At 38.5% G+C, this 57,671-nt stretch carries 43 protein-coding genes, 2 tRNA genes and 3 rRNA genes (1 of these 48 running past the window's edge); 17 read left to right on the forward strand and 31 right to left on the reverse strand.

The window, feature by feature from the left end; all coding sequences use genetic code 11:
• Positions 1-110: 110 nt before the first annotated feature.
• From DUT68_RS02565 to DUT68_RS02590, 6 genes are all read left to right on the forward strand, one after another.
• Positions 111-1,630: ribosomal RNA gene (locus DUT68_RS02565) — 16S ribosomal RNA — on the forward strand.
• Positions 1,631-1,822: 192 nt separating this feature from the next.
• Positions 1,823-1,897: transfer RNA gene (locus DUT68_RS02570), tRNA-Ile, on the forward strand.
• Between the two features lie 15 nt (positions 1,898-1,912).
• Positions 1,913-1,989, forward strand: a tRNA-Ala gene (locus DUT68_RS02575).
• Positions 1,990-2,194: 205 nt separating this feature from the next.
• Positions 2,195-5,069: ribosomal RNA gene (locus DUT68_RS02580) — 23S ribosomal RNA — on the forward strand.
• Between the two features lie 80 nt (positions 5,070-5,149).
• Positions 5,150-5,261, forward strand: a 5S ribosomal RNA gene (rrf, locus tag DUT68_RS02585).
• The 16S, 23S and 5S rRNA genes sit together here with 2 tRNA genes alongside, the layout of an rRNA operon.
• A 618-nt stretch (positions 5,262-5,879) precedes the next feature.
• The gene (locus DUT68_RS02590; protein WP_113635494.1) at positions 5,880-6,860 is read left to right on the forward strand and encodes an acyl-ACP desaturase; all 981 of its coding nucleotides are present in this window, start codon (positions 5,880-5,882) and stop codon (positions 6,858-6,860) included.
• Between the two features lie 36 nt (positions 6,861-6,896).
• On the opposite strand, the gene DUT68_RS02595 is transcribed toward DUT68_RS02590, so the two are convergent.
• From DUT68_RS02595 to DUT68_RS02655, 13 genes are all read right to left on the reverse strand, one after another.
• On the reverse strand, positions 6,897-10,274 hold the full coding sequence (locus DUT68_RS02595; protein ID WP_113635496.1) for a methylmalonyl-CoA mutase family protein: 3,378 nt from the start codon (positions 10,272-10,274) through the stop codon (positions 6,897-6,899).
• A gap of 203 nt (positions 10,275-10,477) precedes the next feature.
• Positions 10,478-12,139: an alkaline phosphatase PafA gene (gene pafA, locus DUT68_RS02600; protein WP_113635498.1), complete on the reverse strand. Its 1,662-nt coding sequence runs from the start codon at positions 12,137-12,139 to the stop codon at positions 10,478-10,480.
• Between the two features lie 69 nt (positions 12,140-12,208).
• Positions 12,209-13,495, reverse strand: a complete 1,287-nt coding sequence (locus DUT68_RS02605; RefSeq protein ID WP_113635500.1) for a bifunctional folylpolyglutamate synthase/dihydrofolate synthase — start codon at positions 13,493-13,495, stop codon at positions 12,209-12,211.
• A gap of 77 nt (positions 13,496-13,572) precedes the next feature.
• A complete protein-coding gene (locus DUT68_RS02610) occupies positions 13,573-14,388 on the reverse strand; it encodes an energy transducer TonB (protein ID WP_113635502.1) in 816 nt (271 codons plus the stop codon).
• Between the two features lie 3 nt (positions 14,389-14,391).
• Positions 14,392-14,793 carry an ExbD/TolR family protein gene (locus DUT68_RS02615; protein ID WP_113635504.1) on the reverse strand — a complete coding sequence of 134 codons (402 nt, stop codon included), beginning with the start codon at positions 14,791-14,793 and terminating at the stop codon, positions 14,392-14,394.
• Entirely contained in the window at positions 14,793-15,503 is a 711-nt protein-coding gene (locus DUT68_RS02620; RefSeq protein WP_113635506.1) for a MotA/TolQ/ExbB proton channel family protein, read from the reverse strand. Before DUT68_RS02620 ends, DUT68_RS02615 begins: the two co-directional genes overlap by 1 nt.
• 6 nt (positions 15,504-15,509) lie before the next feature.
• Positions 15,510-17,135, reverse strand: a complete 1,626-nt coding sequence (locus DUT68_RS02625) for an HU-CCDC81 and SPOR domain-containing protein (RefSeq protein ID WP_113635508.1) — start codon at positions 17,133-17,135, stop codon at positions 15,510-15,512.
• A gap of 31 nt (positions 17,136-17,166) precedes the next feature.
• Positions 17,167-18,864 carry a porin family protein gene (locus tag DUT68_RS02630; protein ID WP_113635510.1) on the reverse strand — a complete coding sequence of 566 codons (1,698 nt, stop codon included), beginning with the start codon at positions 18,862-18,864 and terminating at the stop codon, positions 17,167-17,169.
• Positions 18,865-18,873: 9 nt separating this feature from the next.
• Positions 18,874-21,885 (reverse strand): tetratricopeptide repeat protein, encoded by a 3,012-nt coding sequence (locus tag DUT68_RS02635; protein WP_113635513.1) that lies wholly within the window; start codon positions 21,883-21,885, stop codon positions 18,874-18,876.
• A gap of 225 nt (positions 21,886-22,110) precedes the next feature.
• Entirely contained in the window at positions 22,111-22,422 is a 312-nt protein-coding gene (locus tag DUT68_RS02640) for a hypothetical protein (protein WP_113635515.1), read from the reverse strand.
• 1 nt (position 22,423) lies between these two features.
• The gene (locus DUT68_RS02645; RefSeq protein ID WP_113635517.1) at positions 22,424-23,359 is read right to left on the reverse strand and encodes an aspartate carbamoyltransferase catalytic subunit; all 936 of its coding nucleotides are present in this window, start codon (positions 23,357-23,359) and stop codon (positions 22,424-22,426) included.
• A gap of 69 nt (positions 23,360-23,428) precedes the next feature.
• Complete coding sequence (pyrR, locus tag DUT68_RS02650; RefSeq protein ID WP_113635519.1) at positions 23,429-23,989, reverse strand: bifunctional pyr operon transcriptional regulator/uracil phosphoribosyltransferase PyrR; 561 nt, start codon at positions 23,987-23,989, stop codon at positions 23,429-23,431.
• Between the two features lie 458 nt (positions 23,990-24,447).
• Complete coding sequence (locus DUT68_RS02655) at positions 24,448-25,272, reverse strand: aminotransferase class IV (RefSeq protein ID WP_113635521.1); 825 nt, start codon at positions 25,270-25,272, stop codon at positions 24,448-24,450.
• 127 nt (positions 25,273-25,399) lie between these two features.
• Here DUT68_RS02655 and DUT68_RS02660 point away from each other — a divergent pair, with 127 nt between their 5' ends.
• Positions 25,400-25,801, forward strand: a complete 402-nt coding sequence (locus tag DUT68_RS02660) for a thiol-disulfide oxidoreductase DCC family protein (RefSeq protein ID WP_113635523.1) — start codon at positions 25,400-25,402, stop codon at positions 25,799-25,801.
• A 26-nt stretch (positions 25,802-25,827) separates the two neighbouring features.
• Here DUT68_RS02660 and DUT68_RS02665 read toward each other — a convergent pair whose 3' ends face one another.
• The 3 genes from DUT68_RS02665 to DUT68_RS02675 form a co-directional block, all read right to left on the reverse strand.
• Positions 25,828-26,037 carry a hypothetical protein gene (locus DUT68_RS02665; protein ID WP_113635525.1) on the reverse strand — a complete coding sequence of 70 codons (210 nt, stop codon included), beginning with the start codon at positions 26,035-26,037 and terminating at the stop codon, positions 25,828-25,830.
• A 117-nt stretch (positions 26,038-26,154) separates the two neighbouring features.
• Positions 26,155-26,529: a DUF779 domain-containing protein gene (locus tag DUT68_RS02670; protein ID WP_113635527.1), complete on the reverse strand. Its 375-nt coding sequence runs from the start codon at positions 26,527-26,529 to the stop codon at positions 26,155-26,157.
• A gap of 109 nt (positions 26,530-26,638) precedes the next feature.
• Positions 26,639-28,144 carry an aldehyde dehydrogenase family protein gene (locus tag DUT68_RS02675; protein WP_113635529.1) on the reverse strand — a complete coding sequence of 502 codons (1,506 nt, stop codon included), beginning with the start codon at positions 28,142-28,144 and terminating at the stop codon, positions 26,639-26,641.
• A gap of 169 nt (positions 28,145-28,313) precedes the next feature.
• Between DUT68_RS02675 and DUT68_RS02680 the strand changes: the two genes are divergently transcribed.
• The gene (locus tag DUT68_RS02680) at positions 28,314-29,231 is read left to right on the forward strand and encodes an AraC family transcriptional regulator (RefSeq protein WP_113635531.1); all 918 of its coding nucleotides are present in this window, start codon (positions 28,314-28,316) and stop codon (positions 29,229-29,231) included.
• 76 nt (positions 29,232-29,307) lie between these two features.
• On the opposite strand, the gene DUT68_RS02685 is transcribed toward DUT68_RS02680, so the two are convergent.
• The 4 genes from DUT68_RS02685 to cmk form a co-directional block, all read right to left on the reverse strand.
• Complete coding sequence (locus DUT68_RS02685) at positions 29,308-30,978, reverse strand: beta-N-acetylhexosaminidase (protein ID WP_113635533.1); 1,671 nt, start codon at positions 30,976-30,978, stop codon at positions 29,308-29,310.
• A gap of 566 nt (positions 30,979-31,544) precedes the next feature.
• A complete protein-coding gene (gene rpsA, locus DUT68_RS02690; RefSeq protein ID WP_113635535.1) occupies positions 31,545-33,470 on the reverse strand; it encodes a 30S ribosomal protein S1 in 1,926 nt (641 codons plus the stop codon).
• A gap of 541 nt (positions 33,471-34,011) precedes the next feature.
• Complete coding sequence (locus tag DUT68_RS02695) at positions 34,012-34,830, reverse strand: 3-keto-disaccharide hydrolase (protein ID WP_113635536.1); 819 nt, start codon at positions 34,828-34,830, stop codon at positions 34,012-34,014.
• Positions 34,831-34,874: 44 nt separating this feature from the next.
• Positions 34,875-35,561 carry a (d)CMP kinase gene (cmk, locus tag DUT68_RS02700; protein WP_113635538.1) on the reverse strand — a complete coding sequence of 229 codons (687 nt, stop codon included), beginning with the start codon at positions 35,559-35,561 and terminating at the stop codon, positions 34,875-34,877.
• A gap of 58 nt (positions 35,562-35,619) precedes the next feature.
• Here cmk and arfB point away from each other — a divergent pair, with 58 nt between their 5' ends.
• Complete coding sequence (gene arfB, locus DUT68_RS02705) at positions 35,620-36,030, forward strand: alternative ribosome rescue aminoacyl-tRNA hydrolase ArfB (RefSeq protein ID WP_113635540.1); 411 nt, start codon at positions 35,620-35,622, stop codon at positions 36,028-36,030.
• Positions 36,031-36,334: 304 nt separating this feature from the next.
• Complete coding sequence (locus tag DUT68_RS02710; RefSeq protein ID WP_113635541.1) at positions 36,335-37,372, forward strand: MAC/perforin domain-containing protein; 1,038 nt, start codon at positions 36,335-36,337, stop codon at positions 37,370-37,372.
• A gap of 121 nt (positions 37,373-37,493) precedes the next feature.
• On the opposite strand, the gene DUT68_RS02715 is transcribed toward DUT68_RS02710, so the two are convergent.
• From DUT68_RS02715 to lon, 3 genes are all read right to left on the reverse strand, one after another.
• Positions 37,494-38,018 carry a L,D-transpeptidase family protein gene (locus DUT68_RS02715; RefSeq protein ID WP_113635542.1) on the reverse strand — a complete coding sequence of 175 codons (525 nt, stop codon included), beginning with the start codon at positions 38,016-38,018 and terminating at the stop codon, positions 37,494-37,496.
• Between the two features lie 148 nt (positions 38,019-38,166).
• The gene (locus DUT68_RS02720) at positions 38,167-39,120 is read right to left on the reverse strand and encodes a lipid A deacylase LpxR family protein (protein WP_113635543.1); all 954 of its coding nucleotides are present in this window, start codon (positions 39,118-39,120) and stop codon (positions 38,167-38,169) included.
• A 1-nt stretch (position 39,121) separates the two neighbouring features.
• Positions 39,122-41,590: an endopeptidase La gene (gene lon, locus DUT68_RS02725; protein ID WP_113635545.1), complete on the reverse strand. Its 2,469-nt coding sequence runs from the start codon at positions 41,588-41,590 to the stop codon at positions 39,122-39,124.
• Between the two features lie 283 nt (positions 41,591-41,873).
• Between lon and DUT68_RS02730 the strand changes: the two genes are divergently transcribed.
• Complete coding sequence (locus tag DUT68_RS02730) at positions 41,874-42,497, forward strand: tetratricopeptide repeat protein (protein WP_113635547.1); 624 nt, start codon at positions 41,874-41,876, stop codon at positions 42,495-42,497.
• 8 nt (positions 42,498-42,505) lie between these two features.
• Here the strand turns inward: DUT68_RS02730 and DUT68_RS02735 are convergent, their stop codons facing one another.
• Both DUT68_RS02735 and gpmI read right to left on the reverse strand, forming a co-directional pair.
• Positions 42,506-43,036, reverse strand: coding sequence for a hypothetical protein (locus DUT68_RS02735; RefSeq protein ID WP_113635549.1), 531 nt, complete (start codon positions 43,034-43,036; stop codon positions 42,506-42,508).
• Between the two features lie 85 nt (positions 43,037-43,121).
• The gene (gene gpmI / locus DUT68_RS02740) at positions 43,122-44,642 is read right to left on the reverse strand and encodes a 2,3-bisphosphoglycerate-independent phosphoglycerate mutase (RefSeq protein WP_113635551.1); all 1,521 of its coding nucleotides are present in this window, start codon (positions 44,640-44,642) and stop codon (positions 43,122-43,124) included.
• A gap of 138 nt (positions 44,643-44,780) precedes the next feature.
• Here gpmI and DUT68_RS02745 point away from each other — a divergent pair, with 138 nt between their 5' ends.
• The 4 genes from DUT68_RS02745 to DUT68_RS02760 all read left to right on the forward strand — a co-directional run bounded on the left by DUT68_RS02745 (position 44,781) and on the right by DUT68_RS02760 (position 47,645).
• Positions 44,781-45,179 (forward strand): DUF4783 domain-containing protein, encoded by a 399-nt coding sequence (locus DUT68_RS02745; RefSeq protein ID WP_113635553.1) that lies wholly within the window; start codon positions 44,781-44,783, stop codon positions 45,177-45,179.
• A 48-nt stretch (positions 45,180-45,227) separates the two neighbouring features.
• A complete protein-coding gene (gene nadC, locus DUT68_RS02750) occupies positions 45,228-46,070 on the forward strand; it encodes a carboxylating nicotinate-nucleotide diphosphorylase (RefSeq protein WP_113636272.1) in 843 nt (280 codons plus the stop codon).
• Between the two features lie 55 nt (positions 46,071-46,125).
• Positions 46,126-46,773, forward strand: a complete 648-nt coding sequence (plsY, locus tag DUT68_RS02755) for a glycerol-3-phosphate 1-O-acyltransferase PlsY (protein ID WP_113635555.1) — start codon at positions 46,126-46,128, stop codon at positions 46,771-46,773.
• A 65-nt stretch (positions 46,774-46,838) separates the two neighbouring features.
• A complete protein-coding gene (locus DUT68_RS02760) occupies positions 46,839-47,645 on the forward strand; it encodes a M48 family metallopeptidase (RefSeq protein ID WP_113635557.1) in 807 nt (268 codons plus the stop codon).
• Between the two features lie 111 nt (positions 47,646-47,756).
• On the opposite strand, the gene DUT68_RS02765 is transcribed toward DUT68_RS02760, so the two are convergent.
• The 6 genes from DUT68_RS02765 to DUT68_RS02790 all read right to left on the reverse strand — a co-directional run bounded on the left by DUT68_RS02765 (position 47,757) and on the right by DUT68_RS02790 (position 56,825).
• Entirely contained in the window at positions 47,757-49,019 is a 1,263-nt protein-coding gene (locus tag DUT68_RS02765) for an anthranilate synthase component I family protein (protein ID WP_113635559.1), read from the reverse strand.
• Positions 49,020-49,144: 125 nt separating this feature from the next.
• Entirely contained in the window at positions 49,145-49,888 is a 744-nt protein-coding gene (locus tag DUT68_RS02770) for a LytR/AlgR family response regulator transcription factor (RefSeq protein WP_198659521.1), read from the reverse strand.
• The gene (locus tag DUT68_RS02775) at positions 49,885-51,567 is read right to left on the reverse strand and encodes a sensor histidine kinase (protein ID WP_157960758.1); all 1,683 of its coding nucleotides are present in this window, start codon (positions 51,565-51,567) and stop codon (positions 49,885-49,887) included. The genes DUT68_RS02770 and DUT68_RS02775 overlap by 4 nt, the downstream gene beginning before the upstream one ends.
• Positions 51,568-51,891: 324 nt before the next feature.
• The gene (locus DUT68_RS02780) at positions 51,892-53,169 is read right to left on the reverse strand and encodes an adenylosuccinate synthase (RefSeq protein WP_113635565.1); all 1,278 of its coding nucleotides are present in this window, start codon (positions 53,167-53,169) and stop codon (positions 51,892-51,894) included.
• Positions 53,170-53,209: 40 nt separating this feature from the next.
• Positions 53,210-53,686, reverse strand: a complete 477-nt coding sequence (locus tag DUT68_RS02785) for a Fur family transcriptional regulator (protein ID WP_113635567.1) — start codon at positions 53,684-53,686, stop codon at positions 53,210-53,212.
• 928 nt (positions 53,687-54,614) lie between these two features.
• Positions 54,615-56,825 carry a RelA/SpoT family protein gene (locus DUT68_RS02790; protein ID WP_113635569.1) on the reverse strand — a complete coding sequence of 737 codons (2,211 nt, stop codon included), beginning with the start codon at positions 56,823-56,825 and terminating at the stop codon, positions 54,615-54,617.
• Positions 56,826-56,935: 110 nt separating this feature from the next.
• On the opposite strand from DUT68_RS02790, the gene DUT68_RS02795 reads away from it, so the two are divergent.
• Positions 56,936-57,553 carry a DUF4294 domain-containing protein gene (locus DUT68_RS02795; RefSeq protein WP_113635571.1) on the forward strand — a complete coding sequence of 206 codons (618 nt, stop codon included), beginning with the start codon at positions 56,936-56,938 and terminating at the stop codon, positions 57,551-57,553.
• Between the two features lie 7 nt (positions 57,554-57,560).
• A protein-coding gene (locus DUT68_RS02800) for a glutathione peroxidase (protein WP_113635573.1) crosses the window boundary here: on the forward strand, positions 57,561-57,671 show its 5' end (the start). The gene runs 396 nt beyond the window's last position; the window shows 111 of its 507 coding nt (coding positions 1-111); the start codon lies at positions 57,561-57,563; its stop codon lies off the right edge, out of view.

Raw genomic sequence — 57,671 nt, forward strand, 5'->3', positions numbered from 1 at the left:
GTACATACAGCCAGCTGTTTTCTTTGGGTCGGTTCTTACAGACAACATAATAGAAGAACAGACAAATCAATTTTAGTTAATAGATGTGTCAGCGTTCGAATTCACATTTTACAATGGAGAGTTTGATCCTGGCTCAGGATGAACGCTAGCGGCAGGCCTAATACATGCAAGTCGAGGGGTATGGGAAGCTTGCTTCCCAGAGACCGGCGCACGGGTGCGTAACGCGTATGCAACCTACCCTTTTCTGGGGGATAGCCCGGAGAAATCCGGATTAATACCGCATAAGACCACACGATGGCATCATCGAGGGGTCAAACATTTATGGGAGAAGGATGGGCATGCGTGCCATTAGCTAGTTGGCGGGGTAACGGCCCACCAAGGCGACGATGGCTAGGGGATCTGAGAGGATGGCCCCCCACACTGGTACTGAGACACGGACCAGACTCCTACGGGAGGCAGCAGTAAGGAATATTGGTCAATGGGCGCAAGCCTGAACCAGCCATGCCGCGTGCAGGAAGACGGCCCTCCGGGTTGTAAACTGCTTTTGTACGGGAATAAACCTCTCTACGTGTAGGGAGCTGAATGTACCGTAAGAATAAGGATCGGCTAACTCCGTGCCAGCAGCCGCGGTAATACGGAGGATCCAAGCGTTATCCGGATTTATTGGGTTTAAAGGGTGCGTAGGCGGCCTGTTAAGTCAGGGGTGAAAGACGGTGGCTCAACCATCGCAGTGCCCTTGATACTGATGGGCTTGAATAGACTAGAGGTAGGCGGAATGTGACAAGTAGCGGTGAAATGCATAGATATGTCACAGAACACCGATTGCGAAGGCAGCTTACTATGGTCTGATTGACGCTGAGGCACGAAAGCGTGGGGATCGAACAGGATTAGATACCCTGGTAGTCCACGCCCTAAACGATGAACACTCGCTGTTGGCGATAAACGGTCAGCGGCTAAGCGAAAGCGTTAAGTGTTCCACCTGGGGAGTACGCCCGCAAGGGTGAAACTCAAAGGAATTGACGGGGGCCCGCACAAGCGGAGGAGCATGTGGTTTAATTCGATGATACGCGAGGAACCTTACCCGGGCTTGAAAGTTAGTGAAGTATCCAGAGATGGATGCGCCCTTCGGGGCACGAAACTAGGTGCTGCATGGCTGTCGTCAGCTCGTGCCGTGAGGTGTTGGGTTAAGTCCCGCAACGAGCGCAACCCCTATGAATAGTTGCCAGCATGTAACGGTGGGGACTCTATTCAGACTGCCTGTGCAAACAGAGAGGAAGGAGGGGACGACGTCAAGTCATCATGGCCCTTACGTCCGGGGCTACACACGTGCTACAATGGACGGTACAGAGGGCAGCTATCCGGCAACGGAATGCCAATCTCAAAAAGCCGTTCACAGTTCGGATCGGGGTCTGCAACTCGACCCCGTGAAGTTGGATTCGCTAGTAATCGCGTATCAGCAATGACGCGGTGAATACGTTCCCGGGCCTTGTACACACCGCCCGTCAAGCCATGGAAGCTGGGGGTACCTAAAGTCCGTAACCGCAAGGAGCGGCCTAGGGTAAAACCGGTAACTGGGGCTAAGTCGTAACAAGGTAGCCGTACCGGAAGGTGCGGCTGGAATACCTCCTTTCTGGAGTGGTCCCGGCCACCCGCTGCGCATAAAATGATAATGTATATCTCGAAAAGGAAAAAGAAACACCAAGAAGATGAAGCCATTCTAGCGGAAGCTGTCGGCGAGATTGGATGATAATTACGATTTACGAATTACGATTGATGCGAGAGAGAAAATCGTAGATCTGAAATCTACAATCGTAAATCAAATAGTCCCGTAGCTCAGCCTGGTTAGAGCACTACACTGATAATGTAGGGGTCTCCAGTTCAAATCTGGACGGGACTACGGACAAGTTTTTTTGGGGGATTAGCTCAGCTGGCTAGAGCGCCTGCCTTGCACGCAGGAGGTCAACGGTTCGACTCCGTTATTCTCCACCATCTTGGGTTTTGCGTAATACGTTATACGTGGTACGTCTGGCATCATTGCCTACGTGGGACGTACGACTTACGGCGTACAACTTGAAGGAAAAGTTCTTTGACATATTGGAAGAAGTTAAAAAAGAAGAGCAAACAACAATAGGTACTCCATAGCGATATGGATATCAGAAAAGCACACCGTGCGGCGCAAAAGGCGCACGAGTGGAAGAAAGTAAGAAAGAGTACACGGGGGATGCCTTGGCTCTCGGAGGCGATGAAGGACGTGATAAGCTGCGATAAGCGCCGGGGATCTGCAAATGAGACTCGATCCGGCGATTTCCGAATGGGGAAACCCGCCATGTTGAAGACATGGCACAATAAGAGCGAACCTGCCGAACTGAAACATCTAAGTAAGCAGAGGAAGAGAAAATAACAATGATTTCCTGAGTAGTGGCGAGCGAAAGGGAAAGAGCCCAAACCGGCCATGTTACGGCATGGCCGGGGTTGTAGGACTGTGACGTGGTTATAATGCAGCGAAGTGGAACAGGATGGGAAGCCTGGCAAGATAGGGTGATAGCCCCGTACACGCAAGCACCATTAGCCTAACAGCATCCTGAGTACCGCGAGGTCGGAGACGCCTTGTGGGAATCTGCCGGCACCATCCGGTAAGGCTAAATACTCCCGAGAGACCGATAGTGGACCAGTACCGTGAGGGAAAGGTGAAAAGAACCCCGAACAGGGGAGTGAAATAGAACCTGAAACCGTGTACTTACAAGCGGTCGGAGCCCCGTATGGGGTGACGGCGTGCCTTTTGCATAATGAGCCTACGAGTTACTCTTCACTGGCAAGGTTAAGTGCTTCAGGCACGGATCCGAAGCGAAAGCGAGTCTGAACAGGGCGCACAGTCAGTGGAGGTAGACGCGAAACCTTGTGATCTACCCTTGGGCAGGTTGAAGTTGCGGTAACACGTAATGGAGGACCGAACCGATAAACGTTGAAAAGTTTCCGGATGACCTGAGGGTAGGGGTGAAAGGCTAATCAAACTGGGAAATAGCTCGTACTCCCCGAAATGTTTTTAGGAACAGCGTCGGCATCGAGTTATACAGAGGTAGAGCTACTGATTGGGTGCGGGGGAGTCAAATCCTACCAAATCCAGACAAACTCCGAATGCTGTATAATATGGCCGGCAGTGAGGCTATGGGTGCTAAGGTCCATGGCCGAGAGGGAAAGAACCCAGACCATCAGCTAAGGTCCCCAAGTTGCAGTTAAGTTGAACTAACGAGGTGCGGTTGCATAGACAGCTAGGATGTTGGCTTGGAAGCAGCCATTCATTTAAAGAGTGCGTAACAGCTCACTAGTCGAGCGACCGTGCATGGATAATAAACGGGCATCAAACTGCACACCGAAGCTATGGGATTGAAATATATCGGTAGGGGAGCATTCCATGTGGGGCGAAGCTGTGGCGCGAGCCGTGGTGGACCGCATGGAAAAGCAAATGTAGGCATAAGTAACGATAAGGCGGGAGAGAAACCCGCCCACCGAAAGGATAAGGTTTCCTGATCAACGCTAATCGGATCAGGGTTAGTCGAGGCCTAAGGCGAACCCGAAGGGGGTAGTCGATGGACAACGGGTTAATATTCCCGTACCTTTTATAATTGCGATGTGGGGACGGAGTAGTGGAACTGCCGCGGCCTGACGGAATAGGCCGTTGAAGACGGTAGGTATACGCACGGTAGGCAAATCCGCCGTGTGTGCCGAGAGTCGATAGTACCGCGAGCCTTCGGGCAAGTGGATAGCGCAGGTAATCAGACTTCCAAGAAAAACCGCTAAGCTCCAGGTTATAAAAGCTCGTACCGCAAACCGACACAGGTATCCGGGATGAGAATTCTAAGGTGCTCGAGTGAATCATGGCTAAGGAACTCGGCAAAATGGCCCTGTAACTTCGGGAGAAGGGGCGCTGGCAGCAATGTCAGCCGCAGTGAAAAGGCCCAGGCGACTGTTTAACAAAAACACATGGCTTTGCAAAATCGAAAGATGAGGTATAAGGCCTGACACCTGCCCGGTGCTGGAAGGTTAAGAGGGGATGTCATCAGCAATGAGAAGCATTGAATCGAAGCCCCAGTAAACGGCGGCCGTAACTATAACGGTCCTAAGGTAGCGAAATTCCTTGTCGGGTAAGTTCCGACCTGCACGAATGGTGTAACGATCTGGGCGCTGTCTCAGCCATGAGCTCGGTGAAATTGTGGTCCCGGTGAAGACGCCGGGTACCCGCAACGGGACGGAAAGACCCCATGCACCTTCACTACAGTTTAACATTGACATTGGGTACAGGATGTGTAGGATAGGTGGGAGGCTTTGAAGCGGCGTCGCCAGGCGTCGTGGAGCCAACGTTGAAATACCACCCTTTCTGTATTCGGTGTCTAACCCCGGCAATCCGGGGGACATTGTTTGATGGGTAGTTTGACTGGGGTGGTCGCCTCCAAAAAGGTAACGGAGGCTTTCAAAGGTAAGCTCAGTACGCTTGGTAACCGTACGGGGAGTGCAATAGCATAAGCTTGCTTGACTGTGAGGCATACAGGCCGATCAGGGTCGAAAGACGGATATAGTGATCCGGTGGTTCTGCATGGAAGGGCCATCGCTCAAAGGATAAAAGGTACGCTGGGGATAACAGGCTGATCTCCCCCAAGAGCTCATATCGACGGGGAGGTTTGGCACCTCGATGTCGGCTCGTCACATCCTGGGGCTGGAGAAGGTCCCAAGGGTTCGGCTGTTCGCCGATTAAAGTGGCACGCGAGCTGGGTTCAGAACGTCGCGAGACAGTTCGGTCCCTATCTGTTGTGGGCGTAGGAATCTTGAGTGGGGCTGACCTTAGTACGAGAGGACCGGGTTGGACCAGCCTCTAGTGAATCTGTTGTTCCGCCAGGGGCATTGCAGAGTAGCTACGCTGGGAATAGATAAGCGCTGAAAGCATCTAAGTGCGAAACTAGCCACGAGATGAGGATTCCATACAGGGCCGTAGCAGACTACTACGTCGATAGGATACAGATGTAAAGGTGGCGACACCACAGTCGAGTATTACTAATAGCCCGAAGCTTTCAAGGCTGCACACACGTTGTTTGTTCTTCCCATTGACTTCTTTCAATAATATGTCATTTGTATCAGCTGATGATCATAAAGATATTCAGGTGCCTATATCGATGGTGTCCACCTCTTCCCATTCCGAACAGAGAAGTTAAGCCCATCCGAGCCGATGGTACTGCGGTAACACGTGGGAGAGTAGGTCGGTGCCTATCCTTACAGCCCCCCTTCAGAAATGATCGGGGGCTTTTTTGTGCCCAAAAAGATCCATTAACTATTTGCTAAAATGCTGTATTGTTAATCTGATCTCAAGCAACTCCATAGCTTTAAAAGCTAAAGGAACTTGTAATATGTTCTTGATGGTATCTGAAGTTATATTCATTCAGATGGTTGCTTATTGATCTTCTCTCCCTCTCTCTGTATTAGCAAGGATATAATTAATGACAAATCGCTACGGATTCTAGCTCGTTCAAACATAGTCTTAATTGATAATGCAATGAATGCCTCTGTTAATTTCCTGCCTTGATTCCTGACCTATATTGGTAATTTCTATATTACAATATTTCAATTTTTAGGTAGAAGTAGGTTTGTACAAATGTTGCTTAATGTCAATTCTGTTTTGCGACATTTAAAAAGAAAGTTTGTATTATTTTTCAATTTTTTAATTATAAACCTATTACTTGGCAAAATTGAATACTTTAATTGCTTTTTGAATAAATGAAAACGAAGTGATTTTTATCATATTTGTTAATTATCAGTGTGGTAATCATTTAATAAATTCCTCTATACCATATAATTTGGCTATCTTTGCACTTTAAAATCAGTACACATAGATGAGTTTTTTTGTTGAAAGAAGAAGGGAAGTAATGCAGCATATTGAAAAGTATATGCTTGAGAAGATGCCAGAATATCTTAAACCTATAGATGAAATTTGGCAACCATCTGATTTTTTACCCGATTCGAGCAGAGAAGATTTTTTTCAAAAAATTAAAGATCTACAACAAAGTGCAGGTGAATTGTCATACGACTTAGTAGCTGTTTTAATAGGTGACACCATTACAGAGGAGGCTTTGCCAACTTATGAATCGTGGTTGGCTATGGTTGACGGGGTAAGTAAAGATGAAGAAGGTGGTTGGATGAAGTGGAACAGACACTGGACTGCGGAGGAGAACAGACACGGAGATTTACTTAATAAGTATTTGTATTTATCGGGGCGTGTTGATATGCGTCAAATGGAGATCTCAACACAGTATTTAATTGCGGACGGTTTTGATATTGGTACGGGACACGATCCATACAGAAACTTTATTTATACCTCATTTCAGGAGTTAGCTACCAATATTTCGCACAGACGTGTGGCTTCTTTAGCTAAGAAAGATGGTGATGTCTTGTTATCTAAGATGTGTGGCGTAATTGCTTCAGATGAGGCGAGACATGCAAAGGCTTATAAAGATTTTATTGCTCAAATATTTAAAGTTGACGCTAACGAAGCGATGTTAGCTTTTGAGGATATGATGCGTAAAAAAATTGTAATGCCAGCACATTTCTTGAGAGAAGTAGGATTACCTATTGGACAGGTGTTTGGACATTTTACTGATGCAGCGCAACGTTTAGGCGTTTACACTGCTGTAGATTACGTAGATATTCTAAAACAGCTTATTGTTGATTGGAACGTAGAAAGCATCAAGGAACTTAATGAAGCTGGTGAGAAAGCAAGGGATTACATCATGAATTTGCCGAACAGGTTGCTTCGAGTAGCAGAGAGAATGAAAAATCCATCTTTAGATTATAAGTTTAAATGGATATTAGCATAAATAAAAAAAGCGGCTCTTAAGCCGCTTTTTTTACGCCTACATATTTCTGCGATATTGTCCGCCTACTTGATAAAGTGCATTGCTAATTTGTCCTAGAGAACAAACTTTACAAACTTCCATGAGTTTTTCAAAGATATTCTCACCGTTGACAGCAGCTCTTTGTAAATCCTTTAAAAGGTTTGAAGCGCTACTTTCGTTTCTCTTATGAAAAGCATCTAATGCTGAAATTTGAAATTGCTTTTCTTCTTCTGTGGCTCTAATTACTTCGCCAGGAATAATGGTAGGCGAGCCATTTTTGTTAAGAAACGTATTCACACCTACTATCGGGAATTCGCCGGTATGTTTCAAAGTCTCATAATACAAACTTTCTTCCTGAATTTTACCACGTTGGTACATCGTTTCCATAGCTCCTAGTACGCCACCACGGTCGTTAATTCGTTTGAATTCAGCAAGAACAGCTTGCTCCACCAAATCAGTTAGTTCTTCAATGATAAAAGCGCCTTGCAGTGGATTTTCATTTTTAGCAAGTCCAAGCTCTCTATTAATGATCAATTGAATTGCCATCGCTCTGCGTACAGATTCCTCCGTTGGTGTAGTTATAGCCTCGTCATAAGCATTAGTATGCAATGAATTACAGTTATCGTAAATGGCATAAAGCGCTTGCAACGTAGTGCGAATATCATTGAAATCAATTTCCTGAGCATGTAAAGACCTACCTGATGTTTGAATATGATACTTCAATTTTTGCGAGCGATCATTTCCTTTGTATTTATTTTTAATTGCTTTTGCCCAAATTCTTCGAGCTACTCGGCCGATAACAGCATATTCGGGATCAATTCCGTTACTAAAGAAAAAGGATAAATTAGGCGCAAAATCATCGATATGCATGCCTCTGCTCAAATAATATTCTACAAATGTAAAACCATTACTTAAGGTAAACGCCAACTGAGAAATTGGGTTAGCACCCGCTTCGGCAATATGATAACCAGAAATAGAAACCGAATAAAAATTTCGAACTTTTTCTGTAATGAAATACTGTTGAATATCGCCCATCATCCTTAGCGCAAATTCAGTGGAGAAGATACAAGTGTTTTGTGCTTGATCTTCTTTTAAAATATCAGCCTGTACAGTACCTCTTACTGAGCTAATTGCTTTTGCTTTAATTTGTTGATAGACATCGGCAGGCAACACCTGATCGCCAGTTACGCCAAGTAGCATCAAGCCTAAACCATTGTTGCCTTCTGGCAAATTGCCATTATAGCTAGGTCTGGTTAGTCCTTTTTTAGCGAAAATATCAGCAATTTTCGCTTCAACTTCAGCTTGTAGTCCATTTTCCAAGATATATTTTTCGCACTGCTGATCAACGGCGGCATTCATGAAGAAACCCAATAACATTGGCGCAGGTCCATTTATAGTCATAGAAACAGACGTACTTGGTGCGCATAAGTCAAATCCTGAATATAATTTCTTAGCATCATCAAGCGTTGCTATGCTCACTCCAGAATTACCTATTTTTCCGTAGATGTCAGGTCGGGTATGCGGATCTTCTCCATATAAGGTTACCGAATCAAACGCAGTAGACAATCGGTGAGCTTGCTGGCCTAACGAAACGTAGTGAAAACGCTTGTTGGTTCTTTCCGGTCCACCTTCCCCGGCAAACATTCTTGTTGGATCTTCTCCATCCCGTTTCAGCGGGAACACACCAGCAGCATAAGGAAACTCGCCCGGTAAATTTTCCGTTAGTAACCATTTTAAAATATCTCCCCAATCTTCGTATCTGGGAAGTGCAACTTTAGGGATTCTCAGTTTGGAAAGAGACTCATAGAATAATGGTTGTTTAATTTCCTTATCTCTAACTTTGTAAATGAAATTATCTTGCTTGTATTGATGTTTTGTATTAGGCCATTCCCTTAATAATCTTCTACAATTTCCATCTAACTGTTCTTCATAATAGGTATATACTTGTTGCAAGTTGCCATCGAAGGTTGGGATTTGAGAATTATCTTCGTTCAACAGATTGATTACGCCCTGTAATTGATACATTTTACGTGCAATAGCTACCTGTTGTGCAACCCAATCATTATACTGTTCGCTTGCTTCGGCAATTTCAGATAAATACCTCGTACGATCAGGTGGAATGATGTAAATTTTTTTAGATTGTTCGGAAGTCATTTCCATTTTAGCTGAAAAATCTACTCCAGTTTTATCTTTGATTTTGTTAACAATTGCAACAAATAAATTATTGGTGCCAGGATCGTTAAATTGTGAAGCCATTGTTCCGTACACAGGAATTTCTTCATCTTTGGCTTCAAAAATATTGTGATTTCGCTTGTACTGCTTTCTTACATCACGCAGTGCATCTAAAGCGCCACGCTTATCGAACTTATTAATGGCCACCAAATCGGCAAAATCTAGCATATCTATTTTTTCCAACTGTGTAGCAGCTCCAAACTCAGGCGTCATTACATACAGAGAAACGTCGCAATGTTCTGTAATCTCAGTATCTGACTGGCCAATACCAGATGTTTCCACGATTACTAAATCAAATCCGGCGGCTTTACATATATCGATGCTTTCTTGTACATTTTTAGATAGGGCGAGGTTAGCTTGCCTAGTAGCTAATGAACGCATATAAACCCTTGGATTGTTAATGGCATTCATTCTTATTCTATCTCCCAACAAGGCACCGCCAGTTTTTCTTTTAGAAGGATCAACAGAAATAATTGCAATAGATTTATTATCTACTTCGATTAAAAATCTTCGAACCAATTCGTCAACTAAGGAAGACTTTCCTGCGCCGCCTGTTCCGGTAATACCTAAAACAGGTGGGTTGGTAGGTTGTTTTTTTCTCAGCGTTGCTAACGAGTCTTCAAAGGCTTCGGCATTATTTTCTGCCAGAGAGATTGCGTTTGCGATCTTTCCGTTATCGTCCTTTTTTAATGGCTTTTCTAAATCGAATTTGCTTTTTTCTGTAATTGCAAAATCTGTTTTTTGAAGCATGTCGTTAATCATGCCTTGCAGTCCCATTCTTCTACCGTCGTCCGGCGAATAGATCTTCGCAATACCGTAGCTCTCTAGTTCTTTAATTTCATTAGGTAAAATTACACCACCTCCACCACCAAATATTTTGATATGATTTGCACCACGTTCCTGCAATAAATCATACATATATTTAAAGTATTCAATGTGTCCACCCTGATAAGATGTCATCGCAATACCTTGAACATCTTCTTGTATTGCGCAATTTACAACTTCTTCCACCGAACGGTTATGCCCTAAGTGAATAACCTCGGCACCGCTGGACTGCAAAATTCTACGCATGATATTAATGGTAGCATCATGCCCATCAAAAAGTGCAGCGGCAGTTACAAATCTTATTTTATGTTTAGGCTGATAGATTTCAATTTTATCCATACGATAAATCCTGATATAATTTTTGCTAATATTTGGCTAATAGATATGTACCAAAGGTAAGATTTTTGCTAGGTGAAACGCTAAATTTTAGGAGTAAAAATGTTGTAGTAAATTTGAAGATTTGATATTAAAATAGCCCTAATAATGAAAAACCCTCAATTCGTATTTCAGAAATGAGGGTTGAATTATTAAAATTTTAAAGCTTATTTAAGTAAATCGGTTATTACTTTGCCTATACTACCACTCGGTTGCTGAATATGCAACAAGGCAGAAACAGTAGGGGCAATATCGGACATATAATATTCTTTATTTGTTTTACCAGGTTTAACGCCCCAACCCATGAAAAGTGCAGGAATGTGACTATCGTAAGGATTCCATGCGGCATGCCCTGTTCCTGGAGTTAAAGTAGGATACCAGCCAGCATCTAGAATGATATATACGTCGCCACTTCTACGGGCATTATACCCATTGATGATTTTATTTTTAATTTCTTGAGGGATAGTAACTGCGCCCATATTTTTAATGTCTACCGCATTTAAAACCCCGTCTTGTTTCACCAAATAATCTATCGTGGATTGTTTGATTTTAGCATAATCAGCTTTAGCTTCCTTAATTGCATCAGTATCAAAAATCACTTGATTGTTAATAATGGTGAAAATTACATCCTTCACCTTAAACTCATTAAAAATCAAACTATCTAAATCAGTTTTGAACTTTTTAGTAGCTAATCCACCTCCAGGCATTTTGTTTTCTTTAGAAAAGCCAGGAACATGAGTTGCACCGTGGTCGGCGGTTAAGAATAACAAATAGTTTCCTTTGCCGATGGTTTTGTCCAAATAGTTGAAGAAATCTTCCAAATCTTTGTCAAGTCTTAAATACGTATCTTCCAGCTCGATAGAATTTGGTCCGAATTGGTGCCCTACGTAATCTGTTGAAGATAAACTTACTGCTAAGAAATCTGTATTTCCAGTTTGACCAAGCTTTTCAGCAGGTATCGCAGCTTTGGCAAATTCTAAAGTAAAGCTGTTACCCTGCGGCATGCTTGCCATCATCGAATAGTTTTTATTAGCATATTGTTTAAATAAGTGAGGAAAACTTGAGGTTTTTTCACCTTTAAAAGTGCGCTCGTATGGTTTTGCATCGGCGGTACTTTCCGTATAAGTTTCAATAGGATATAAGGTATTCCAATCTTGTTCAAAGTATTTATTTGGAAGTCTTTGCGCATTAAAATCATTTACCCAAGTAGGCAATTGCTGCATGTAATGCGTGCTGGAAATAAAACTGCCAGTCATGTCATCGTACCAGTAAGCGCCATTTGCCGTATGCCCGCCAGGAAGAATCGCACCTCTATCTTTAATAGAAACACTAATTACCTTGCTTCTAAAGTTGGTAGCCATCCTAAGCTCATCGGTTACCGTAGTAACTAGCAAATTTTTTGGTGACATTAGCCCTTCGTTGCTTGAGCTTCCAACGGTTTTAACGCTTTTATCTTCTACACAATAAACATCCCTGCCCAACTGAGGGTCAAACCAGTTATTGCCAATAATACCATTAATAGCCGGTACAGAACCAGTATAAATTGAAGAGTGGCCGCATGCAGTTAAGGTTGGTGTATAAGGGATCAAAGTATTTTCTGCAGAAAAACCTTCATTGATTAATCGTTTGAAGCCACCATTGCCATATCTGGCATAAAAACGATACAAATAATCCCAACGCATTTGATCTATCACCATCCCAACTACTAATTTGGGACGAGCTACCGTTTGTGGAAATGCAGAAGGTTGAACTTTAGCTTGTTTTTTCTGGGCGTTTGCACTGCTGCAAAATAAAATAGCTAAAGAAATGCACAAAAGTTTAATTTTCATTTATAAAATTGATGTTTTTGTAAAGGTATTAAAACGATGTTAAGATAATTGGTGCGCATTGTAAAGATTTTATATAATTTCTGCTACTACAAATGTGCTACCGCCAATGAAAATGAGATCTTTTTCGTTAGCAGCATTTTGCGCAGTTTGCAGAGCGTCAGCTACCGATGTAAACGCTTCGCCTCGGAGTTGATATTGAAGTGCTTGTTCTTTTAATTCAGCGGCGGGTAAGGCACGTTCTAATTGCGGTTGGCAGAAATAATATCTTGCCTGGCTTGGCAATAGCGCCAGCACGGCATTGATATCCTTATCTTTTACCATTCCAATCACCATGTGTAGGTTTTCATAAGGTGTTTGTTTGATGTTTTCTACCACTTCGGCGATGCCAGCTTTATTGTGTCCGGTATCACAAATGGTAAGTGGTTTTTTATGAAGCGTTTGCCATCTACCTTGTAAGCCAGTGAGTTTTTTTACGCTTTTTAAGGCATCAAGTATTGCTTTGTCAGTTAAATTATAACCTAGCTTTTTGAGCTGCAATGAAGCTTCAATGACTGTTAATATATTTTTTAACTGGTAGCCGCCAGTTAGATCTAAAGCTAGATTTTTGAAAAGTGTTTGATCTTTCTGTATGACATCTACCTTTAAAGTATCTACATTTTTAGCAATATTGGTTACGATTAAATCATCTTGGGCAAAAATCAAATTTGCGTTTTGTTCGGTTGCTTTTTTAATGAATACTGGATCTGTTTCTGGATGATGTTCACCGATGATTACAGGAGTGTTCTTTTTAATGATGCCAGCTTTTTCAAATGCAATTTCGGCAAAAGTGTTGCCCAGCATGTTGGTATGATCTAGGCTGATATTGGTAATTACAGCTAGCTCTGGTTGGATGATATTTGTAGAATCCAAACGTCCACCTAAACCTACTTCAATGATGGCTATATCCACTTGTTGTTGCTCAAAGTAGGAAAAGGCCATGGCAACGGTGACTTCGAAAAATGAAGGTTCGATAGCTGAAATTAGCGTTTGATGTTCTTTTACAAATTTAGTAACGAAGCTTTTCGAAACCATTTTTCCATTTACTCGGATACGCTCCCTAAAATCTTTAAGGTGAGGGGAGGTATACAAACCTGTTTTATAACCTGCTTTTTGGAAAATAGCAGCCAGCATGTGAGAAGTTGAACCTTTCCCATTTGTACCGCCCACATGAATGGTTTTGTATTTATTCTGTGGGTTATTTAAAGCATCACATAATGCAATGGTGTTGGTTAAATCTTTTTTGAAAGCCGATGCACCAATGCGGGTAAACATTGGAAGGCGGCTATAGAGATAATCTACCGTTTGTGGGTAAGTCATTTTATGGGAATTATATAACCACCTTAGTAAAGCTCAGTTATAATTAGCTTAATTTTATCAGGTGGTTTAATATTACGCTACTTCACTATAAATTTAAATGGCACGTAAAAGATTCGAATATCTGGTCCTTTAGTAATTGCATTTAACGAAGCATTAAGCATAGCTCTTTCACATTTATCCTCCAGCGTTGGATTTCTAAAAGTACTTCCTTTTGCGCCGGCAGTGGCTCTTACGATTCTACCAGATTTATTTACTTCAATCTTCACCATTATCGTGCCTCTTTCCTGACCATCATCATCAGGAGCAACGAGGTTTTTGAAGTTACTTAAGGGCAGTGCTTTATTGCCAAAGCCTGAACCACCATCACCGTAAAATGGCGCCAATGGGTCACCGTCTGGATCACCTTGATTGCCCGGGGTGGTACCGGTGCCATCTCCACCACCTTTTGCATTGTTTTTATTGCCTTTGTACAACGCATTTGGATTAATTGCAGGCTGTTCAGTTTTGCTATCCTGAGTGTTACTAGGATTAGCGTTGCTCTTAGTTGCTTTTGTATTTACGCTCACCGCATCTTCGTTATCTTGCGTAGTGAGGTTTTGATCACTTAATTGTGATTGTGTGCTTTTAGTGGTTGGGTCGGGAGTAACTTGGTCAGGCTTTTTACCGTTTGCATCCGGAGCCATAGAAGGTTCTTCTATGTTGGTATAATCGGTACCCATTCCTTCTACAGAAGTGCCATAGTTAACCACCATGCCGCCCATTCCGTACTCTTCATTAGGCTCAAATTTTCCAATAATCCAAATAAAACTAAGCACGATAAATGCCGCCATAATGCCGGTGGATATCGCCAAAGCTTTTGGATAATTGTTATCTTCTTTATGGTTTTGTGCCATGCTTTACTTCTTTTGCTCAACGGCTAAAACAACTTTCAATTTTAATTTGTTGGCCACATCAAAAACCTTCATGGTGTTTTCAATTGAAACTCCTCTGGCTACGTATAAAACAATGGTTAAATCGGTATTTTCCTGGATAGAGCCTTGGATTTTAGCTTCCATAGCCTCGAGTGTTACTGGCTGCTTATCTACAAAGTAATTCAGGTTGTCATCAATGCTAACCGTAATAGACTTTTGATTATTAGCTTGCTGGCCTGATGAAGAACGAGGCAAAAGTAATTTAACCACTTGTGGATTAACCACAGCAGAAGCCAAAAGGAAAAACAGCATCAAGAAAAACATGATGTCGTTTAACGCAGCGGTGTGTACCTCTACATTACCTTTCTTTCTGTTTTTTAAATTCATTATTTCCCTGGTTCTTCTAATAGATCAATAAATTCAATTGCCTCAGTTTCCATTTTAAGGATGATTTTTTCTACCATCATATTTAAAATGTGATAAAGCACATACGCCATGATACCGATAATTAAACCAGTAGCCGAAGTAATCATTTTGGTATAAAGACCATCGGAAATGGTGCCAATTTCAATAGCTCCCTCAGCGGCAACTTTTTGAAAGATGGTGATTACTCCAATAATGGTTCCTACGAAACCTAACATGGGCGCAATACCGGCAATAATTCCTAAGATACCTATGTTTTTCTCCAATTTAGCTACTTCAAGTTTTCCTGTATTTTCAATAGCTCCTTCGATATCTTTAATTGGTCGGCCGATACGTTTTAAACCTTTTTCGAGCATACGAGCAAGGGGAGAAGTAGTGTTGCGGCACAATGCGATCGCATTTTCCAAGCGACCATCCTGAACGTTTTGTTTTACTTGAAACAGTAAATTTGTATCGTTTTTAGAAGCTTTGCGAATAGTTAGGTATCGTTCGATGAATATTACTAGGCCTAGGAAAGCAAGCAACGCTAAAGGGATCATTACCCAACCACCCCTAAAAAGTAAGTCAATGAAGTGTATTTCCTGTTGTGTTTTTACAGCGGTAGTAGAAACAGTTTGTGCCGTATCAGCTAAGGTTTGAGCAGTGTCCTGTAAATTGGCTTGTAGTAATATCATTGTGTGTTAGTTGTTTTTAATTTTTTGTACGTAAATTTTTTGGTTTTTAAGTTGCTTACGTAATCTTACAACGTTTTTTTCGGCAGAATCAATATTGTTATAAGAAGCAATACTGATTTTTTTATAGATTTTGCCAGGCATATCGGCTACTTTAGCCTCGAAGCCCTTGCTTTTCATGTAAGCAATGTACTCTTTTACTTCCGACTCTTTAGCAAATGCAGCGGCGATAATGTCATAAGTCACTTTCGGACTCACTTCGGTTTTAGTTGTAGTTACAGCTAGCGTATCTTTTGCAGGTTCAACTTTTAGTCCAGCTTTCTCTGCATTTTTCATGATACTATCGGCAAAACTTAAAGAATCTTGCTGAGTTTTTAAGTTGTTTGAAGCTATAGGTATTGCCATTTTTTGATCAGGGTTAGTGTCATTTTTAGAAAAACTAGAGAATACCTCTGGCTTAATAAAATACACTAGCGCAGCTGCCAATACGATAATTAGTAGTGCTATGCCCAGTTTCATGTAAAGCGGTATTTTTGAGGTTTCTTCCGCTGAATTTTCTTCGCTTATAGTGTTTTCGATATCCTTACCTGTATCTGGAGTAGGTTCGTCACGGTAATTGCCTACGGTATCAAAATCCCACTGTTTAGTAGTTGAAGTAAGCTTAATAGCCTCATCGCTTTCGCTTGCTGGAAGGTCGATTTCTCTATCTACTTGAATAGTTTCTTCAAATTTCTCTTCCTGAATATCTTTTTCAACAATAACATTATCGCCGTCAAAATCCCAGTTTTCTTGGACGTCTATCTTATCAGCGGTTGCATTACTGTATGCCTGATTATCAATTTCGTTGATTTCCTCAAACACTTCATCATCAGTTGCTTCATTTTCAATGATCTCTTCTTCTGCCTCTTCGTTAGCTGTAAGTTCTTCTTCCGCAACTGTTTCTACCTCTTCGTGGATGGTTTCTACCGCGTCCTCTTCCGTGGTTGGTTGCGCAGGTTCATCTGCTATTTGTTCATTTTCTACAGTGCTTTCGGATTCCTGGAGTTCGGGAGTAACTTCTTCTTCAGTAGGAACCATTTTCATTTCCTGTTCAAATTCAGGTACTTGAACTTGTTCTATTTCAGGTTCTTTGAGTTCCGCATTTGTTTGGGTTGGCGCTGCTACAGGTTCCGAGCTGGAAAATTTTTCAGTTTCCTGCGAAATAGGAGCGTCTGGGTTAGTTGTTTGAGGTATTTCGGCAACAACCGAAGGCAGCGCATAAAATTCAAAACCAGTATCAATATTTTGATTCTGATTGAAGATTATTGTGCCATCGTCCTGTTTTGTAAGTGTACCCAGATTTTCTAATGCATATTCGCCACTGGCAAGTCCATTATTAACTTCTGCAACAAACTGGCTTATAAAATACTTTGAGGCTTCTTCAGAGATACCTCGTTTACTATGGATAAATTGGACTAAGTTGTTGTTTTCCAACTGATCCGTTGTAAATTCTAAAACATAGCTTGGCGGTAAAAACGAATGTGTTTCCGCATCATATCGCCCAGGGATTTTCTTTTTATATAATGTACCCAAGCCCTCAATACCAATTTGTTTGCGGGTTTTTAAAAGCTCTATAAGGTATTGTACTATATCCATTTGGGTAAAATTAACTATAAAAATTAACCTTTTAAAACGAATAGGTTAAGCCGCCAAAGATATTAAATCCATTTAGACGATAGTATAAAAATTTACTGTAATTGGTGTTTAAAATGTTATTTGCTTTGGCAAAAGCCGAAAATTTGTTGTTGATTTTGTACGTACCTCCAACGCCCAAGTCTACAAATCCTTTTACGTTAACCACACGTTCTTTGTCGAAATCGGGAACTGGTGGGTAAGTGCCATCTGGGTTTAAAGGATTAACGATAAATACTTTGGCTTTGCTGTCATCCTGTATTGACACTGCCGCATCAAATGTGAATTTTTTATCGATAACAAAGCTGAAATTGGAACTCAAGCGCAATTGAGGTTTGAAATAACTTTCACGTTCAGCACCTGCTTTGTAGTTTTCCATGTTCAGTTTTCCTGTCCATTTTAGGTTATCACTAACTTGTACACTTAGCTCACCTTCTAAGCCTAATATCTTTGTTTTGCCGAAATCGTAAATCACGTCAAATTTATTGAAGGAATCAAAGCTGTTTACGAATAAAGCCATATCGGTAATTTCACGACTGTAAACACGAGCTTTGTAACCAAATCCTGGTCCGCCGGTACCTTTAATTCCCGCACTGATACTTAAATTCTCTACGCTGTTTTTAATGGTGATATTACTGTTTAAGAAAGGATTTTCATCGGTTAAATCTTTCAGCGTATTTCTATTAACATCGCCTTTTACTTCTCCAAAAACTTGTAAAAAGTCAGGAATTAAAGTAAAATCAGCCGTAACTACAGGAAAAATCCTAGTGCTTGATTTTGTTCCAAATTCCTGCACTAAATTTGCACCCGCTATAATTTTAACACCACCGGCTTGTAATTTTACGTAAGGATTCACCTTGAACAAATTATTGGCAACTTCGGTGTTTAAATCTTTTGTTTTCCCTAGTTCGGCAGAAGTGGCCAAGCCTAGGTTGAATTTACTGATTCGTTTATTCAAGTATCCTGTGAGTGTTAGTGCACTTTCCTTTGCACTAAACCTGTCGTTAAATAAATAGCCATTAACTTTTGCAGCATAACTGAAAGCATCAGGATCAGGTGTATATTTACTAATTGCCTCGCCTTCAAGTTCGAAAAAATTGAGCAATTGCCTTTCAGGATTTGGATTTAGGGAAGGGTTTTGATCATCAATGCCGTAAAAATATAAACCATGGCGTTGATAATTTACCTTGCCATTTAATGTAGCGGTTTCACCTATACTACGTGCAAATACGCTCAGCTGTTGCTTGTTTTCGTTTTGTTTATTCAGCTTACCTTGCTGTCCAAAATGTCTGAAAAATGCGCCTGCCTGTAAAGCCGGATCTTGCCCCATACCAACATAGGCTTCGGCCAAGAACGTACCTAAATTTCCAATACCACCTTTAACGTAATTATTAAAAAGCTCTGCCCGGCGTTCATCGGCCACTTTTTGCGCTTGCAATTTTTGAATATCTGTATTCAATTCCAGCTTTCTATCACTCAATTGATAGTTGAATTTAGCTTTGTAAGTTTTGATGTTATCCAAATCCGGACTTCTCCTCAACTTTACGGCTTCCGCTAAAACAGGTTTATACGGTCTAATAATTTCAATTTCTTCGCTAACAGTTTTTTCAGGAGGCTTTACATCTTGCGCTCGTAAACCAAGTGTTCCAATTGCAAGTAAAATCGTAAAATATGTTGTTTTATTAAATCTCATTGTATGTGCTTAGTTAATTTTTGCCAATTTCTCTTTTGCCGTAGGAACAATATCATCATTCCCTTCATAATTGTCGATGATACTCAACAGCGTACTTTTAGCTTGCATTTTATCTTTTAATGCCAAATAGTTATCAGCTAAAAGGATAAATGATTTTGCCACCCAGTAATCGTAAGAAGGCATGTTATTAATTAAATCGAAACAGGTTTTTTGAGACGTTTTATAATCGCCTTTGGCATATTGTAAAGCTGCGATGTTGTATTTGGCCTCTGCGGCAGCCAATGTTTTAGTAGCAGCTACTACTTTATTGAATGATTTTACTGCTGCTGTGGTATCAGCTTTCAACAAAAATGCTTTGCCGGCATATAAATCAGAGCTGTTTTTTTCTTCCTCTGATGATTTTTCCGATGATTTAATGATTTCAGAATACTTCAAAATATCATCAGGCATGTTAAGTGCAGTATATGCCTTAATCAAATTATTGATGGCATAGCTGTAATGCGCTTTATAATCGGCTGTTGTTTCTAAGCGTTTCAAGTAAACAATGGCCTCATTGTATTTTTTCTCATCCATTAATACCTTCGAAACGCTCATTAAAGATCGTTCTGTGTATTCGCTTGTCCAATCGTTTAAGATGTAATCGTAATCTTGGATGGCTTCTGCCGAGCGGCCAAGTTTTACCAAGGACTCAGCCCTGATGAATTTCGCTTCCTTATCGTGAATTGGTTTAGGGAATTTTTCCAAGTAAGCATTAATTGCCTCATAAGCACCTTTGGCATCACCTCTTAAGTAGATGTTATTTGCCGCTTGGAACATGATATTGTCCTGCTCACTCAATGAGTAATTGCCCAGCGGTGTGGTAGCGGCATAGGTAATAAATCCGTTCGCATCACCACGATCAACATAAATGTTTTTGATAGATTCTAAAGATTGTTTAGCTTCTGGAGCGCTTGGATAATCTCTAATTACTTTTTTGAAAGATTCCAACGCCATATCATCCTGATCTTGATTGTACTGCACTAATCCAATGGTCATTAAAGCTTTAGGAACATAACTACTACGAGGGTATTTTGCAATCAAGGCCACTAAGTCGGTCTTTGATTTATCAAGCTCACCCTTGTTGAAGTAAGTATAAGCCATCTCAAAACCTGCATCATCGGAATAGTTGGAGTTTGGAAACTGTTGCAACAAACTTTGCATGGTCGCAATTTTGGCATCATCCTGCTTTTGCAAGCCTTGTATCATACCGCGTTGGAAAAGCGCATAGTCTTCACCAGTTTGTCTGTTTGCAATAATGCGATTGTAGTAAGATAACGCATCACCGTAATTTTTGTTAACGAAATAAGAATCGGCTAATCGTAAAGTGGCATCGTTTACCGTTTTAGGGTCTTTATCATTACCCCTTAAAAAGCGCTCGAAATAAGTTGCTGCTTTTACATATTTTTCATCCTCAAAAGCGGCGTAGCCCAAAGCGTAATTGGCGTAGTTGTACACTTCAGTTTTTTTGGCTTCAGGTAAGGCCAAAAAGGTTTCAAAAGTTTTTACTGCCTCGCCATATTTACGCAATTCGTAGGCAGCTTCAGCTTTCCAATAGATACTTAAAGCGTAAATTTCATCATCTTCAGGAAAATTTCCCGAACGCAAGAACATGGAAAGCGCATTAGGGAAAGCTCTTTCGTTATAAAACTCCAACCCTCTGAAATAAGTAACCTTTTGATAAGCTGCTTTAGCCTCTGGCGTTTTATTTGGGATGGGTTCTAAAATATCAATAGCCGCTTGATAGTTTTTGCTAGTTAGTAAAATTTCACCAAGTAAGGTTTTGGCTTCGTTGATTTTTTTGGAGTTAGGAAACGTTTTAAGGAAGTTTTGTGTTGATTCCAGCGCCTGTTGGTTAAACTCAAGTTCGTAGCTTAACTTTGCGTAATTGATCCAAGCTTCTTCTTGCATCACCTTGTCGAAATCTAATCTTGAAGCACGGAAAAATGCATTTCTGGCTTTCTCTTTTTGGTTCAGTTTTAAGGCAGATTTAGCCAAAGTGAACATACCATTTTGCAGGTAAACATCATCCGTATTTAACTTTTCAAGTACCGCTACAGACTCTTTATACTTGCCATTTTGGTATAAGGCATAGCCATATTGATAGATGAACAGGTTGTTTTTAACCTGGTTCTTATCTTTTTCATAATACAGACTGAAATACTTCTCAGCATTTTTAAATTCAGACTTCGAAAAGTAAGATGCTGCTACCAAGCTTAGCATTTCTGCTTCATATTTTTGCTTGGTTTTTTCCATTACCGGAATGGCATAGTCAATAACATCATCATAGCGTTCATCCAAATAATACATTGAAGTAATGTAGTAAGGATAGCTAGCCTCGTAAGTAGGAGAGCCCTTTAGTTTTTCGAAATTAGCTAGGGCAGTTTTATACTCTCTATTTAAGTAATTGATGTAAGCAAAATAGTAGGTAGCGCTTTCCTGAAACGGCGATTCTACTTTTTTAACCGCCTCAAATAACGGCTCCGCTTTTTCAATATCATTTTGCTCAAAATAGGCATAGCCTTGTTTAAATTGATACTCTAAACGTTGCTTGCCTGATAAAGAACTTGGATCAGCCTGATTAAACCACTCTAACGCCTTAACATAATTTTTTTGTCCGAAATAAGCCTTACCCATAAAAAAGTAAGCCAATTTAGTATTCGGGTTTAGCGGATATTCTCTAATGAACTCTTGGAAAAGTGCTTCAGCATCATCATTTTCTAATTCGATAGCACAAACTGCCGCGTAAAATTTAGCATTTTCTTTTAAGGTAGATAATTCGGCATTGCTGAGTTGTTGTGTGCTGGTTTTATTGCGGTACTGCTCTACCATTTTAAATTGCTGTGCAGCAGCTACGAATTTTTCATTATGCAGTAGTTCTAAACCGCTTTGGTAATTTTGGTTCAGCTTTACCAAGGGACTTGTTTGGGCAAATCCGTAGCCATTGGCCAACAGTAAAGGAACCAATAAATATCTTTTCTTCATTTGTGTATTTTTCTTTTTTAAGCAGCTTTAAAGGTTACTTCTAAAAAAATCGCTCAAATTCAAGGCTATTTGCAATGGTTTGAGCTTGGGTTGATACTAAAATAGAATTATTGAGCTTAGCTATCAACATAAGAAATTAACATCTGTTGATAACAGAGATTTAACGAAATGTGTATGAGCTTGGTATGACCCTTTAAAAGTTTTTAACAAAGCCGTTGTGCGGGTCTATTGTAGCTTGTTACTGTTTTTCCTGAGGATGTTCCAGTATTTCCCTTCGTTGTAGTTCCAATTAGCAAATCCGGAACCTAAAATGATTAATACAGAAAGTACGAGTAGGTTTAATAGTATGCTAAATAGGTGGGTAAAGGTAAAAAAAGCATATTCTGTATCGCCAATAATGAAAAAGTTAACCAAGTCAATTAAAATGGCTAAAGGTAAAACCACATTGCTAAATGTTTTTTTAGCGTGGGTTCTCCAATTCCATTGCTTGCGTTTTTCACTCCAATAGCTTACAAACTTCTCTTCTTGAGCATCCATTTTAACTATCTTTTTGGCTGGCCAACAGATAAAGCACCGCCATTCTTATAGCTACACCATTTTCTACCTGGTTAAGTATAATCGACTGCTTGCTATCCGCTACGTCGCTGGTAATTTCTACCCCACGATTGATTGGCCCCGGGTGCATTACCACAATTTCTTTGTCCAAGTTGTCAAGTATCTGCTTATTTAAGCCATACATCATAGCGTATTCGCGGCCTGTTGCAAAATACTTAATATCCATACGCTCCAGCTGAATGCGTAGCATGTTGGCTACATCGCACCAGTTTAAAGCCTTAATTAAATCATGTTCTACTTTAACACCAAGTGCAGCAATATGTTTCGGTATCAGCGTAGTTGGGCCACATACCATTACTTCGGCACCTAGTTTTTGCAAGCACAAGATGTTTGAAATGGCTACCCTTGAGTGCAAGATATCGCCCACTATTACCACTTTTTTGCCTGCAACGTCACCTAATTTCTCCCTTATTGAAAAAGCATCAAGCAATGCCTGTGTTGGATGTTCGTGTGCGCCATCGCCAGCATTTACAATTTGAGCGTTAATGTGTCTACTCAAAAACTGACCAGCTCCAGCATAGGGGTGGCGCATTACCACCATATCCACTTTCATTGCTAAAATGTTGTTTACGGTGTCAATTAAAGTTTCGCCTTTACTTACCGAAGATGAAGATGCAGCAAAATTAACCACATCGGCCGATAACCTTTTTTCTGCTAGTTCAAATGAAAGTTTGGTACGTGTAGAGTTTTCAAAAAAGATATTGGCAATGGTAATATCTCTTAAAGAAGGCACTTTTTTGATTGGACGGTTAATGACATCCTTGAAGTTGTCCGCAGTTTCAAAAATCAATTCAATATCATTCAGGTTAATGTCTTTAATCCCTAAAAGATGTCGGGTTGATAATTTATCTGCTGCCATTTTACTGCCTTTTTTATCTGTTTTTATGTTGTTTTTAATTGCAGATACTTCCCGCCAGACCTCACTAACTTATGGTCTTTTCGGCGAAGAAGGTTCTGATAATAAAATTACTTTATCCTCTGCTTCGTTTTCTATCCAGCTAACTTTTACCTTCTGCGAGTCAACGGAGTCTACTCTCATGCCAATATAGTTCGCTTCAATAGGTAGGTGTCTTGAAAATCTGCGGTCAATCAGCACCATCAATTCTACGCTTTCTGGTCGGCCGTAGGCTAAAAGTGCATCCATTGCTGCACGGATAGTTCGGCCTGTCCAAAGCACATCATCAATCAGTATTACCTGTTTGCCTTCAATAACAAAGTCAATAGTATTGCTGCTTGCCGTTACCAAACCATCTTTACGTCTAAAATCATCCCTAAAAAAGGTAATGTCCAGGTGTCCTTTTTTGATGGCTTCTGTTTTAAGTATTGCAGTTAATTCTTGATGAACACGATCGGCAAAAAAAGTTCCCCTTGGCTGTATGCCAATTAAAACAGTATTACTAAAATCGGTATGGTTCTCAATAAGCTGGTGACAAAGTCGCTTAATTGTGATTTGAAGTTTTTGGCCGCTGAGTAGAGTTCTCTTTTGCATTGCACTTTGATTGCGCAAATATAGGTAAATGTTTTAAGCTTGGAAAGTTGAAACGTGCTAAAAATTTAATGTTTTAGCTGATGCCTAATTCGTTAACTGTTTAACTGTTTAACTGTCAAGCCAAACCGTCAGAAAGTAAATGTTTCTTTCGTTTATAATTTGGAAAAGCATTGGCCTGCTCAAATTCTTATCAGCCCCGCTATACGCTGCAATCTTTTTGTTTTTGGCAGTGAAAAATATTAAGTCAAAGCGGTATGTAACATAGGTCTCTCGAAGCTCGGGATGACAAAAGGCATAAGAACAAAAAGTATTTCCGCTGCTATCGGGTTTATTTAACTTAAACCTGTGCACAGCACTAGCCACCTAAACCCGACATAAGCGAGCACGTAGCCCAATGAAATTGGGAGAAGTAAAGCGGTTGGCGGGACTAACGTAGCTAGCAGCTCAAGCCTTGATTTCTAATAATTATTAATCATTGTCAACAGCTGCTCATTCAAAGCTGTAGTAATTTTTCCGGGCTTTCCATTTCCTATCGGTTTGCCATCCAAATTGATTACCGGCAGCACATTTTTGGTTGAACTGGTAATAAATGCTTCGTCAGCGTTAATCAAATCGTCCAACGAAAAATCCCTTTCCAAAACGGTAACGCCTTCCAAAGCAATTGACAATGTTTTGCTGCGTGTTATTCCTCTTAAAATATCGGTTTTTGGGGTGATAACTTCACCGTTCTTCACCATAAAAATATTAGCTCTTGGACATTCCCTCACTTGTCCGTTATGATGATAAATCAAATCATCGGCCTGTTTTAGTTTTAAAATGGGCTGTAAGCGTATGGCTTGTAAATAATCAATGGTTTTTACACTTGGAAGCTGCCGCTGATAGTTGTGTGAAAGTAAACGCAAGCCTTTGCTGAAACTATAGCTATCATACTCAAAGGCCGTTTGTACAATTACCAAGTTGGGTTTAGCTATTTGGTAACCATCTTCAGAGTAACCACCGGTAAGTATAATTTTTAAACCTGAATTGGGGATGTTGTTTTTCTCCAATAGTGAATTTACAGCCTTATATAGCTCGTTTCGGTCCAATTCAATTTCTAAATTCATTTCCCTGGCCGAATTGTAGAACCTATTAAAATAATCTTCAATAAAAATAGCCTTACCATTTACAGTTTTCAAAAAATCGAAAATACCGTAACCACGCTGTACAGCTAGGTCGCTTACCAGTAATTTAGCTTCGTTTTCTAAGAAAAGTTGCCCGTTAACGTAAGTGTATTTATTGTTCATGTGAGTAGTTTAGCTATTTAGAGTGAAAAATGTTATTAAAGGACCGTTAAAATCAAAGTTTAAAATAAAAAACATAACACCGAAACTTTGGTGCATTTAATCAATTACTTTCTTTAATTTGTACGCAATGTCAAGTCAGTCGGTTATATTTTTTGATGGCGTTTGTAATTTGTGCAACAGCACGGTGCAATTTGTAATTAAGCACGATAGAAGGCAGTATTTTAAGTTTGCAGCGCTACAAAGTGAGTTTGCTCAGGAGCAGTTATCAGGCTTTGTATTAAAGGCAAAAAGAGGAGATAGCTTTGTGCTGGTTGAAGATGGAAAGGTTTACGAACAATCTACTGCGGCTTTGCGGGTAGCCAAAAAATTGAGTGGACTTTGGCGGTTACTTTATATTTTTATTGTTGTTCCACCATTTGTTAGAGATGCCGTTTACAACTTTGTAGCTCGTAATAGGTACAAGTGGTTTGGTAAGCAGGAAAGCTGTTGGGTGCCTACACCAGATTTGAAAAGCAGGTTTTTGGATTGAAAAATATCGGCAGCGTGGAAATGTTCCTAAGCTTGATCGTTATTTGCCTTAGGTTTTGGGCGCCAAAGCCAAATGGCAATTACCGTTAACGGAATGCTGATACTTAAACTGGCTAATTTCAATTGATCTCGCTTGGCGGCAATATCCACATCGGTGGTGGTGAAAATATAAACCGTTTCTTTAATTGCCCAAATGGCAATAATGCTAACTAACAATGCAATGAGCTTACGTGTCATGGTGATCCATTTGAAAGCTCAAATATTGCATTTTTAACTGAAAAGCTAGCAAAGTTTAATAAAAAACCAGCAAGCCGTAAGCCTGCTGGTAAATCAAACCAAAATATAAACTAAGAATTATTTTGCAACGGTAACTGGTTCCAAATTGGCTAATTCCGTTTGGGAAAATAACCGATAATGGATTTTAAAAGTTTTGCCGATTGGCGTTTCTAGTGAAAACCCGCCAACGCCAAATCCATCTAAAACATCAAGCGTAAAATGGGCATACTTCCAATATTCAAATAAATCCTTATCTACCCAAAATTCACAATCTTCAATAGTGCCAATGCAAACATCGTTCATCCGTACATAAAAACCGCCTTTATGGAAGCATTGCGGTTGTGTGCCTTCGCAGCATCCACCGGCTTGGTAAAACATTAATTCACCATGCTGTTCCTTCAACTGTTTGATCAGTTGTTTTGCACTTTCAGTGCTATCTAATCTTTTTACCATTTCAGCCTCCTTTTGTTTTTCTAGAGAGATTGCTTTGTAAAGCTCGCAATAACGATATATGAAGCGTCATTGCGAGGAAGTATGACGAAGCAATCTCCAAACTTAGTTGTTAAAAGAAGCCCAATTTGTTTTTATTGTACGAGATTAACATATTTTTAGTTTGGCGATAATGACCCAACATCATTTTATGGTTTTCTCGGCCCACGCCTGATTGCTTGTAGCCACCAAAAGGAGCACCCGCAGGGTACGCATGATACTGGTTAACCCAAACACGTCCCGCCTGAATTGCCCTAGGCACTTGGTAAAGTTCGTGTGCATCTCTCGTCCAAACGCCAGCACCCAATCCGTATAAGGTGTCGTTAGCTATTTCAATTGCCTCTTCCACCGTTTTAAAAGTGGTTACGGCCAATACCGGACCAAAAATTTCCTCTTGGAAAATGCGCATTTTGTTGTGGCCTTTAAAGATGGTTGGTTTAATGTAATAACCGCCACTTAGCTCGCCTTCCAATTGATTTACTTCGCCTCCGGCCAACACTTCCGCACCTTCTTGTTTGCCCAGTTCAATGTAAGATTTGATTTTCTCAAACTGGATTTTTGAAGCCTGCGCACCCATCATCACAGTTTGGTCTAATGGACTACCAACTTTAATGGCATTTGTTCGCTCAATTACCTTGGCAATAAATTGATCGTAAATATCTTCCTGCACCAATAGCCTAGATGGACAAGTGCAAATTTCACCTTGGTTTAGTGCAAATAGTACGGCACCTTCAATAGCTTTGTCTAAAAAAGCGTCGTCGGCGTCCATTACCGATTTAAAGAAGATGTTAGGTGATTTTCCTCCAAGTTCCAAGGTTACGGGAATTATATTTTCCGTGGCATACTGCATCACTAATCGTCCAGTTGGCGTTGAACCAGTAAAAGCGGCCTTCGCTACTTTTGGATTGGTTACTAGGTGCCTACCCAATTCTGCTCCAAATCCGTTGACTACATTAACTACGCCAGCTGGCAGTAAATCGCCAATAAGTTCCATCAGTACCATGATAGAAGTAGGTGTGCTTTCGGCTGGTTTTAACACTACTGTATTGCCGGCGGCTAGGGCAGGGGCTAATTTCCAAATGCCCATTAACAGAGGGAAATTCCAAGGGATAATTTGCGCTACCACACCAATTGGTTCGTGAACAATTAGTGAAACGGTGTGCTCATCAAGCTCGGTATGAGAACCCTCTTCAGCTCTAATTACGGATGCGAAATACCTGAAGTGATCAACACCTAGGGGTAAATCCGCATGGAGTGTTTCGCGGATTGCTTTTCCATTATCGATGGTTTCTACTGTGGCGAGATACTCCAAGTTATCCTCCATACGCTGTGCAATTTTGTTGAGGATAATACTACGCTCTGTGGCAGATGTTTTGCTCCAGGTTTTAAATGCCTCTGCTGCGGCATTCACGGCTAACTCTAGGTCTTCCGGACTGGAATGTGCTGCTTTGGTAAAAGGCTTACCATCAATTGGTGAAATATTGTCAAAGTACTTTCCATTTACCGGCGCTACAAATTGGCCGTTGATATAGTTGTTGTAATGAGTTTTAAACTCAGGTCTTTTTGCTATTTGTTCCATGATTTAAAAATTTGGTTATAACAAACCTATGAAGCTCTAGAGGAAAGGAATAGTAAAATAGTTTCAACTGATAGCACTATTGTTTCAAGCAATGTAATAGATTTGAAATAATACTATATTTACTTAACAATAGTCTTGTACGTTACGTTATTAACCAAAACCTACGAATATGAGCTATAAACTTGATTTAGTAAAGCTTAGCAGCGAATCGAAACTGCAAACGCTGGTAGAAAATAGGACATCTTATACTTTAGAAAGATGTGAACTGAGCGTATTTGAAACCTACAAGGAATCTTACAAAGTGCCTTTGACTTTTAATGATTTTGTGATTACAAGCATGTTGCGTGGTAAAAAGGTAATGCACTTGAACGAAAAGAAGGAGTTTGAGTATTTGCCTGGTGAAACCGTAATCGTACCACCGTCGGAAACGATGCGTATTGATTTTCCTGAAGCAACGGATATGAACCCTACGCAATGCATTGCTTTGGCCATTGATAATGGGCAAATCAGACAGACCATTAAGTACTTGAACGAGTATTTTCCTAAAGAAAGCAATGATGACGAGTGGAAGTTGAATTACGATGAGTATCATTTTTACAACAACGAAGAAATCGCATACTTGATCAATAAAGTTATAAAGGTTTGCTCTGATACTTCTAGAGAAAAAGATGTACTGGCCGATTTGACGCTGAAAGAATTATTGGTTCGCATTATGCAAACTCAAAACCTGAACCTGCTGCAAGGCGATTCGATCAATAATAATCCACTTGCTTATGTTATTGGCTACATCAAAAACAACCTCAATGAAAAAATCACTATAGATAGTTTAAGCAATAAGGCTTGTATGAGCAAGGCTACTTTTTATCGGTTATTTAAAAGGGAACTTGGCATTAGTCCAAATGATTTTATTTTGGCAGAGAAAATGAAGAGAGCAAAAGAAATGTTGCTTAAACCTGGAATGAAAATATCAGCTATAAGCTACGAACTAGGCTTTAGTGATGCGAACTATTTCATCAGGGCTTTTAAGAAGATTGTAGGCATCACACCAGGTGCTTTTCAATCACAAGGCATAGTGAGGTTAGCATAGTTTTAAATAACCACAGATGCTACTACAAACCTTTGGAGAAATCTGTGCATCTGTGGCTATCTAATTAATAACGTAATTAGGGGTTTGCGGTTAAATATCGATTGCTGTAAGTAATTCCCATTAAATCATAACGTTTAAACTGAGCTTTCAACCTCATTAAAAAGTCAGCATAATTTTTTTGTCCCTTTTGCGACCATTGAATTTCACTTAAGGCGTCCATACGTGGGAAAATCATGTACTGTACTTTAGCTGGATTGGCAATATACTCCGACCATAAATTACCTTGTGCGCCCCAAATGTATTTGGCTTGTTCGGCATTTAGTTCTGCTGGTACAGGCTCATAATTGTAAACGGTTTCCAGCGGGAGATATTTGTTAGCCGCCAAACTGTCATCGTTCATAAACTGCTTGTGGTTTAAGTATAGTTTTTCCTCTGGCGACATCACTACCTTTTGCTTTACCTTAGCCGCTGCAATACCACCTTTTTCGCCACGCCAGCTCATTACAACTGCATTTGGAGCTAAACCACCGTCTAATATTTCATCCCAGCCAATAATGATTTTCCCTTTACTGTTTACAAATTTTTCGATGCGGTTAATGAAATAACTTTGTAAGGCAACTTCATCTTTAATCCCTTTTTCTTTCATGATTTGCTGAGTTTCAGCAGATTTTTTCCACCAAATTTTAGAAGCTTCATCACCACCAATATGTACATATTTAGACGGGAAAAGATTCATTACTTCGGTAAGTACATCCTCCAAAAATGAGAAGGTTTTGTCAGTTGGTTGGAAAACGTTATTGTACTTGTTCATCATCCCCCAAGTTTCGGCAACTTTGTAGCCACTTTTTGGGTCGGTACCAAGTTCTGGGTAAGCTGCCAATGCTGCCATGCTATGTGCTGGCATTTCAATTTCTGGGATGACGGTAATGTATCGATCAGCCGCATATTTGATAACCTCCCTAACTTCATCTTGTGTGTAAAAACCTCCATGTCGCATGCCGTCGGTTTTTATGGTGGCGTCAGCAGGTGTTATTTTTACATCGTTAGGCAATACTTGATATTTGATGTTCTCATTACCTTTTCCTGGCCACAAACCAACGATGCTTCCATTTCGCCAAGCACCAATTTCAGTCAGTTTAGGATATTTTTTGATTTCAATCCTCCAGCCGTGGTCATCAGTTAAATGCCAATGGAAATAATTCATTTTATGCAGCGCCAAATAGTCAATGTATTGCTTTATAAAAGCTACATCAAAAAAGTGGCGACTTACATCCAAATGCATGCCGCGGTAGTCGAAGCGAGGATAATCGGTTATGGTTACTTCGGCAACCGGTAGCGTCTTAGCTTTTTCGGAAGGGAGTAGTTGTATCAACGATTGGATGCCATAAAACACCGCCTTTGCTGATTTGCCGACTATAGTGATGCCATTTTGGGAAGTATTTAAGGTATAGGCATCGGCATGTTCGTTAATATTTGGATTTACACTAAGTTTGATATAGTTTTTTATCGCTGCGTTTTTGGTGATGGTAAGTTTGTATTGTAGATATTGTTCTAAATACCTGTTGAAATAAACTGCTGCGTTTTGAAGTGAATCGTTTTGGATGACGATTTTAGTTTCTGTGCTAATAGTAAATACCGCGTTGTTACTGCCTGCAGTTGCAGCTACAGGTTTGGGGATGATGTTTACCTGAGCATTTAAGGAGAAAGTGCTCACGCTTATTAAAGCAAGCAATACCAGTTTTTTCATAATCAAAAATAAGACTTATTTGCTATCCCACAACAATATGATTGAATGTTTTTGAGTTTTTATGCTGTTTTTTGCGCTTTACCAGTTACCGTTAGCTTTCAATTTTCAGTAGTATTATTTTAACCATATAATACATATAAGCAAAAGTAAGTTTAGGAATTCGGTAAGCATCTATAATAGAAATCTAAAAAAACTACGACAGTCGATAGAAAATTTCCTTCTTAATGAAGAATTAAATGGGAACTCTCATTCCATATGGGAAAACTTCAACGAACTTACATGCCTTATATGGTAGTCAAAAAACTGTAGCAATCTATAATATCTACTTCGTAATGAGTATTAGGCAAAGCAAAACTTCAACGAACTTACATGCCTTATATGGTAATCAAAATTACAGCAATCTATAATATCTATTTTGTAATGAGTACTAGGCAGGGCAAAACTTCAACGAACTTAAATGCCTTATATGGTTAATCAAAATTACAGCAATCGACGAAACTATAATAAACAAAAAATCCCGATAACTTGCGTTATCGGGATTTAATTATTTGGATGGAGATAAAGGATTAACCTTTTTTCTCGTTGCTTTCCATTTGAGATTTCAATTGAGCTAACACATCAAGATCACCTAATGTTGATTTCTCTACTGAATCTTTCACTTTTTTCACTGCATTGCTAGCGGCTTTAGCTTCTTTTTTCTTAGTAGCTTTTTCCTCGTTAGCAGCTTCGGCTTTAGCTTCTTCCCAAATACGAGCGTGTGAAACTACGATACGTTTAGCATCTTTGTTAAACTCGATGATTTTGAAATCAGCTGTTTCTTCAGCTTTCAAAGTAGTACCATCTTCTTTAGCCATATGTTTTGTAGGAACAAAACCTTCAACGCCGTAAGGTAATGCAATTACAGCACCTTTGTCAGTTACTTTGATTACCGTACCTTGGTGAATTGAATCTAAAGTGAAGATAGTTTCGAAAGTATCCCAAGGGTTTTCTTCCAGTTGTTTGTGACCTAAAGATAATTTGCGGTTGTCAACATCAAGTTCTAAAACAACTACATCTAAAGTATCACCAACTTTGGTAAACTCGTTAGGGTGGTTAACTTTTTTGCTCCAAGAAAGATCAGAAATGTGGATCAATCCATCAATTCCTTCTTCAATTTCAACAAATACACCGAAGTTAGTCATGTTTTTAACAACAGCCTGGTGTTTGCTTCCAACTGGATATTTCTCAGCAACATTTTGCCATGGATCTTGAGTCAATTGTTTGATACCCAAGCTCATTTTGCGCTCATCGCGGTCTAAAGTTAAAACTTCAGCTTCGATTTCGTCACCAACTTTCAAGAACTCTTGAGGTGAACGCAAGTTTTGCGACCAGCTCATTTCTGAAACGTGGATTAAACCTTCAACACCAGGGATGATTTCAAGGAATGCACCGTAATCTGCAACAGTTACAATTTTACCTTTTACTTTAGATCCAACTTGGATAGCTGCATCTAGGTTTTCCCAAGGGTGAGCAGTTAATTGTTTCAAGCCTAAAGCGATACGTTTTTTCTCATCGTCAAAGTCTAAAACAACCACATTGATTTTTTGGTCTAAAGCTAACACTTCTTTCGGATGCTCTATGCGGCCCCAAGAAATATCAGTGATGTGCAATAAACCATCTACGCCACCAAGATCGATGAATACACCGAAATCAGTGATATTTTTAACAGTACCTTCAAGTACTTGTCCTTTTTCTAATTTAGAAACGATTTCTACTTTTTGTGATTCTAAATCGTCCTCAATCAATACTTTGTGAGATACTACCACGTTTTTGAACTCATGGTTAATTTTAACCACTTTGAATTCCATAGTTTTACCTACGTAAACGTCGTAATCACGGATTGGTTTGATGTCGATTTGAGAACCAGGTAAGAACGCCTCAACACCCATGATATCAACAATAAGACCACCTTTAGTACGGCTCTTAACAAAACCGTTGATGATTGTATCGTTATCAAGCGCTTCGTTGATAAGCTCCCAAGAACGTTGGGTTTTTGCTCTCTTACGAGATAAAATTAACTGGCCATTAGCATCTTCAGGTGCTTCTACAAACACGTCCACTTTATCGCCAATTTTCAAATCAGGAAGATCACGGAACTCAGAAGCTGATACTAAACCGTCAGATTTGAAACCTACGTTTAATACTACATCTTTGTTGTTCATTGATACAACCGTGCCAGAGATGATCTCACCTTGGTTGATTTGGTTGAAAGTATCAGAATACATTGCTTCGAACTTTTTACGGTCCTCGTCGTTGTAATTTCCGAAAACTTTGTCATCTGCGTCCCAATCAAAATCTGCTGAAGGGGTTGCTAATTGTGATTTGATCTGTTCGATCGATACCGAATCAGCTTCTGACTCGATAGTTTCTTTTTGGTTCAAACGGGCGTCTGCACCTTGCAATTCGGCTTCTTTAGCCTTTAGTTCTTTTTCTGCAACTTGTTTTTTTGCCATTAATTAATTATCTCCTTTTTCCCTGTTTAGGGACGGCAAAGGTACGGATTATATTAAAAAAACAAAACTATTTTAAAATAAATGTTGCTGATATTTAATGGGTTGAAATTTAGTTTGGCAGTTTTTATCTGTGTGCCTTTACATATGCGATTTGTCATTCTAAGCTTGCAAGAGATGTATTGTCAGATATGATCTTTTAAACTGACTATAGTTGTCGTAAATTTATTTTTTTTGGAAAAGAACGTTTGTGTCATATCGCAACATCAGCCCCGCTATCCGCTTTATCCCGATAAAAAACGGGATTCGCTTCTATCGGGTTTAATCAACCTAAATTTTTGCAAAACACAACCTGTATTTTTCATGAAGTCTATTTCCTTTGCGGCCTTAGCGTGGTCTTTATTTTCTTTGCGGTTAATTTTTTGCCGCCAAGTTTTTTAAATTTTTCTCGAAGAACGCAAAGAGTGGTGTATCCACTTTGTCAATCTTTTATAAAACTGTCTAGTTAAGATTGAAAGTTTAAATTGCAATTTTTCGATATAGATTACTGTTTCCTCAACCGCTCCAAAACTTTACCTAATCTCTTTTTATCGCCAACATAAGGTTGTAAATCAAAAAGTTTCACAACTCTAAATTCAATAGGATGGCTTTCGCTTTGCAATGCGATGTATCCGCTAGTTAAGCGTTTCCCATCTTCTTTTATCTTCGGGTCGAAATTGGAAACATTGCCACCGCCAATTTTAGGATGGGTGTAAGTTAAAACAGTATCACCATTAATAATATGTTTAATCACCGAATCTCCTAGTACTAAAAATTCCGCTGTAACCCATTGCTCTCCGTGATAAGTTTTAGAGCTGCTGTTTAAGCAATGTGGCGTAAATAAGTTTTCTTTAATTTCTATAGTTGTTCCAGGTGTGCAAACATTGCCGGTAGGTCGCTCATCTTTTCCATTGCCTCCAAGTAATTGGCCTTCTATTGAAATAGGAAAATCCTGATCCTTTAACATCGTAGCTGGGTCTTGGCAATGGAGCATGGCCCCGCTATTTCTCAACGCCCAACCTTCACCACCTTTGGCCTGCTCGCCAACAAAACGATATTCAATCCTTAACAAATAAGATGAAAAAGGCTTTTTGTAAAAGATGTGTCCATATTGCTTATCGAAACTAGCATATTCATCGTACTTCACCTTCAGTAAACCATCCTTTACGTAGAATGTGTTACCGAAATTCTCTTGGTAACTATGTTGAGCAATTTTAATGTTCCAATCTTTTAAATCTTTGCCATTGAAAAGATTGATCCAGCCATTTTGCGCAAATCCGTAAAATGAGCTTGTTAATAGGAGTAAAGTTAAAAGCTTTTTCATACTATAAATTCAATTGGAAAGATAGTATAAAATGAGCTAATAAACTAAGCTGTCACGGGTAAAAATGATTGCACTTTCTCTAAAGCAAAAGCCAATTGTTCTTCTTCTGTGATATCGGTATTGTCCAGTACTATAGCATCATCGGCACGTGTAAGCGGACTTTCCTCCCTGGTAGTATCCGCATAATCGCGGTGTGCTAAATTTTCGAATACCTCTTCCAAGGTAACGGTTTCATCACCTTTAGCTTGCATTTCTTTAAACCTTCTTTCCGCTCTAATTTTAGGATCGGCAGTCATGAAAAATTTCACCTGTGAATCCGGGAATACGGCAGTGCCAATATCACGGCCATCCATTACGATGTTTTTAGATTTTCCCATCCGCTGCTGTTGTTTTACCATTTCCTTGCGCACTTCTTTGATAGCGGAAACCGGACTAACTGCCTCCGAAACGGGCATCAGTCTAATTTCGTCTGAAACTTCCTCGCCATTTAATGTAATGTGTGATTGGTAATCTCTCGAATGGAAATTAAGCTCAATGTGATTTAACGCATCAATCACGGCGTCATGATTTGTCAAATCAATTTGGTTTCTTAAAAAATAAAGGGTAACGGCTCGGTACATAGCGCCACTATCTATGTAAATAAAACCTAGTTTTTTTGCCAAGGCCTTTGCCAAAGTGCTTTTCCCACACGACGAGTAACCGTCGATAGCCACTACCAAATTTTTTCTCATATTTGGCAAAGATAATACAGTTCCATTTACTTAATGAAATTAAAACCACATTTGTCGTATGTTGCCTGAATCATCAGAATTATTAAAAACGGTGACCTTTAAAACCTCAAGAAGCGGCGGTAAGGGAGGTCAAAATGTAAATAAGGTTTCTAGTAAGGTTGAATTGATATTTAATATTGATGACGCGTATTTCTTTACCGAAGAGGAAAAGTTGCGTTTAAAAGAGAAACTTTCAACAAGGCTTGATAGCGAAGGTTTGATTCATGTAATTTCACAAGAGGATAGGAGCCAATTGTTGAACAAACAGCGTGCTATTATTAAACTTGTTTCGCTTCTAAAAACGGCTCTTCAAGTTCAGAAAGCCCGAAAGGCAACTAAAGTTCCAAAATCTGTTAAGGAAAAAAGGCTAGCAAGCAAAGCGGCCAATGCAGAGAAAAAAGAGGGTAGGAGAAAGCCTAGTTTTGATTAGGAGGTGTTTTCGTCATTGCGAGGTACGAAGCAATCTTACAACTGTTGGCTATTAGAATTTTTTCGCTTTAAGATTGCTTCGTACCTCGCAATGACGCATTAAAGGCAAAATTCATATTTGCGTTCCAAAATCTGTTAAGGAAAAGAGGCTGGCAAGCAAGGCGGCCAATGCAGAGAAAAAGAAAAATAGAAGGTTCTCTGATTTCTAAAATAGAAAATAGTTATCTAAAATCTTTTTAGCTAATAATATGTATAATAAGGTTTCGAAGATTATATTTGTTTAACACACAAATAAAACAATAACTATGAAAAAGACAATTATTTTCATGGCTGTCATCGCCATGATTGCTTCCTGTAAAAAGAAAGAAGCAGACGCCAATTTATCCAAACCTGAAGAAGCCTTGTCAGCTGATATTGCGCTTACCGTAAAAGGCGATTCTCAAGAGTCAGAACCGTTATATCCAGAATCTGAAAAATTTAATTTTTTAGGTTATGGTTATGATGTTACAGATAGATTTAATGATGAAAGATCGGTAAGGGCAAGTGTGATTGATGTCGCCTTATATGATGCAAGTGCTGATTCGAGAGTCAATATTATGAGAAGTACGGAAACTAGTTGGACAACACTCCAGGCCGAAAATGCAGAAGTTTTAGCGGAAAAATTTTCAAACTCATTTCAAGCAACTAAAGAATCCAAGCTTTTCGGAAATACCATCACTAAATCGTTTCCAGAAACTATTTTTAACGATAAAAAATTTGTTTATGGCTATTACTCTTATTATATGATTCGTAAACGTTACGCTGTTTTTTATCAGGAAGCCCTGAAGAGCTATTTGACAGCGCAGTTTAAGCGGGATATTTCTTCGTTAAATGCGCAAGAATTGATTCATAAATACGGCACCCATATACTAACAGGCGTAAAAATTGGGGCAAAATTTGATGTAATTTACCAAGCGGTGGTTCCAGACGACGCTTTGAACAGGGAGGAGATTAGTATTGAGGGCTTTCGTTACGCTATGTCAAAAACATTTGGCTTGATAACAGGTTATTTAGATGACCCCAACTTAAAAAACTTAAACGCGAATTCTTCAGCGCAGATTTATTATAGCGCTTTTGGCGGTAATTTTCGCGAATTAAAAACAGAAATAGTAAATAATAGGCTGATATTGAATATCAACAATTGGAAGGCTTCCACTACTGAAGATAAAGCAAAGTTTATTGGTCCCTTAGATAAAGGTTTAGAGCCGCTTTATGATTTTATAGATGATGCCGGTAAAAGGGAACTTGTTAAAACTTATATTAAACAATACTGTGCGGATAAGGCTGTTAGGCTAAAGAAATAAGCTGAAGCTATACAAATTAAAAAGGGTTAGGACATAAGTTCCAACCCTTTTTTAGTATCAATAGTTTATAAATTCTTTTCGGAAGATTCTAGATTGTATTGAGGTTGGTTTTTATTAAATGCTATGGCCTAATCTCAATTTTTGCATTAGTAATTACCGCCTGATAAAGTTCGTCTACTTCGGCATTGGTTACCATGATACAGCCATTAGTAGAGCCAAAAAGCCTGTGCAACTTATTGATTAACCCAAATATACCGTTAGGTAAGCCGTGTATCTTAATATCGCCTCCCGCACTTTTACCTATTTTTTTAGCTGTTGCTTTATCGGTTTCATTTGGGTAAGAAACTCCTAAATTTTTGTGGTATCCACTTTTTGGATTTCTATCATTAATAAAATAAATGCCTTCTGGTGTTTTATTGTCTCCTTCAAAAACTTTGTGTCCTTTTGGATTTTTTCCAATAGATACTTGATAAGTTTTAATCAATTGACCTGAACTGTAGGCCTTCATTGTTTTTTTCGATTTTTCGACCAAGAGGTAGTCAATTTTAAATCCACTGGATAATTCTTTTTCTGGCCAGAAATTGTAAGCCAATACAATAGATAACGCAAAAAGCATAAAATAAAGAATGTGCCTTGCAAACTTCATAAGAGAATATTGAAAACAGTAATATAAGGAATTGCTTGGTTATATTACCGTAATCGAGTGTTTTATTGGATAAGCTTTTTGAATTGCACTGCTGTTTCCTATTGTAAAGGTGGTCAAGCGATTATCAAGGTAAGTTTGTAAACCGTTACTAGTTGAACCTATAATACATAGATATACTACCGTACTGATGCGCTTTTGCCGTGCTTTTTATTTCTTTAGATAAAAATATCAAACTATAATCTATTGTGAAACGTGGCGAGCTGTAATTGAAGCCTAATGTTTGAGAAAAAACTAGAGGTTTTATACCAAAGGTAACCGGGCTGTTGTCGTTAAACATGCTACCTTGCACAGTTGCATCGTAGGCGATATAACTTAGCTGCGGTTTAGCATAAAAATAGAGCTCTTTCTTCTTTAACTTTTCAGTTTTGCTTTTATTTCCAATGCTCGCATTGTAATGAGCGGAGTTAAAAAGTTGGTTCAATTCACCTGTTCTAAAAACTAAGCTAAAGCCTGCAGCATTATATGTTGTGCCTATGTTTGCATAGGTGTCTAATGTGAAGTCAACGTTTTTATTGTCGTTTCTATGCAATAGTTTAGCGTATTGAAAATTAGCATTTGCGGCAAAATCATTCGCAATTTGATACTCCCAACCCTGTACTTTATAAAACCCTACAATGCTATGCAGTAAGTCTTGGGCTTCTTCACCTAAAGCGTCCGGTCCTATAGTTCCAAGCTGCACGCCTACTTTAAATAAACTTTCTTTTTTGTAGAAAAAATTCGCTTGTAGGCCACCATACAAATAACCGGCAAATGGCCTATCATGTGTAGTGGGGTTTGGGCGATAGCCAGAAATAGGATTGTACATCTTTTGTCCAGCCGAGATTTCGTAAGTCACTTTCTCTAGCTCGCCTTTGAGCTTTTGTTGGTCAAGTGCATGTCTGAAGTAAATAAAAAGCCCGTTGGTATAGTACCTATCCTGACCGTACCAAAGGTAGGCATCATTATCGCTTTTAAAACCAAACTCGTTCTTGTACTCCTGCGCATAAGAACCGAAAAACAAACTTAAAACGGCAAAAATAGCCAGAACGAGTTTTTTGTACATATTAAATAGTAGCAGATTTTGTTTTAATCGTTAAATCAATAGGATTTTTAACTTTATCTTTAGTCAGCGCTAAGTTAATTACCTCTTGCATTTCAGTTACGTAATGGAACTTCAGGTCCTTAATATAATCTTCCTTGATCTCCAGAATATCTTTTCTGTTAGATTTACATAAAATGATTTCTTTAATGTTGGCACGTTTCGCTGCTAAAATTTTCTCTTTAATTCCGCCAACAGGCAAAACTTTTCCACGTAGGGTAATTTCGCCGGTCATTGCTAAGTTTTGTTTTACCTTGCGCTGTGTAAATGCTGAAGTTAGGGCAGTTAACATGGTAATGCCCGCCGAAGGGCCATCTTTTGGAGTAGCGCCCGCAGGTACGTGAACATGGATATCGTAGTTGTCGAAAAGCTCATGATCAATCCCGAACTGTGCTGCATGTGCTCTAATGTAAGCCAATGCAATCACCGCAGATTCCTTCATCACATCTCCCAAATTACCAGTCAAAGTCAATTTACCCTTTCCTGGGCTCAAGCTAGCTTCAATAAATAAAATATCGCCACCAACTTGTGTCCATGCTAGGCCCGTTACTACACCAGCAACTTCATTTCCTTCGTAAGCATCCTTATCGAAAATTGGAGCGCCTAATATTTTTTCAACATCCTGAACATCCAAAGTAGGTTCATAAGGCAAGTCCATGGCTATTTTTGTTGCAATTCCACGAACTAACGAACCTATTTTTTTCTCCAAACCACGTACACCACTTTCTCTGGTGTAATCTTCAATCACTTTTTCGATGAGTGAATTTTTAAGTGTGATTTGCTTATGATCTAATCCATGTACCTCTTTCTGTTTAGGTAAAAGGTATTTTTTCGCAATTTCTATCTTTTCCTCAATGGTGTATCCGTTCACTTCAATAATTTCCATCCTATCTAATAAGGCTGGTTGAATAGTACTCAACGAGTTAGCGGTAGCAATAAAAAGCACATTCGATAAATCGTATTCTGCTTCAACATAATGGTCGTTAAAAGCATTGTTTTGTTCCGGATCTAATACCTCAAGCAAAGCTGATGAAGGATCGCCTCTGAAATCAGAACCTACTTTATCAATCTCATCCAATACAAAAACTGGATTATCTGCACCTGCTTTTTTGATAGATTGAATGATACGGCCTGGCATTGCACCAATGTAAGTTTTACGGTGACCACGGATTTCCGCTTCGTCTCTTACACCACCTAACGCCATACGCACATATTTACGGTTTAAAGCCTTAGCGATAGATTTTCCTAAAGATGTTTTTCCTACTCCCGGAGGGCCAACTAAGCACAAAATTGGCGCTTTCATATCGCGTTTAAGTTTCAGCACCGCCAAATACTCAATAATGCGTTGCTTTACTTTTTCTAAACCGAAGTGATCTTTGTCTAAAATGCGTTGTGCTCTTTTTAAATCGAAATTATCTTTAGTAAACTCGTTCCAAGGCAAATCCAACAATAGTTCCAAATAATTCATTTGTATCGAATAATCTGGCGCCGCAGGGTTCATCCTCCCTAATTTTTCTAATTCTTTATCAAAATGAGATCTGATTTCGTGCTTCCATTTTTTCTTTTTGGCACGAGCTTGCAGTGCTTCAAATTCTAAATCTGCAGAATTTCCCAGCTCTTCCTGAATGGTTTTTAATTGCTGATTTAAAAAGTAGTCACGTTGCTGTTTATCTAAATCTGTCCTTACTTTCGACTGGATCTGATTTTTGAGTTCCAACATTTGAAGCTCTTTAGTAAGCAAATCCATCACCATTTCGGCACGTTTGCGCAAATTGGCCGTTTCAAGCATCTTCTGCTTATCGGCCATTTCTGCATTCATGTTGGATGATATGAAGTTGATCAGAAAAGAAGTACTTTCAATGTTCTTTAAAGCAATACCTGCTTCGCTTGGAATATTTGGCGATAGCTGTATAATTTGCGACGACATTTCCTTAATGGCAGCCACTAGGGTTTTAAACTCTTTGTCGTTTTTATGTTTTGTTTCGGTAAATTTAGCTACCACCGCCTTAATAAACGGTTCGGTTTGCACCTCTTGTACCAGTTGGAAACGTTGCTTGCCTTGTATAATTACAGTGGTATTCCCATCAGGCATTTGCAGCATTTTGATAATATTTGCTACCGTACCTACGCTATGTAATTGCTCAAAAGTTGGATCTTCAATGGATACATCTTTTTGTGCTACCACACCAATTACTCGGTCACCTTTATAGGCTTCCTTAATTAATTTGATAGATTTATCTCTGCCAACTGTAATTGGAATTACTACACCTGGAAACAAAACAGTATTTCTCAAAGGTAAAATAGACAGTATTTCTGGCGTTTCCTCATTGTTCATGTCGTCTTCATCTTGTTGCGACATTAATGGGAAAAACTCAGTGTCTTCGTTAATTATGGGTAAAGTATTTATAAAATCAAACGGATCTTGTTTGCTCATCGGTTTTTTGTTAGTGTAGGGCTAGCGACAATATGACAGCATTGCCACCCTTATTAAATATCATTAGTAAAATACTAGAGTTTCAACTCTTGTGCCAAAAATAACAATTGTACTTATTAAGCCTAATTTAAGGTAAGGTCTGTTAAAAAGTCATAAATTGTTTAACAAAAATCATAATTGTGATAATTGCTCGTTTATTGATATAATTGCATATACAAAATTACACAGTTTAAAAACTTTAGGCAGTACTTTTAGTTTTATAACTTATTTAAAATATTTCTGCATGAAATTTTTTGCAAAAACCAATCTATTATTAGTCGCACTATCGTTTAGTTTAACCTCTTTTGCGCAAAGCAGTTACGAGAAACAAGGTACCCAAGCTTGGATGAAAGGCGATTTTAAAACAGCCGTTGTTCAGTTGGAGAAAGCGGAAAATAAAGATCCTAATAATGCCAACGTGCTTAAAATGCTAGGCTATTCTTATTTCCAAAATGGAGATTTTGAAAGAGCAATTGGTGCCTACACTCGTCTTATTGCACTTAAACCTGATTATTCTGCCTATTACTATCGCGGTAAGGCACGTTTAAACATAGCCAATATGCCTAAAGAAGGTCAGGCACAAATGCGAGAAAGTTTTTATACTGCCGCAATCGCTGATTTTTCCAAAGCGATGGAAATAAGTGGGGAAGAAGATGTTCAAATTTTACAGAACAGGGGAATTGCTTATAAGGATTACGGTATTTTTAAATCTTATTTGATTAAGAAGAAAACCGATAAAGCGGGATGTTTGACATTGTTCAATAACTCTGTGGCCGATTTTCAGAAGATATTAACTATGCAGCCTTTGAAAAAGGATGTATCAAATATGATTGATTACGTGAAAGCGCAGATAGCAAGTTTAAAATAGTAAATATATCAATTGAATTTGCCGGTTACTTCGTAGTTTTTAACGTTTAGTAACTTAATTTTTTGCTGATTCTTGATAATATAAATGCTATCTGGAAAATAAATCAGTGTATCTACTGCATCGTACAATGCATTTTCGCTGGATTTAAAAATTCTGATACCAATTACTTGTGCCGATTTTTGTAGCACTTCCAATTTCTTTACTGGAATTTTAGGGTTGTCAGTTATGTACGTGGTCAAGCTATCATCTTTGGTAATGGAAAATTCTCCACGCCATGAAGTTTTATTAATATCGGCATTGGTGAAACTTGCAAGCTCGGTTTTCCAATCCGTAACTTTGGTGTTTTTAACTTCAGCTTTTCCTTTTACCATCACCTGTTTACGTATGCTAGGGTTGGCTGCTTGTAGTCTGTTCGCTTCACCATTAAAATATCCCGCAAGGTCAAAATAAGTAGCGTCGGTGCCATTTTTCACCTGTTGCTCAGGTTGCGAGCATGAAAATAGTAATAAAGCAATAGCCGCTAAAGTTGTTTTCTTCATAGCAAATTATGGATAGCAATTCAAAGGAATAGCTATGGTTAAAGGCACAAAACAATTACAGTGTCCTGTGCCTTTTTTGAGTTTTTTAAACCAAACAGTTTCCTGTCATAATTTCAGGAGCTGGGATGCCCATTATTTTAAGTACAGTTGGGCCTATATCGCCTAGTTTACCGTCAGCTATGGTTTTGTAGTCTTTATCAATTAAAATGCATGGTACCAGGTTGGTTGTGTGGGCGGTATTTACTGATCCATCAGCATTTAGCATAAATTCAGCATTTCCATGGTCAGCCAGTATGATAAACGAATAGCCGTTAGCCAAACCAGTTTCCACTACAATTTGAGTACAAGCATCAACTGTTTCAACTGCTTTAACTACCGCTTCAAATACGCCTGTATGCCCAACCATATCTGGATTTGCGAAATTTAAGCAAACAAAATCAGGCCATTTGCTCTGTAGTTCATTCACAATAGCTGATGTGATACCGGCAGCGCTCATTTCAGGCTGCAAATCATAAGTAGCAACCTTTGGCGATGGAACTAAAATTCTTTTCTCATTTTCAAATTCCTTTTCGCGGCCTCCCGAAAAAAAGAAAGTAACGTGTGGATATTTTTCCGTTTCGGCAATTCTAATTTGATTTTTGCCGTTTGCTGCTAAAACTTCGCCTAATGTATTGTTTAAATCATCTTTAGTAAATACCACATTAACGTTTTCGAAGCTTTCATCGTAACTGGTCATGGTAACATAATACAGCGGTAGCTTTTTCATGCACTGCTCCGGAAAATCTTTTTGGCAAAGGGCCTGTGTAATTTCCCTACCTCTATCAGTACGATAGTTAAAGCAAATTACCACATCACCTTCCTTAATTGTAGCAGTAGGATTTCCTTGTTCGTTCACAATCACCATTGGTTTTACAAACTCATCGGTAACGCCTTCTGCATAGGAGTGTTGTATCGCCGCTTCGGCAGTACTGAATTTTTCTCCCAAGCCATTTACCATTACATCATAAGCTAGCCTTACTCTTTCCCAGCGGTTATCTCTATCCATTGCATAATACCTGCCTACTACAGTTGCTATTTTACCAGTTGAAGTAGCTAAATGCCGATCTAAAGTTTGGATATAATTCAATCCTCCGTTTGGGTCTGTATCTCTTCCGTCCAAAAAAGCATGAATAAAAACATCCTGTAATCCGTTCTCTTTTGCGGCATCACATAAAGCCATTAAATGGTTAATGTGTGCATGCACTCCACCATCAGATACTAATCCAATAAAATGTACTGGCTTGTGGTTTGCCTTAGCATAAGCAAAAGCGTTTAGCAAAGTGGCATTAGTGTTCAACGTTCTATCAGTAATGGCTTTGTTGATACGTCCTAATTCTTGGTAAACTACTCTTCCAGCCCCTAAATTCATGTGCCCTACTTCAGAATTTCCCATTTGACCCGCAGGTAATCCTACCGCTTCACCCGACGCTTCTAATTTTGAATTGGGGTAGTTTTGAAGTAGAGAATCAAAGAATGGGGTGTTTGCGGCATAAGCAGCATCAGATTTATCTTTTTTGCCATAGCCCCAACCGTCTAGAATAAGTAAAACCAGTTTTTTAGCTTCCATTTATTGTTGATGTTATTGTAACAGATTTAAAATTATTTACAAATATACTTCAAAATTAAGCCGCTAAGCCAATTATTTGAATTAAATTGCGAGCAAATGGCATAGTTTTAGCTGTAACTTGATTTTAGTTTTAAAAGGATGATGTTTAAATCTTTACTTGCGCTCATGGTAATGTTCCTGCATTTGCAGCCACAAGCTGTTACGCAAGGCGATATTGCCGATGAACTAGCTCTAAACTTCAAACAGGGTAATTCAAAAGAGATCGCAAAAAGTTTTGCTCCTTCTATTGAGTTAATCATTATTGACCAAGAAGATGTATACAATAGAGCACAAGCTGAACAAATTTTAAAAGATTTCTTTCTTAAAAACAGCCCCTCTAAAACAAGTATTATCCATAAACTTAGTAATAGTCCCAATTACAGGTTAACTATTCTCTCTCTTCAAACCAAAAACGAAAAATTTAGGGTGACCATAACCATGAAAAAAAGTGGTAATGCTTTTTTAATCACAGAGTTACGTATAGAGCCTGAGAGATAATTCCATATTGATGCGTATTTTGCTATTTTTGTGGCAAATATTTTAGCATTGGACAAGAAAATTATTGACGCCTTTATTAAAAATGCCATAACAGAAGATGTTGGGGATGGAGACCATACTTCCTTATCAACCATACCTGTAGGCACTAAAGGGAAAGCAAAACTTATTGTTAAAGAAGACGGAATTTTAGCTGGTGTGGAGCTTGCTTTGGAAATTTTCGAACAAATAGATGCTTCGCTACAAGTGAATGTTTCGTTGCGAGACGGACAGCAGGTTAAGGTTGGGGATATTGCTTTCACTGTTGAAGGAAATACACATAGCATATTGTTAGCTGAGCGGTTGGTACTCAATTGCATGCAGCGCATGAGCGGAATTGCTACGCAAACACATCGTATCGTAAAACATTTGGAGGGTTATAAAACCAAAGTACTAGATACTCGCAAAACAACTCCTGGCTTACGATATTTAGAAAAATGGGCTGTAAGAATAGGCGGAGGCGTAAATCATCGAATTGGGCTATATGATATGATTCTGATTAAAGACAATCATGTGGACTACGCCGGAGGAATTGCAAACGCAATTAATCAAGCTAATGATTACCTGACTACTACCGGTAGGAAATTACAAATTGAAATTGAGGTGAGGAATATGGAGGAGCTAAAGCAGGTTCTAGAGATAGGAAAAGTAGATAGGATCATGCTGGATAATTTCCCAATTCCGTTGCTTAAGGAAGCAGTAGCGTTAATTGATGGCAAGTTTGTTACTGAGGCATCAGGAGGTATTACTGAAGAAAATGTTGCAGCTTATGCAGCTTGCGGCGTAGATTTTATTTCCATGGGCGCTTTAACGCATTCGGTAAAAAGTTTGGATTTGAGTTTGAAAGCATTTTAGTGATGTTGACCAAATCTATTACTTGCAAACTATTTTTTTATTATCATTGTAGCCGATGATTTCAATCTATTCCATTTGTGCGCTAATTGCGGCCTACCTTCTTGGATCAATTCCCACAGCTGTTTGGCTTGGACAAGCCTTTTACGGCATTGATGTTAGGGAATACGGAAGCGGAAATGCTGGCGCCACTAACACATTTAGGGTATTGGGTAAAAAGCCAGGTATCATCGTTATGGTAATAGATATTGCCAAAGGATATACCGCAACCAAGTTGGCCTACCTTATCGGATTATCTGTAACAGGGCCAAAATATTCAGCACAATTTGTTAACTACGAGCTTGCTTTAGGTGTAATAGCGGTTATGGGGCACCTGTTTCCTATTTTTGCAGGCTTTAGAGGGGGTAAAGGTGTAGCAACCTTATTTGGGATGGTGTTAGCGGTGAACCCTTTGGCTGCATTGCTTTGTGTGAGTGTATTTATTGTGGTTTTGCTGGTTTCTAAATACGTTTCGTTAAGTTCTATATGTGCGGGCTTCACATTCCCGTTAGGCACAGTATTTGTTTTTCAATCTTCAGTTAAAGCAGAAGTGCTCTACAGTATTTGTGTGTGTGTACTCATACTCGTCACTCATCAAAAAAATATAGAGCGTTTGCTTAAAGGGAAAGAATCTAAAGTTTATCTTTTTAAGAAAAAACAAGCTTAACACAAAATCTATCAAACAAAATGTTGGTTTGGAGAGTTTATGTGTTGTGTGAAAAATTTACAATCATGAAAAAAACAATGCTATTTGGAGTGGCAACTGCTATGCTTGCTATCTCATCGTGTTCAACAGTTCCATTAACTGGCCGTAGCCGATTAAGTTTGGTTGACGATAGTCAGTTACAGCAACAAGCAGCTATAGGTTATGCTCAATTACTCAGCGATCCTCAAACCAAAGTGGTGTCTTCTAGCAATGCTAATGCTGCTATGGTAAAACGCGTTGGTCAACGAATAGCTGCTGCGGTAACGCAATATATGAATCAAAATGGTTATGGCGACCAGATTAAAAATTACAAATGGGAATATAACCTCATCGATAGTAAAGAAATTAATGCTTGGTGTATGCCTGGAGGTAAAATTGCGGTTTACACTGGCATTTTGCCTGTTACTAAAGATGAAGCTGGTTTAGCTACTGTGATGGGGCATGAAGTAGCTCATGCTATTGCTCAGCACTCTGCTGAAAGGGCTTCGCAAATGACTGTTGCTCAAGGTTTAGGTGCTGCTGTAGGTGTTGCAACTGCCGATTCTAAATATGCGCAGTACATTAATGCCGCTTACGGTGTTGGAGGGCAGTTAACTATATTGAGTTACGGTAGAAAACAGGAATTAGAGGCTGATAAAATGGGACTTTCGTTTATGGCAATGGCTGGTTACAATCCTAGTACAGCAGTTGGTTTTTGGCAACGAATGGCTCAGGCAAGTGCAGGTAGCGCAAAACCTCCTGTGTTCTTAAGTACACACCCTACTGATGAATCAAGGATTGCACAAATTCAAAGAGATTTGCCAGAGGCGATGAAATACTATAAAGGGAAATAGTATTTAGCTAAAAGGTGGTAGGTATAAGGTTTAAGGTCTGTAAATTTATAATTCAGGTCTTAAGCCTTTTCTTTTTGTTGGCATCTATCCCTAATCCCTAAATCCTAAACCTTAAATCCTAGTAAGTACGTTCATTATTGCTGATGCTTTTAATAAACACTCTTCATACTCTTTTTCTGCATCAGATTGATAAGTAATTGCACCACCAACTTGAAAAGATAAGTATTTGTTTTCTTGATTGTACAAAATGCTCCTTATAACTACGTTGAAATCAAAATCCCCATCGGGTGTAATGTAGCCAAATGATCCAGAATAAGCGCCTCTTTTGCTCCTTTCATATTGATCGATGAGTTGCATTGCCCGTAATTTTGGAGCGCCAGTCATCGAGCCCATTGGAAAAGTATTTTTAATGGCATCTACAAAATGAACATCTGGAGATAGCTCACAATTAATACTTGATATCATTTGATGTACTTGCGGGAACGTGTAGATGCCAAAAAGTTCGTCAACTTTTACAGAACCTTTTACGGCGCTTTTGGTCAAATCGTTTCTTACCAAATCAACAATCATTACGTTTTCCGCTTGTTCTTTCTTACTGTTTTTTAAATCAGTTTTTATGCGTAAATCTTCTACTTGGTTAGTGCTTCTTTTTGCAGTTCCTTTTATTGGTTGCGAGGTAAGTGTATTGCCACGTTTAGATAAAAAACGTTCTGGCGTAGCCGATAAAATATATTTATCCTCAATTTTTAAGAAGCCAGAAAATGGAGTAGGAGATACTTTTGTTAAATCATTATAGGTCTTTAAAGGATTGACGATGGCATTTTCTGCATAAAACTCTTGACAAAAATTTATTTCATAAACATCGCCACGTTTAATATGTTGTTTAATTCTATCAATGCTTTCTAGGTATTCAGTTTTAGTTAATTTGCTTTTAATGTTTGTTTTTTCACTAAAATACGCTCTAGAGGGCACAAAGTTTGATATTTTATCGATGATAGTTTTTTTGCCTTTGAGCAACTCAATTTGATTACCTTTTATAGAAATTAAATTTTCAGGGATGAAAAAATACAAATCAGGAAAATTTAATAAGTCTTTTTTAGGCTTTGCTAAATCTTCTATTTCATTCTTTAAATCATAAGTTAACAAGCCAAACATCCAATCTTTATGTTGGGTTACAAATTTTTTTAAGGATGAAAATGCATTTCCGATGGGTGCGGTTAGTTCTTCTTCTTTACCAAAAGCAATTAAACAGTCGTGTTTACCATATTTATCTTTGTAGTTGTTGGAGTCTAGATAGTAACAAACATCAAATGTTGATGCGTATTGCAAGGCTTTTTGTTTAAAATGTTTTATTTGCTCGGCAGCTATATGCATGTTTGATTTAGAAATTCTCTCGCTAAGTTTAAAATCGAGTAAGAATGTTATTTAAGGGATATTTTATTCAGTTTGTTTCATCAACAAAGTTAGGGCTTTGTTATTAAATTTAACGCAAAATAGTGTTACTGAATTCTTTTTAGCAAGTGTTTACGTTGCCTACTTACAGGAATTTTTATTTTATTGCTCATCAATAAGTAACCACCATCTTCTTTTTTGTAAGATATCACTTGAGCGCTATTTGTTAACCACGATTGATGAACGCGTACAAAACCATAAGGTTCTAATAAACTCTCATATTCAGAAATTGGTTTTGATACAAGAATGGTTTTATCATTAACGAGGTAAAACGTAGTGTAAGTATTATCGGCTTTGCAACAGATAATATCATCTATAGGCACAAACTTAATTTCTGTTTGGTCTGGTAAGGCTATTCGTTTTTGTTGATGTTGTTTTTGCAACACATATGATTGTAATAAAAGCTCAACTTGTTCTTTATCAGATTGTTTCTTTTGGCTTATTTTATGTACAGCAGCAATAAGTTCTTCTGCATTTACAGGTTTTAACAAATAATCTGTTGCCGAAAACTTTATAGCTTGAATGCCGTAATCATCATGTGCTGTTACAAAAATGATATGGAAAGAAGGAGTGCCAGTTTGTGCTAATAAATCGAACCCAGTTTCTTGTTGCATTCTAATATCTAAGAATAAGATATCTACTGTTTGTTGCTGTAAAGTTGTTAACGCTTGCTTTACTGTAACTGCATTACCAATTATTTTTAACGATGGGCAAAAACGACCAATTAGCAATGAAAGCGTTTCTATAGCTATGGGTTCATCGTCTACAATAAAACAAGAAAGTTGCATCATGATATCCAGTTTTTAAAGATAAACGAAGTTACCGTTCCAATTTCTTGTTGGTATGCTATATCCATGGTAATTGGTAAATCTTTTGGTAGTTTTTCTGCATATAAAGCTAGTCTTTTTCTGATGAGCGATAAACCATGATTTTCTTTAATAGCTATTGCATTCCAAGCTAAGCCATTGTCTGTTACTTTTACTACTAAATCTTTGTCTTCTTTATTAACGGTTATTTTTATGTTTGGATTTGGCAAAGTTTCGTTAAAAGCATGGCGAATGCTATTTTCTAAAACAGGCTGTAGTAACATAGGAGGGAAGTCAATCATGGTAGCTTGCAAGTTTTCATCAACTAATATCGTGTATGAGAATGTTTTTCTCTGTTGTTCTAGTTGTAAATAATCCTCTTCCAATTTTAATTCTTCTTGTAAAGAAATAAAATCTTTTTTTGATTGATCCATTACATTACGCATAAAGCTAGCCACGTTGCTAATATACGTATTAGCCAATTTAGGGTTTTGACTGTTAATAGTACCTTGTATAGCGTGTAGCGAATTAAATAAGAAATGTGGGTTTAATTGTCCGCTCAGTAAACTTAAACGTGTTTCTATATCGGCATTTTTATTTTTTAGCGTTAGCAATTGTTTTTTATGATTTCTTTTAATGATGAAGTAAATGATGGCAAAACAGAAAAGGGCAAGCATAATGCTTGCCCCAATTTTAAACCAAGATGTTTGGGCGATAGGTGCTATGCCCTTTATCTCAATTTTATGAGTAGTTTCTGGTTCATCGGCATAACGTATATATAAAGTTTTCGTAGTGCCTGGTGGTACATCGTTTTCGTCGATTATTATAGAGCCATAGGGAAAAGGTGAACGAAAACTACTTTTAAAACCTTTCCAGCTTTTTTGATCAAATGAATATTCAATTTTGTCCCATTGTTGCAAATATTCAATCCCTAATACGCCTAGCTTATTTTTTTGTAAGACAAGATTATTTTTAACGGATTTAAGTGCCGGTGTGTCTACTTCATTATTTAAAAAACCTTGTAGATTATCTTTTATACTTTTTGCAGATAGCGCAGTTTGGTAGTAAAATAGAATAGTAGGTTTACTCAATATTCTTTTGATGGGGATTTTTTGGTAGATTTTTTTTGTTTTGACGTATCGTAACGTGATTACTGCCATATCGTTATAGCCGAGTTTTATGTCTGGAGTTTGATGTATGTTTCCCCAAGTTTCGTTGTCACTACTTACTTCCGTATTGTTTATTTTATATCGATTATCTGGTTTAAGGTCGTTTACTATTTTCCAATCCAAAAAAGGCTTGTTGTTAATGTCTATTCTGATTTCTATATTCTTATAATCAGGGTTTTTTATGCTAACGATTTGATTTTTTGAAAAGAATGCTACGTTAAATACACTGTCTAATGTTGGAATTATTTTATGATTATAAGATTTGTCGAGTCTAGACGTTTTATTAGCTTCTGACATTAGTTCGGAAGCAAAACCTCCGCCAACAATAGCCCATGGAAAATTATTGGATTTAAATATGTAATACTTTACTTCGCAAGTATCACAAGGTTTTCCATTAACCATTTTTTGAACAGGTGATAGTTGCCCAAAAGAGAATGCTGGCAACAGCATTAGCAGGCAATAAATAATTGCTTTTTTCATTTTTTTTACTTTCATGATGTTTAAAATTTTCATGCAAGTTGGTAGATATGTAGTTGCTCAGCAAGCTAGTAATTGAATGCGGTACGGTTTTCTTTGAATGTGGTAATAATTTGTGGTATAAACAAAAAAAATCCCGTTGAGAAAAAACGCAACGGGATTTTTAGATAAAAAATATCTAATGTCCGCTTTTAATAACAATGCGCTCTTTGTCATTCTGAGCACAGCGAAGAATCTATTATATGTATTTGCTAGAGAATAGATTCCTCCTAACGTCGGAATGACAAAATGCTCAAAAATGAATGCTTATTGCAGATTACGGTCATTCGATAAAAAATTATTCTACTTTAATGTTAATGTCTGTGTTCTGTCTGGTCCAACAGATAGAAACTTAATCGGCACTTCTAGTTCCTTTTCTAAAAATGCGATATAATCATTCAATTGTGTAGGTATTTGATCTACTGAAGTAATCTTCGTTAAATCTGTCTTCCAGCCATCAATTGCTTTTAGCACAGGCTTAGGCTCCACAGTAATAATATCATAAGGCATATAGTCAATGGTTTGTCCGTCATGCTCATAATGTGTACAAGCGTAAATGGTGTCAAATCCATCTAGTACGTCGGCTTTCATCATGATCAGTTCCGTTACGCCATTCAGCATAATTGCATATTTCAATGCAGGCAAATCAATCCATCCACAACGACGAGCCCTGCCTGTTGTTGCGCCAAACTCGTGACCAACTGCACGTAAAGTTTCACCAGTTTCATCAAAAAGTTCAGTAGGGAATGGGCCTCCTCCAACTCTAGTACAGTAAGCTTTGAAAATACCATACACTTCACCAACTTTATTAGGAGCAATTCCTAAACCTGTACAAGCACCGGCGGTAGTGGTATTTGAGGAAGTTACAAACGGATAAGAACCAAAGTCTACATCTAATAAAGCGCCTTGGGCACCTTCAGCCAAAACTTTTTTGCCTTCTTTTAAATAGCCGTTTACAAAATGTTCGCTATCTACGTGAGGAATGGATTTAATGAACTCAATAGCTTCAAAAAATGCAGCCTCTTTTTCTGTCAGGTCATATTCAAACTCGTAGTGAGAAAGAATTTCTTTGTGCTTTTGTACTAGCTTTTGGTATCTTTCTTTAAAGTCAGGCAAGGTGGTATCACCAACACGTATTCCGTTACGGCCAGTTTTATCCATGTAAGTTGGACCAATGCCTTTTAGGGTAGAACCAATTTTGCCAGCACCCATTTTTTGCTCGTTAGCGGCATCCAACAGTTGATGTGTAGGTAAAATTAAATGAGCTTTGCGTGCCAAAACTAATTTTCCAGCACCAACCGGATCATGTCCAGCGGCTTTCAAATTATCTAGCTCTCTTTTTAAAATAATCGGGTCAATTACCACACCATTACCAATTAGGTTCATGGTTTTTTCATTAAAAATACCCGATGGAATAGTGTTTAAAACAAATTTTTTACCGTCGAATTCCAAAGTGTGCCCTGCGTTAGGGCCGCCTTGAAAGCGTGCAATCAAATCATATTGTGGGCTAAGAACATCAACAATTTTGCCTTTACCTTCATCGCCCCATTGTAGGCCTAGTAGTACATCTACTTGCGTCATTATTTTAAATTAAAAAGAGAATAAGAATGGATATGTGAAATTAATTATGTGCTTTGTTTTTGATAGCTGCTGCGGCACTACAATCGAAGCAAATGCCGTAGAGATTTAAGGAGTGGTGTTTGATATCGAACTTAAGCAAATCGCCAACCATACTTTGGATTTGACCAACTCTAGGATCGCAGAATTCAACTACTTTACCACAATCAATGCAAATTACGTGATCATGCTGGTGGTAACCGTATGACTTTTCGAATTGCGCCATGTTTTTACCAAACTGATGTTTAGTAACTAGATCGCAAGAAACTAATAACTCCAAAGTGTTGTAAACCGTAGCCCTACTCACACGGTATTTTTGATTTTTCATGTGTATGTAAAGGGTTTCTACATCAAAGTGATCATCTCTTGAGTAGATTTCTTCTAGGATAGCAAAACGCTCAGGGGTTTTTCTTAAGTTTTTATTTTCGAGGTAAGCTTCGAATATCTTTCTAACTAACTCGCTTGTGTTCTGTTCAGACATAGTTTTAAACTCCATTCAAAGGTAGTCAATTGATTACAGAGATTAAAGCGATACAAAGATTTATGTTGATAAAATGATAGATTGTTGAATATGTTTAATCTTGCAAGCTATGATGCTGGAAGTTAATAGGGATTCTTGTCATTCAGGGCGTAGCGAAGAATCTTTAAGCAAAATAGATTCCTCGAAACTCGGAATGACAAATCGCGTAAAAAATTAACCATGATCCCTAATCAAAGATTTATGTTGATAAATAGATTGTTGAATATGTTTTAACCCCGCAAGTTATGACGATACAAGTTAATAGGGATTCTTGTCATTCTGAGCGTAGCGAAGAATCTTTAAGTAAATAGATTCCTCGAAACTCGGAATGACAAATCGCGTAAAAAATTAACCATGATCCCTAATCAAAGATTTATGTTGATAAATAGATTGTTGAATATGTTTTAACCCCGCAAGTTATGACGATACAAGTTAATAGGGATTCTTGTCATTCAGGGCGTGGCGAAGAATCTTTAAGTAAAATAGGTTCGTCGAAACTCGTGACAAATCTCATAAAAAATTAACCATGATCCCTATTCAAAGATTTATGTTGATAAAACAGATTGTTGAATATGTTTTAACCCCGCAAGTTATGAAGATACAAGCTAATACTGATTCTTGTCAGGGCGTAGCGAAGAATCTTTAAGCAAAATAGATTCCTCGAAACTCGGAATGACAAATCGCGTAAAAAATTAACCATGATCCCTAATCAAAGATTTATGTTGATAAATAGATTGTTGAATATGTTTTAACCCCGCAAGTTATGACGATACAAGTTAATAGGGATTCTTGTCATTCTGAGCGTAGCGAAGAATCTTTAAGTAAATAGATTCCTCGAAACTCGGAATGACAAATCTCATAAAAAATTAACCATTTACAATTAAATTAATTAATCATCAAACCTCGTTACACCTGTTACACCTTTAACGGCTAACAAGTTTTTAATGAGGTTATCCAAATGATCTTTGTCATTCACAAAAACTTTGATGGTTCCATCAAAAATTCCATCGTTAGTATCAACTGTGATCGACCTAATGTTTACGTGAAAATCGTTAGAAATAACCTTTGTTAAATTGTTGATTAAGCCTACATCATCAATGCCAACTATTCTTAATCCAGTTAAGAAGCTCAGTTCTTGTTGTCTATTCCATTTGGCCTTTACCACACGGTAGCCGTAGTTGGCCATTAATTGTGCAGCGTTAGGACAATTTGTTCGGTGTATTTTAATGCCTTCGTTTACTGTTACAAAACCAAACACATCATCACCAGGGATAGGGTTACAACAAGCAGCTAATGTATAATCTATCTTCTGCAAATCTTCACCAATCAACAATACGTCAGATTCTGGCCCTTTCACTTTCCTCAGCAGCGCATCTATCCTTTCGTTGTCGTTTACTTTTTCACTACCACGATTTTCGATTTCCTTTTCGCTTGCAACATATTCCCTCAAATCCTTTAACTCAATTTTTCCTGTAGCAACTGCCACAAATAAATCTTGGGTAGATTGTAGTTTGAAAAAATAGCTTAATTTGTTAAGGTTATCAGTATTGTAAGTAATTTTCAAAGACTTAAGTTTGCGCTCCAAAAGCTCTTTACCTTCTTCGGCAATCTTACGTTTCTCTTCTTTTAACGATGATTTAATTTTTGATTTAGCTTTGGCGGTAACTACAATATTCAGCCAATCTTCTTTAGGAGTTTGCTTGCTTGAGGTTATGATTTCAACCTGATCACCATTTTGCAATTTATAAGAGAGGGGTACCAATTTATGGTTCACCTTGGCTCCAATACATTTGGCCCCAATATCGGTGTGTATTTCAAAAGCAAAATCCAAGGCTGTAGCACCCAAAGGAAGCTGTAACAATGCACCTTTAGGAGTAAAAATGAAAATCTCATCAGAGAAAAGGTTCATTTTGAAGTCGTCCAAGAAATCCAAAGCATTAGATTCGGGATTGCTTAACATTTCACGAACTTTTTGGATCCATTGATCCAGCCCGTTATCGTTGCTGCTTTCTTTGTATTTCCAGTGCGCTGCAAAACCTTTTTCTGCAATCTCGTTCATTCGCTGGGTACGAATTTGGACTTCCACCCATTGTCCCTTTGGGCCCATTACGGTAGTATGTAATGATTCGTATCCGTTTCCTTTCGGAGATGATACCCAGTCGCGTAAACGATCGGGATTTGGTCGGTACAAATCAGTTACTATGGAATAAGCTTTCCAACAATCAGCTTTTTCACTTTCAGGAGGGCTATCTAAAATGATTCTAATAGCAAAAAGATCATAAACCTCTTCGAAAGGGATGCCTTTTTTCTTCATCTTATTCCATATCGAGTGGATAGATTTTGGGCGTCCGTAAACATTAGCAATGAGGCCCTGCTCTGCCAAAATATCGTTAATTGGTTCAACAAAGCTTTTGATGAATGCGTTGCGTTCAGCCTTTTTCTCGTTAAGTTGAGTGGCAATATATTTATAAGTATCGGGCTCTAAATACTTCATCGAAAGATCTTCAAGCTCCGATTTTATGGCATATAAACCTAAACGATGTGCTAAAGGCGCATACAGGTAAATGGTTTCCGAAGCAATTTTTAGTTGCTTGTGCCTCGGCATAAAATCCATTGTGCGCATATTGTGCAGCCTATCAGCTAACTTAATCAAAATTACCCTTACATCGTCGGCAAGGGTGAGTAGCATTTTTCTAAAATTTTCTGCTTGTAAAGAGCTATTAGTATCGAATACGCCAGATATTTTGGTTAAACCATCAATAATTTTTGCAGTTTTTTTGCCAAACTCCCTTTCAATATCTTCCAATGTGATGTCGGTATCTTCAACCACATCATGTAAAAGCGCACATACAATGGACGTAGTGCCTAAGCCAATTTCTTCGGCAGCAATTTGCGCAACAGCAATAGGATGATAGATATAAGGCTCTCCGGATTTACGTCGCATATCTTTATGGCTTTCCAACGCCATATCAAAAGCTTTCCTAATTTCCTTTTTATCACCTTTTTGCAATGTGGATTTACAAGCACGCAATAAAGCACGGTACCTTTTAAGTATCTCTTTTTTCTCAGCTTCCAGATCTATAACCAAAGTATTTTTCATTTGTATTTTCTAGGTAAAATTATAGTAATTTTAAACTATAAAGTGCTATATTAGGTTTGTAGTTAAAACGAATATATGAAATAGCTTTAACTTTGAGTAGCCATAAATTTATGAAATTTTATCGTTTCTTTTTTCTGTCAATTGTCATGATTGCCGCTGTAAGTGCAAAAGCACAAGATAGCCTGGCAACTGCTATTTGGCCGAAATTAGGCAAAAATGATACCATTCGTGTGGCGGCTACTTATGATCAGGGTTATATGATCCCTTGGATTGGTTTAAGGGAAGTGGTAATTATGGGCGAGCGTATTTGGAAGTCGCCGCAAGAACAAGCTGCCTACAACAGATTGAGGTACAATGTACTGAAAGTGATGCCCTATGCCTTATTCGCTAAAAGAAGGTACGAGAAGTTGGAAAGAGATTTGGCGCTAATAGCAGATAAAAAAGAGCAAAAACGCTTAGTGAAGGAGTGCGATAACGAGATTAAAAAAATGTTCAACACTGAAATTAAAGAGTTGACCATTACGCAAGGACAAATACTAACTAAATTAATTGATAGAGAAGTAGGAAGAACAACTTACGATATTGTTAAGGAAACAAAAGGTAAGTTTGCAGCGTTTTCCTATCAGCTAGTTGCCAGAGTAGTAGGGCATAATCTTAAAAGCACCTACAGTGTACAGGAAGATCGAGATATTGAATCGATTATTAGAGGCTCTGGCTACTACCAGTAATGTAAATATGAATGTAAATCCAACAGTGTATCCGTTTAAAGCCCGGCTAATTAACGGAACAGAAAAAAACTTGGCTGATTATAGCGGTAAAGTTTTGTTGATTGTAAATACTGCTTCA

Origin of the sequence: Pedobacter zeaxanthinifaciens (assembly GCF_003313335.1) — a bacterium.
Lineage (GTDB): Bacteria > Bacteroidota > Bacteroidia > Sphingobacteriales > Sphingobacteriaceae > Pedobacter > Pedobacter zeaxanthinifaciens.

What these genes read in the sequence shown, in the direction of transcription:
- DUT68_RS02715 (WP_113635542.1), bottom strand. Translation starts at nt 38,018, where the DNA reads ATGAAGTTTGCAAGGCACATTCTTTATTTTATGCTTTTTGCGTTATCT.
- DUT68_RS02590 (WP_113635494.1), top strand. Translation starts at nt 5,880, where the DNA reads ATGAGTTTTTTTGTTGAAAGAAGAAGGGAAGTAATGCAGCATATTGAA.
- DUT68_RS02710 (WP_113635541.1), top strand. Translation starts at nt 36,335, where the DNA reads ATGAAAAAGACAATTATTTTCATGGCTGTCATCGCCATGATTGCTTCC.
- DUT68_RS02760 (WP_113635557.1), top strand. Translation starts at nt 46,839, where the DNA reads ATGAAAAAAACAATGCTATTTGGAGTGGCAACTGCTATGCTTGCTATC.
- lon (WP_113635545.1), bottom strand. Translation starts at nt 41,590, where the DNA reads ATGAGCAAACAAGATCCGTTTGATTTTATAAATACTTTACCCATAATT.
- DUT68_RS02630 (WP_113635510.1), bottom strand. Translation starts at nt 18,864, where the DNA reads ATGAGATTTAATAAAACAACATATTTTACGATTTTACTTGCAATTGGA.
- DUT68_RS02605 (WP_113635500.1), bottom strand. Translation starts at nt 13,495, where the DNA reads ATGACTTACCCACAAACGGTAGATTATCTCTATAGCCGCCTTCCAATG.
- DUT68_RS02615 (WP_113635504.1), bottom strand. Translation starts at nt 14,793, where the DNA reads ATGAATTTAAAAAACAGAAAGAAAGGTAATGTAGAGGTACACACCGCT.
- DUT68_RS02775 (WP_157960758.1), bottom strand. Translation starts at nt 51,567, where the DNA reads ATGAAAGTAAAAAAAATGAAAAAAGCAATTATTTATTGCCTGCTAATG.
- pafA (WP_113635498.1), bottom strand. Translation starts at nt 12,139, where the DNA reads ATGAAAATTAAACTTTTGTGCATTTCTTTAGCTATTTTATTTTGCAGC.
- DUT68_RS02770 (WP_198659521.1), bottom strand. Translation starts at nt 49,888, where the DNA reads ATGATGCAACTTTCTTGTTTTATTGTAGACGATGAACCCATAGCTATA.
- rpsA (WP_113635535.1), bottom strand. Translation starts at nt 33,470, where the DNA reads ATGGCAAAAAAACAAGTTGCAGAAAAAGAACTAAAGGCTAAAGAAGCC.
- DUT68_RS02660 (WP_113635523.1), top strand. Translation starts at nt 25,400, where the DNA reads ATGTCAAGTCAGTCGGTTATATTTTTTGATGGCGTTTGTAATTTGTGC.
- DUT68_RS02780 (WP_113635565.1), bottom strand. Translation starts at nt 53,169, where the DNA reads ATGACGCAAGTAGATGTACTACTAGGCCTACAATGGGGCGATGAAGGT.
- gpmI (WP_113635551.1), bottom strand. Translation starts at nt 44,642, where the DNA reads ATGGAAGCTAAAAAACTGGTTTTACTTATTCTAGACGGTTGGGGCTAT.
- DUT68_RS02645 (WP_113635517.1), bottom strand. Translation starts at nt 23,359, where the DNA reads ATGGCAGCAGATAAATTATCAACCCGACATCTTTTAGGGATTAAAGAC.
- DUT68_RS02695 (WP_113635536.1), bottom strand. Translation starts at nt 34,830, where the DNA reads ATGAAAAAGCTTTTAACTTTACTCCTATTAACAAGCTCATTTTACGGA.
- DUT68_RS02655 (WP_113635521.1), bottom strand. Translation starts at nt 25,272, where the DNA reads ATGAACAATAAATACACTTACGTTAACGGGCAACTTTTCTTAGAAAAC.
- DUT68_RS02640 (WP_113635515.1), bottom strand. Translation starts at nt 22,422, where the DNA reads ATGGATGCTCAAGAAGAGAAGTTTGTAAGCTATTGGAGTGAAAAACGC.
- DUT68_RS02685 (WP_113635533.1), bottom strand. Translation starts at nt 30,978, where the DNA reads ATGAAAAAACTGGTATTGCTTGCTTTAATAAGCGTGAGCACTTTCTCC.
- DUT68_RS02735 (WP_113635549.1), bottom strand. Translation starts at nt 43,036, where the DNA reads ATGAAGAAAACAACTTTAGCGGCTATTGCTTTATTACTATTTTCATGC.
- cmk (WP_113635538.1), bottom strand. Translation starts at nt 35,561, where the DNA reads ATGAGAAAAAATTTGGTAGTGGCTATCGACGGTTACTCGTCGTGTGGG.
- DUT68_RS02625 (WP_113635508.1), bottom strand. Translation starts at nt 17,135, where the DNA reads ATGGATATAGTACAATACCTTATAGAGCTTTTAAAAACCCGCAAACAA.
- DUT68_RS02665 (WP_113635525.1), bottom strand. Translation starts at nt 26,037, where the DNA reads ATGACACGTAAGCTCATTGCATTGTTAGTTAGCATTATTGCCATTTGG.
- DUT68_RS02675 (WP_113635529.1), bottom strand. Translation starts at nt 28,144, where the DNA reads ATGGAACAAATAGCAAAAAGACCTGAGTTTAAAACTCATTACAACAAC.
- DUT68_RS02610 (WP_113635502.1), bottom strand. Translation starts at nt 14,388, where the DNA reads ATGGCACAAAACCATAAAGAAGATAACAATTATCCAAAAGCTTTGGCG.
- DUT68_RS02595 (WP_113635496.1), bottom strand. Translation starts at nt 10,274, where the DNA reads ATGGATAAAATTGAAATCTATCAGCCTAAACATAAAATAAGATTTGTA.
- DUT68_RS02785 (WP_113635567.1), bottom strand. Translation starts at nt 53,686, where the DNA reads ATGTCTGAACAGAACACAAGCGAGTTAGTTAGAAAGATATTCGAAGCT.
- DUT68_RS02790 (WP_113635569.1), bottom strand. Translation starts at nt 56,825, where the DNA reads ATGAAAAATACTTTGGTTATAGATCTGGAAGCTGAGAAAAAAGAGATA.
- DUT68_RS02620 (WP_113635506.1), bottom strand. Translation starts at nt 15,503, where the DNA reads ATGATATTACTACAAGCCAATTTACAGGACACTGCTCAAACCTTAGCT.
- DUT68_RS02730 (WP_113635547.1), top strand. Translation starts at nt 41,874, where the DNA reads ATGAAATTTTTTGCAAAAACCAATCTATTATTAGTCGCACTATCGTTT.
- DUT68_RS02795 (WP_113635571.1), top strand. Translation starts at nt 56,936, where the DNA reads ATGAAATTTTATCGTTTCTTTTTTCTGTCAATTGTCATGATTGCCGCT.
- pyrR (WP_113635519.1), bottom strand. Translation starts at nt 23,989, where the DNA reads ATGCAAAAGAGAACTCTACTCAGCGGCCAAAAACTTCAAATCACAATT.
- plsY (WP_113635555.1), top strand. Translation starts at nt 46,126, where the DNA reads ATGATTTCAATCTATTCCATTTGTGCGCTAATTGCGGCCTACCTTCTT.
- DUT68_RS02670 (WP_113635527.1), bottom strand. Translation starts at nt 26,529, where the DNA reads ATGGTAAAAAGATTAGATAGCACTGAAAGTGCAAAACAACTGATCAAA.
- DUT68_RS02635 (WP_113635513.1), bottom strand. Translation starts at nt 21,885, where the DNA reads ATGAAGAAAAGATATTTATTGGTTCCTTTACTGTTGGCCAATGGCTAC.
- DUT68_RS02745 (WP_113635553.1), top strand. Translation starts at nt 44,781, where the DNA reads ATGATGTTTAAATCTTTACTTGCGCTCATGGTAATGTTCCTGCATTTG.
- DUT68_RS02720 (WP_113635543.1), bottom strand. Translation starts at nt 39,120, where the DNA reads ATGTACAAAAAACTCGTTCTGGCTATTTTTGCCGTTTTAAGTTTGTTT.
- DUT68_RS02680 (WP_113635531.1), top strand. Translation starts at nt 28,314, where the DNA reads ATGAGCTATAAACTTGATTTAGTAAAGCTTAGCAGCGAATCGAAACTG.
- DUT68_RS02765 (WP_113635559.1), bottom strand. Translation starts at nt 49,019, where the DNA reads ATGCATATAGCTGCCGAGCAAATAAAACATTTTAAACAAAAAGCCTTG.
- arfB (WP_113635540.1), top strand. Translation starts at nt 35,620, where the DNA reads ATGTTGCCTGAATCATCAGAATTATTAAAAACGGTGACCTTTAAAACC.